Genomic DNA, 57671 nt, shown 5'->3' with positions numbered 1-57671 from the left:
TCGCCACGTGAGTCATCGCCCATATAAAAAGCTAGGTTCTGACCTTCAATGACGCGGCTAGTACGGCAGTCTTCATGAGCAAAACGTCCAAGTGCAGTACGTTTTACAGGTGCTTGGCGGCTATCAAATGGATCGATTTCGACCATCCAACCAAAAGTATTTGGTGCATTGCGGTAATCTTGTCCTGCATTAGCTGTTTTTACATCAGCATTCCAACGATCATAAAGATCTTGGGATTCAACTTGACCTTGTGCAGTTTCCCAACCATAGCGTGAATTTGTATTTAAATATTGAATTCGCCCTTGTTCATCTAAGTTTGGTATTTTATTTTTTTGAGCATCTAAGATATAAATAATTTCGCCTTTTTCATTCTTCTTTGGCGTCCCATCTGGATTTTTTTCATATTGATAATCAATAGATAGACCTAAACCATAGCGTTTGAGCGCAATCTCTTCTGTTGCAGTACGTTGGTATTTATCAGTCCCTGAACGCTGGAAGTAACCAATGAAGTTTTCTTCAGTAGTGAGGTAAGTTCCCCATGGCGTGTAGCCATTTCCACAGTTGTTGTGTGTACCGCGTGTTTGTACGCCAGTTGGAGAAAACTTAGTTGCTAACAGGGCATTTGCTGCCGCAGGACCAGCGAACTCCATCAAGGTTGAACCAGTGATACGACGGTTGTACACAGAGTTTTTTACCAGTTCAACTTTTTGAGTTTTCGCATCTTTTTTCACATGAATGATTGAGACACCATGCGCATTTACTTCACGAATCACTTCATCTTCAGGACGGCGGCCATCTACTTTGGTTGGACCCTTAGGATGTAAGAAAGTTGGATTGATGTACTCATGGTTGAGCACCAATAAGCCATCGTTTGATTGTTGCTCATCATAACGACCAGTGGCAGTATTTAATCCAAAATAGCTCATGCCATCATGATGATCGCCTGAACGGAACTGAAAGCTTGGGCCAGAAGGAATATTATTGTCATCCCATTCTGCGTAGTTTGGATTAATCGCATCGCCTAAAGCATATAAAACATGTGCTTCATAGCCTTCAGGTACAGTCACAATATCGTCTAAATTCTTCGGCACAGCAGTGAAGTTTAACTTCTCAGGCTTTTTATGTGGGTCAACAGGTGTTGTTGTGCCACCACCAGTATTTTTATTATCGTTATCATTACAGCCTGTCAATGTTGATGCCAATGTCAATGCGACAGCACCGCTTGCTGTTTTGGTGATGAGGCTACGGCGGCTAATATGCTGTTCTAAAATGTCACGAAAATGAACATTTGTAGAGGTGTTATTATCCAGTTCTTGGTCTTCATGATATGGCGTCAGCTGTGTCATGGAATCATCCTAAGTTTATATGTTCAGTAAAAAAATTTCCCGCCTTTAACTTAGATTGAAATTGTGACGTTGCCTTGACACTTATGTGACAAATACATTAAAAATCAAATAATAATATAAAGTTTGGTCAAAAAAAACAGGTCTAGGACCTGTTTGGAAAATTGTTTATGGCGATAGAGTGAATCGCTATGCTGTTTTTCTTTTTTCGATGATTCTTCCAAAGAACAAACCCAATTCAAAAAGTAACCACATCGGCACTGCCAACATAATCATTGAAATGGCATCAGGCGGCGTGACAAACATGGAGACAAAGAAACAACCCACGATGATAAAGCGCCGTTTCTCGATCAAACTTTGCGTGCTGACTACCCCGATTAAAATGAGTAATAAGGTAATCACTGGAATTTCAAATGTTAAGCCAAAAACAATAAATAGCTTCAAACAAAAAGCCAAATAACTGTTGATGTCTGTCATTGGTGCTACGGTTTCAGGAGAAACACTGATAAAGAAATGCAAAATAGATGGCAAGGCGATGAAATACGCAAACGCAATACCGATATAAAACAAAGCAATGCTACTAATCAATAAAGGCAGTGCCAATGATTTTTCTTTTTCGTATAGCGCAGGTTTCGCATAGGACCAAATTTGGTAAATGATAAAGGGCATAACCAGCATCAGTGCGACAAAGAAATTCAGTTTAAAGGGTGCCATAAATGTCGCGGTGACATCCGTTGCAATCATGGATGAACTGACAGGCAATTGCGCTCTTAACGGCTCTGAAAGGATTTGATAGGTACGGTTAGCAAAGGGCAGTAAACAGAAGAACAAAACCAATATTGCAGCAACGATTTTAAATAAATGTCGACGCAAAATCATCAGATGCTTGGTAATCGGCATTTCTTCAAGCTTAACGTCTTGATCATCATTTCCCAAAGTGGTTTGGGTTAATGGAGAGCTGGATGGTGAACTCATACCGCCACCTTTAATTCAGGAGTTGAAGAGGTTAAATCAAATTGTGAATGCGGAGTCGGAGATGCCATGTGTAAGAGTGCAAACTTCGGTAGATAAATGCATGCCACTGGATGTAATAAATAATGGTAATGAAGTGGTGTGCGATTGTTTTTGGATACCGCAGTTTGAGGTTCATCTTCTAAAGAGACTTTTTGCTGTTCCAATGAGGTCATCTGAGCTTGCATTTTTTGCTCAAGTTCAGCGATACGTTGCATTTCTTTTTGCATTTGTTCGCGTAGTTCAGACAAGCGTAATTCACGATCGATATCATTTTGAACGTTACTGACCAGACGCTTAATTTTTGCATACCATTTCCCCACAAAACGAGCGGCTTCAGGTAGCTTATCAGGCCCGAGTACCAGTAAAGCAATAATGCCGAACGCAAGCAGTTCGGACATTCCCAAATTCAGCATAATGGCGCTCGCTTAGCTTTTTATTGAGCTTTCAGTACTTTTGACTTGAGCATCAATGGTACGAGGTTCATTTAGAGCAGTCGTGGCTTCTTCGTCTTCTTTGATCGATTTTTTAAAATCTTTCACAGCACCACCAACATCTTTACCTAAATTTTTAAGCTTTGATGTACCGAACAGTAAAATAACCACTACTGCAAAAATAAGTACATGCCAAATCGATAAACCAGCCATAACCATATTCCTATAAAACTTTGGTTATATCTCAACAGTTTGGCATGACAGAGGTGTGACACTAATATTGCAATTTTAAGACAGTAAACAGAGGAATGATTTTTATATAAAAAAGAAAGAAGCCCGAATAAATGTTTTGGGCTTCGGTCAATATTAGCTTAAGCTCGCTTTAAAAAGTTGCATCGCCTGACCACGATGGCTGATTTTATTTTTCTCTGTTTTGCTGAGTTCTGCGCTGGAAAGATTAAGTTCTGCTAACCAGAATAAAGGATCATATCCAAAACCATTTTCACCACGCGTGGCTTCTAAAATCTCACCCTTCCAGATTCCTTGGAAAATTTGCGGCAGCGGATCTTCGGCATGCGTAACTAAAGCCAAGACGCAGACAAACATCGCTTCAATGGTCTCGTCATTGTTGCGGAGAGGTTTAAGATCAGCCAACAGTTTTTGATTGTTGGCAGCATCGTTGCCATGTTCACCTGCATAACGCGCAGAATAAATCCCAGGTGCGCCGCCTAAAATCGGTACACATAGACCTGAATCATCTGCGATAGCTGGTTTGCCAGAAATTTTTGCAGCATGACGTGCTTTGATGATGGCATTTTCAACGAAGCTCAAACCATCTTCGATGGCATCTTCAATGTCGAGTTTGCCTTGAGGAATAATGTTGATGGATAGATCGAGTTGTTGAAACAGATGTTCAAATTCGGCAACTTTGCCTTTGTTGTTGCTTGCAAGGACGAGACTGCCGTGTTGTAGCCAATGGGGATTAGACATGATGGTTTTGAGGTATCTGGATTGAATATCTAAGATTTTAGTGACTTTTGAAGCATGAGAGTAGTTAAATTATCTTGTTTTACACGATTTTGATAATATCGCGAATAAAATGTTTTTTAATCTAAATTCTCTAAGTGTATTGAAAACAAACGAGTAATTTATTTTATTTTTTATCTTTTATTTAATTAGATCATATAAGATATAAAAAAACTTGAATATTTATTTTTTTCAGGTATCATTCAATTAACTAGAAAAATTATTGTTTTGGTTAATCTTCTCTAAGTATCGCAGTTTTAGTCATAATCCTTCGTTTTTTACAGATATCAAGCTCAATTCTTCATTATTTTTCAAAGTTATCATTAGCCGTAATAACATGGCTAAAATGTTAAAATTCAATAGGATATATTATGTCTACTACAACAGTTACTGGTACAGTGAAGTGGTTTAACGAAACTAAAGGTTTTGGTTTTATTCAACAAGAATCAGGTCCAGATGTTTTCGCTCATTTCAGCGAAATCGCAAACTCAGGTTTCAAAACTTTGTTTGAAGGCCAACAAGTTTCATTCAGTATCGCTCAAGGTCAAAAAGGCCCAAATGCTGTGAATATCGTTGCTCTTTAATAAGTAACCCAGCATTCAAAAAAAGCACTTTATAGTGCTTTTTTTACGTTTGCTGTTTAGAGAAGTGATCTAAAATCATATCCTAGCTCACTTTTATTGTACGGTTATGATCAAGGGAAAACTGAAGTGATCTTGAACAATTTTGGGTGCATTAAAAAACCGACCTCATAATTCAGTCGGTTTTAGTACAGCAAACAGCAATGATAATATTACTGTGCTTGAATCCATCGATCAGCACGATCACGCGCAGTACGAATCTGTTCTTGAGTCAAGTTTGCAGCCAAGGCTGTTTTTTTACCTTCAGAAAGGCTAATTACTTTAGTATCAAGCATGCCATCACGCGTTGAAAGCTCATACCATTGATAAGCCCCCATATAGTTTTTCTTTTGTTCTTCCATCATGGCAAGATTAAAGCTAGCACGGTTATCACCGTTGCTTGCCGCTTTTTCAAAATACTTACGCGCTAAAACTTCATCTTTCTTCGTACCCATGCCATCGGCATACATGCGACCCACATTGAGCTGAGCTGCTGAGATGCCCTTATCGGCTGCGGCTTTAAATAGCGCAAATGCTTGTTTCTCATCTTTTGCAACATCTTTACCATATTGGTAACGTGTTGCGAGATAGAATTGTGCTCCTGCCTGACCAGCTTTCGCCGCGCTTTGTAATTCACCGATACTCATGACTGAGTATCGTGCTGCTTGTGTTGCAACCGATTGCGGTTGAGCAACATAGTCAGCATGCGCTTGTATACTGATCAGACCAAACAAAAAGGTGCTGATAAATGTCTTTTTCATAGTGCGCTCACTCGATAAATTGCGACTTCACCAAATAGGTTCGGCATATGCTTGCTGAGCACACTACCTTGTTGGTCACCATTAACGGCAAGTCGATTAATAATTTTAATCCGATTCTCAGCACATAAGGCTTCAAAGTCTCGGAAAGTACATAAATGAATATTCGGGGTGTTATACCACATATAAGGCAACGCTTCCGAAACAGGCATTTTTCCTTTCAGCGCAAGAAAAGAACGCGTCTTCCAATACGCAAAGTTCGGAAAAGTAATAATTGCCTGTTTGCCGACACGCACCATATCCCGAAGTAATACATCAGGTGCATCTACAGCTTGCAAAGCTTGTGCCATGACCACAGAGTCAAAAGACTGGTCAGCAAAACGGCTTAAACCTAAATTTAAGTCCTGTTGAATAATATTTAACCCCCGACTGATGGCAATTGCAATCTTTTCTTGATCAATTTCTAAGCCATAAGCGCGAATATTGTGTTGTTTGCTCATATGAGCCAATAATTCACCATCTCCACAGCCTAAATCGAGCACGCTGGTATTCGGGGTAATCCATTTTTCAGCAAGTTGTTGGTCTATACGCATTAGCTTGCCTCCAAATGGGTCGATTGCAACTGCTGTTCTCCACCTAAAAATGCGCGTAATGTTTTCACATACAGCGGAATCGGGAACAAGAAGGAATCATGACCTTGTTCAGCATCTATCTCTAAATAACTGACAGGCTGATGATTATCAATCAGGGCATCCACGATTTCCTGTGATCGGCTTGGACTAAAACGCCAATCCGTGGTAAATGAAATCACCAAGAATTTGCATTTCGGTTTACGCATCGCTTTCGTCAATGAATGCTCATATTCACGAGAGGGATCAAAATAATCCAATGCCTTGGTCATAATCAAGTAAGTATTTGCATCAAAATTGCGACTGAATTGTTCGCCTTGATAGCGCAAATAACTTTCGACTTGGAATTCAACATCAAAACCGTACATAAATTTGCCCGATTTTAGATCACGACCAAATTTTTGTTTCATGGCTTCTTCAGATAGATAGGTAATATGACCGACCATCCGCGCCAAAATCAAACCGCGTTTTGGATAACTATCATTTTCCAAATAACGTCCATGATGAAAATCCGGATCGGAAAGAATAGACTGGCGTGCAACCTCATTGAAGGCAATATTTTGTGCAGAAAGCTTTGGTGCGCTGGCGATAATCGCACATTTTTTTAGGCGATCAGGATAATCCAGTGACCATTGTAAGGCCTGCATGCCACCGAGAGAACCGCCAATAATGGCGTACCAAACCTCAATCCCTAAACGATCAGACAACATGGCTTGGGTTTTGACCCAGTCACGAACCGTCACCAACGGGAAGTCTGGACCATAGGGACGGTTTTCATTTTCAGGATTGGGTGAAGTGGGGCCTGTTGAGCCACTACATCCACCGATATTATTCAAAGACACCACAAAGAAGTGATTGGTATCAATTGCTTTCCCAGGGCCAATACATTCATCCCACCAGCCCGCTTTTTTATCATCTTCATGATGAAATCCAGCAGCATGATGATGCCCTGACAACGCATGGCAGATTAAGATGGCATTGGAGTGATCTGCGTTGAGGGTTCCATAGGTTTCAACCATCAGGTCGAAACGAGGCAAAATCCGTCCGCACTCAAGCTCTAATGGAGCTTCAAATGAAATTTTTTGTGGTGTGACTAAACCCACTGAATCCGATGGAAAAGACACGAGAATAATTCGCCTTGTATAAAGTTTCTTAATCAATAATAAAAGGATACCAATTCAGGTACCCTTTCAAAAGTCATTTTTTCGATATTTAAATAGGTTGAATCATCAACACCTTAGATGGCAGCGGCAACCACTTGTTCGGTGGTTAATACACCTTGCTCAATCAAACGGTTGGTACATGCAATAATGGCTTCGATAGATGCAGTGACAATATTGTCGTGTACGCCTGCACCAAATGCACTCTTACCTGTACCTTTGACTTGGATTTCGATCAACGCAAGTGCTTTCGCATTTGCACCAGAACTGATACTACGTTCTTCGTAGTTCACCACATCGATTGGTAATTGTAAGGCATCTAACATGGCAGAGATTGGACCATTACCTTCACCACGGAGGCGTTGAACTTCGCCTTCGATTTCAATATCTAATTCAATGATTTGTTTGCCATTGATATCAGACAATTGATAATGTTTGGTTTGATAATGACTGTTTTTCACATCCACATACGTGTCTTGGAATAATTGCCAAATCTGATGTGCACTGACTTCAGTCTCATTTTCGTCGGTGTATTGCTGCACGATCTGGCTAAATTCGATTTGTACGCGTCGCGGTAAAGCCACGTTGTAATTCGATTCTAACAAGTATGCGATACCGCCTTTACCTGATTGGCTGTTGACACGAATCACTGCATCGTAGTCACGACCTAAATCTTTCGGATCAATTGGTAAGTAAGGCATATCCCACATTTCTTGGTCTTTTTGGAATTCGAAGCCTTTTTTGATGGCATCTTGGTGTGAACCAGAGAAAGCTGTGAAGACCAAATCACCCGCATATGGATGGCGTGGATGCACAGGTAAACCAGTACATTCTTCAACAGTGGCAATGATTTCATTGATATTCGAGAAATCTAAGTTTGGCGCAATACCTTGGCTATACATGTTCAATGCCATCGCCGCAACGTCAACATTTCCTGTACGTTCACCGTTACCAAAGACACAGCCTTCGACTCGGTCAGCACCTGCCATAATTGCTAATTCTGACGCAGCAATACCACAACCACGGTCATTGTGGCAGTGAACAGAAATGATCACACCATCACGACGTGCCAAGTTACGATGCATCCATTCGATTTGATCGGCATAGACATTTGGCGTTGAAACTTCAACCGTAGCAGGCAAGTTCAAAATCACTTTGTTGCTTGGAGAAGCTTCCCAAATTTCAGTCACTGCATCGCAGACATCTTTTGCGACGTCTAATTCAGTTGCAGAGAAACATTCTGGACTGTATTGGAAAACCCATTCAGTCGCAGGGTATTGTGCAGCATATTCTTTGACTTTATTGGCAGCATTCGTGGCAAGTTGTTTTGCGCCGTTCGCATCTACATTCAATACTTTTTGACGGAAGGTCGGTGAGTTTGAGTTGTAGATATGCACAATCGCACGTTTTGCCCCGACTAATGCTTCAAAGGTACGAGCGATCAAATGATCACGCGCTTGAACCAAAACTTCGATATAGACATCGTCTGGAATCAAGTTTTCTTCAATTAATTTACGCGCAAAGTCGAAGTCAATTTGAGATGCAGATGGAAAACCAATTTCAATATGTTTGAAACCAATTTTGACCAACATATTGAACATTTTGAATTTTTGTTCCATGTTCATCGGTTCAAAAATTGCTTGGTTACCGTCACGAAGGTCGGTACTCATCCAAATCGGTGCTTGGTTGATTTCATTATTCGGCCATTGACGATCTGGTAAATCCACTCGTTGGTACATACGGCGGTATTTTTTGCTTGGGTCAGCCAACATCATTAGGTAACTCCTTGTTATAGCCGAGGTTGCATGTTCAGCATAAATACAACCGACTATAAAGATATATGGTGTCTATCAGAATCAATTTAAAGAGGATTTATGTTTCGATTGCCTAAAAGACTAGGCAGAAAATTTATACGCGCGCGAGGCGCAGCATCAGGAGAGCAGCGAGATGTTTTGTATATGACGGATCGGTAACGCCGTGATTTGTTTTCATTATCTACCATTCAAATCAGTTATTTGGTTTTGCAGCTATATTAATCATCTAATCAAAATCAGTCTAGGTGAAAATACAAGCGACTGCAAAGGTGTATAAGCATTTTAATTGGAATGAATCAAAAATAATTTCCTATTTTTGCACTGAATAGTAGAATAATGAAAATAATTTCCGATATTTTTACTATTTCCGATAAATAAAATCTTGGTTAATGTCTTTTATGGTGGCTGTTCCCATCAATGCCATGCTAATTTCGAATTCTTCTTTTAAAATCCTGATCACATGCGCAACGCCCAAAGCCCCCGCGGTTGCTAAACCATAGATATAAGGACGACCAATCAAAACCGCAGATGCGCCTAAAGCAATCGCTTTAAACACATCCGAACCTCGACGAATCCCACCATCCAATAACACTGGATAGTCTGTTGGCACGACAGCTCGAATCTTTTCAAGCGCAATCAAGGGGGGGATGGTGGTATCTAATACGCGTCCCCCATGATTAGACACAATCAGACCTGAGACACCATACTCTAATGCTTTTTGCGCATCGGCAGGGTGGAGGATACCTTTCAGTATCACTGGCAAATCAATCTGCTTGACCAACCATGCGATATCATCCCATGTTGGTGCGTATTTCATCAGCCCCTGAAAAATTGGATGCTGATGATCAGCTAAAGTTTGAATCATGTGTGGAGCTTGATGATGAGGGTGGGGCAAGTCTATTGGAAGTTGAAAATCAATTTTACGTTCCCGATCTCGAATTCCGGTATGTGGCGCATCGATGGTGATCACAATGGCTTTAAAGTTGTTTACCTTAGCCATTTCAATCAAGTTTAAAGCGTGTTCTCGATCACCTTGCCAATACAATTGAAACCATTTATACGGATTCTCTTTGTTAAGTTCCTGTATGTGAGTATTGGTTAAATTACTGAGTATAAAGTTGCTTTGCATCACTTCGGCCGCAAGTGCCGTGGCTTGCTCTGCTTGAGGATGAAACAGCGCTTGATGTCCAATCGGTGCTAAAAAAATCGGATGTGGATAATTGATACCGAATAGATTGAGTTGGGTGTGACCGTGTGTGAAGTCATTTAAATGACGAGGGATCAGTTGGATATCTTGGAATTGACATTGATTTTGCTGCACGCTCAGTTCGTGCATGGCCCCACCTTGTAAATAGTGCCAAGTGGACTCTGCTACATGCTTTTGTGCCTGCAATTGGTAATCTGCAATAGTTTGGAGCTGTGGCGGAATCTGTGTCAAAGGCGCAAGTGGTGTTTGAGACATTATAATGTTCCCCATTGTCTCAATAAATTATGATAATGATGGGTTAAAGCCACAACTTCTTCAGCATCCCCGAGTTGTTGTCTGAGTTTTAGGATGGTCATATCCAAGTTGAATAACATGCTGCGTTGCCAATCATCTTTGACCATGCTTTGAATCCATGTAAATGCGGCAATGCGACTACCCTGAGTCACTGGCTCAACGCGGTGTAGGCTGGTAGACGGATATAAAATAGCATCACCTGCATCCAGTTTGACTTCATGGCTGCCATAAGTGTCCTCTACAATCAGCTCACCCCCTTCATATTCATCAGGTTCAGATAGAAAAACGGTAATCGAGACATCGGTACGAATGGCAGTGCCTGTCTGAGATGAATATTGGATGGCGCTGTCGACATGATTGCCATAATTGCCTTGATGCTGATAGCAATTAAACATGGGAACTAAAATATGCTGAGGAAGCGCAGCAGAGCGAAGCAATAGATTTTGTTGCAATGCCGTTAATACATACTGACTAATCGATGGGTACAAATCACTTTGAATGTCGACTTGTAAGTTATTTTTGGTCTGTTGAGCTTGTACGCCTGCACTTTGAGAACCGTTGACCCAAAGCTCTGGCTGTTTCATCTGTTGACGAAGTTCAGTAACTTGTTGCTTGTTTAATAATTCAGGGATATGCAACATCATTTTTTAAACCTTTCGATACGAAACAGCCTGCCAAAAATTATACCTTTTCTGGCAGGCTGTGTTTATTTATTAAATCTTAAAAGACTCAACAAATCATTTAGAACTTATAGTTAAAGGTTAATGCCGCTGAACGAGGTTGACCTAAAGCAAAACGGCTACCACCATTGTTTAGTGCACTGATATATTCTTTGTCAGCAAGGTTATAAACATTGAGGTTTACAGAGGCATTTTTGTTAATGCTATAACCTGCCATTGCATCGAATACCACATAAGATGGGACTTTTGGCATGTTTGCTGGGGCTGGGTTGTCTGTAATCACACGCTTTTGCTCATCGACATAACGTGCACCTAGACCAACTTTAAAGCCTGCAATGTCATAAGTCGTCCATAAAGAAGCGGTCCAGTCAGGAGACCAACGTACAGAATCAGTGGTTGTAACTGTTGTTACGCCAGTTGTTGTATTGGTACTTACGCTTCGCTGATCTTTCTGCTTGGTTTTCATGTGAGCAACGCCCGCAGAAATGTTCCACGCATCGGTAATTTGACCAACGACACCCAGTTCTACACCTTCAACTTTGGTTTTTCCTTCTTGCAGCGACTCAAGCGTAACCGGGTCTTGCGTAAACTGATTTTCATTTTCAGTGCGATATACCGCTGCAGTTAACGCCAATGTGTTTTTCAACACATCCCATTTACTACCGATTTCGTAGTGATGTGTTTCTTGAGGTTTACCACGAGGATTGTTTGCGGCTTGAGTTCCTGATGTTGCATCAGATAGGTTGAAGTTTGCGCTTCCTGGAGGCGTGAGTGATTTGGCATAAGATGCATAAACACTGCTATTTTCTGTTGGTTTAAATAAGCTACCCAGTTTCCAACTGACTAATGTGTCATGTGCTTTTAAATCAGTTGGTGTTTCTACGCCTGTTGACGCTATAGAGAGCGCATCATAAGTTGTATGATAGTAATCTACACGAACTCCACCATTAAACTGTAAGCGGTTATCCAATAATTTAATGGTGTCAAACAAATATGCAGCGGCTGTTTGAGTTTCGCCATCACTATAAGCCCCTGTGTAAACCAGTTTTGGCATGACATCATGACGATTTGGATTGTATAAATTTGCAGGTGGTGGGGTTATAGTCGTTTGCCCTGGTATTTGGGTGGCTAAGGTACGAGAAATTTGCTGTTCTTGCAGAAACTCTAAGCCCGCAACGAGGTCATGTTCGACTGCACCTGTTTTAAAGTTAAAGTTTAATGCTGAAAGATTAGCCAAGATTTTATTTTCTTGATCTACACCTTGATGTGAACGTGCAATTGTCCAAGTATCTTTATTGTTTAGATCAAATGTGCCGTAATTAAAATTATAGGTATATGTATTATCAGGGTTTACAGTAAGATCAACAGATGGAGCATTAATTGCATTAATTCCAGTTAATGCTCGTTTCATATGAGTTTTACCAAATCTCGATATGTTGGTAAATTTAATATTTTCACCAAAGTCACTTTCAATTTTGGCTGATATCATGTCTGAGCTAATATCTTCATAATCATTAGCGTTGCCATAGTAGTTGCTACGGTTAACTTCAGGCGCTTTGCGTAACGCACTATTAATTTTTTGAGCGTCTGCTGAATTGTTAATATCATTGCGAATTTTAGTTTCAAGTGCTCTATTTTTAGTATTTGTATAGTTAGATGAATAACCATAATAGAAACCATCCATTCCAATTGTGGGAATACCACCGTCAGGGATGTTGTTTTGACGAATGTGTTGTGAATATAAGTAAAAACGGGTATCTGTGTTCAAACCAAATACAATAGAGGGAGCCACAGCCCAACCATTGTTCTCAACCACATCACGACCTTCAACGCCGCCGTCTTGGCCCATAGCGTTGAAGCGAATCGCTACACTTTCATTGATCGCTTGGTTGATATCCGCAGTCAAACGTGCATTTTCAGCCGTGTTATAACGTGCAGAAACTTCACTGCTATTTTCAGCTTTTGGTAATTTAGTGACTAAATTGATATAACCAGATGCAGAGCCACGACCCGCTTCAGCACCTGATGGGCCTTTTACCACTTCGATTTGTTCTAGGTTAAATACGTCACGGCTGACCGCACCAAGATCACGAACACCATCAACGTAGGTTGAAGTTTGGGTCGAGAAACCACGCATTTGGAATGTGTCACCTGCGCTAGTGTTCCCATTTTCACCCATTTGCAGCGTGATTCCCGGGGTATTACGCAATGCTTCAATGAGTGACGAGGCACCTTGTTCTTGTAAGAGTTCTTTTTTGATGACTTGTATGGTTTGTGGCGTATCAACTAATGGTTGGGTGTATTTTGGCGAACTTATGGCTTCGGCTTTGTAGCTGTTTTCAGCTTTCACTTCAATTGTTGGAAGTTTAGTCACATTTTCCTGTGGTGTAGCTGCGTGTGCAGTCAAAGGAAGGCTTGCAGCAAGTGCAACTAACTGTGTAGTACCAAGGTGTTTACGACTTTTAATTTTTGCCATTGAGAGAAACCCCGAAATTGAAGTGGTGAATGACCGAACTCGCAACTTTGTGAAACTTTTACAAATAATGCGGTAAAAGTGAATGAATTGTTAAACTATGTAACAATGTGTGTGAAGTCTAATGATAATTATTATCGTTATCAATGTCTTTATTTGTTCTTGTTTCTGTATGTGTTGTTAAGATTTTGATATTTATGCTTATATTTTTAAATTGATATTAACGATGCATTGTACTGTATATTTTTATAATAATGATTGGTGAAAATAAGTTATTGTTTTTATAGATTTTATTGTTAATGTGAATTAATTTAAAGTTGTATTTTATATCTAACTTCAGATGGAAAATTACTAAAAGCTGATCATTTAATTAAGAATATGCAATGTTGTCAGGTAGCCAATATTTCTTCACCGCTAGCGTCGATATTTGGTATAAATTGTATGGTCTATGGGGGAGTATTTTCTAAATTAGATCAATCAATTACAAAACATAGTTGTACTTTAATTTTGAGATTAAAAAATTAATGAAAATTTAAATATTTTTAATAATTGGAAATGATTTATAGGAAATGTATATAACCATCAGTAAATTAGAGAGTAGAATTTATTTTTAAGAGGTAGATGATAATAATTCTTGTTCGCTTTGAATAAATAATGTATATTCCGTTTCAGTTTGTAACATCACATAACATTCTGTATATCTGAATATGAATAAAACAACGCGTTTTTATGCTGCATGTGTAGCATCTATCCCTCTCTCTGCGATCGCTGCTGACCAAAATCTTCCACCAAGTGTAGATCAGGTTTCTACCTTTGAAGTTATTCGCCAAGATCAGCGTTTAAATGAATTAAAGCAACAATTACTTGAGCAAAACATTCAGCTCACACCAAAACCAGTCAAAGATCATCAAAGCTTACAATCGATTGTTGTTGCAGAAAGCCCATGTTTTAAAATAAACCAACTCAGTTTAGATATTACGAACAATCAAGATCAGAAATATAGTCCAAAAGACTTCGACTTTGTCATCAAGGCATTAAGTGATCCCAAAAAAGGAATTTTGGGGCAATGTATCGGCACGCAAAGCCTACAAAACTTGGTGAAATTTGCACAGAATGAAGTGATTAAGAAAGGCTACCTCACCACCCAAGTCATTGCCCCTCAACAAGACTTAAATACTGGCATTTTAGAATTACAGCTTGAACTTGGACGATTACATCAAGTGATTCGGCAAAAAGCAGAACCCTCGCAATTAGAACTCTCTGCTGCTTTACCCTTTAAGCGAAATGATGTCCTTAATCTGCGACAACTCGATCAAGGTTTAGAGAATCTAAAACGTGCGACCAATCGCCGTTTAGACCTTCAGATTGTAGCAGCGACAGATGAGCAGATTGAACTCAGTGGCTATAGTGATTTACTGATCACTGCTGAACCCTTACAAAAGCTGAATTTCAATGTTGGCGTTGATGACTCGGGCAGTAAAAGTACGGGGAAATATATTGGTAATGTCGGGATTGGGGTAAATAGCCCATTTCATCTTAACGATGCATTCAATCTAAACTTTAGTCATTCATTAGATAACTTGCATCGTGATCGCAACCAAAACTACTTTGCGAGCTACCAGCTCCCATTTCGTAACTATGATGTCAGTCTTAGTTTTAACCAGTCAGAATATGAACAATATGTTGCAGGTTATAACGCACCACTCTTATATAGCGGAAAAAATCAGCAAAGCAACCTCACTGTATCTCGTCTTTTAAGTCGTGGTAGTCACTATAAGACGAGTGTATATAGCAAAGTCTATCATAAACGTAGCCAGAATTTTATCGAAAATATCGAAGTGGGTGTGCAGCGCCGTCAAACTTCGGGTTGGAACGCTGGATTACAGCACCGTCAATATGTGGGGGCTGGCACCGTAGATGTGGGGCTGGACTATCGACATGGAACTGGTGCATTTAATGCCAAACTCGCCGCAGAAGAACAAATTCGCGATATCAATGGAGAGTTACGTCCTGCCGAGGGATATTCAAGAGCACCGTTGTGGAGTGCTGACCTACGGCTTAACTATCCTTTACTGATTTTAGATCATCCCGCTCAATACCGTTTGAATTGGAGAGGACAATACGCACCCAAGATTTTAGTGCCGCAAGATCGTTTTTATATCGGTGGTCGATACAGCGTTAGAGGCTTTGATGGTGATGTCATGCTCTCTGGAGATAACGGACATTACCTACAACAAGAAATCAGCTTTGGAACAGCTATGCCGAATACCCAATTTTATTTGGGTATTGATCAAGGTTGGGTGAATGGGCGCAATAGTATTGCGGGGAAACGACATCTTTTAGGCAGTGTATTTGGACTACGTAGCTATTACCAAGGGGTTTATTTAGATGCTTTTGCAGGACATGGGCTGGTTGCACCGAAGACCTTAGAAAAAGATTGGGTCACAGGCTTTAGCCTCAGTTATTCGTACTAAACCATATTTCAAATTATTTAATATTCAACTTATAGCAGAACTGATATGAACAAGAACCGTTACCGTATTATTTATAACAAAGCACGTCAAATGTTTATGGCTGTTGCAGAAAATGCAAAAAGCCAAAGTAAAGCATCAGGTCAAAGTAGTGGTTCAACCACAGCAACGACCCGTGCTGATGATGAATCATTCCATCAGCTTTGGCACGTCAAGGCCTTGGTTGCCAGTATGAGTATGTGGATGCCACTTTCAACGGTTTATGCAGGCATGGTGGCAGACACTGGCGCACCGGCTGCAAATCGACCTGTGATTGGGGTTGGACAAAACTCACAAAAACAAAATGTACCTGTGATTAATATTCAAACACCGAATAAAAGCGGTGTATCACACAACATCTATAAAGAGTTTGATGTCCCAACGCAGGGGGCAGTACTCAATAACAGTCGTACAGGTGCTGCATCAAGCATTGTGGGGAGTGTTGGTGCTAACCCGTACTTACAAACAGGTGAAGCCCGCCTGATTTTAAATGAAGTCAACTCAGCACGAGCGAGCCAATTTGAAGGTAACCTTGAAATTGCAGGTCAACGAGCGGAACTGATTATTGCCAACCCATCGGGGATCAATGTCAAAGGTGGTGGTTTTATTAATGCCAACAGAGCGACATTAACGACTGGTAAACCACAGTTCAATGCGGATGGTTCGATCAAACAATTTGTGATCGACCAAGGTAAGATCAGTATTTCTGCAAATACAGGCTCACAGCTCGGCTTGGGTGGGGCAAATAACAATGCCAGCTATCTTGATATCTATACCAGAGCTTTAGAACTCAATGCACAACTTCATGCTGAACAAGACATTCAGGTGGTGACAGGTGCCAATACCATTAGTGCAGATCTCACACAAATTCAGAATAAAACCTCAACTGCGGCAGCACCAACGGTTGCCATTGATGTCAAAGCTTTGGGTGGTATGTATGCCAATAACATCTATCTTGTGGGCACAGAAAAAGGGCTAGGGGTTAATAATGCGGGCACACTGCAAGCGGTAAACAACCTTGTCGTTACCAGTGCAGGAAAAATTGAGCATACAGGAGCCATCAGCTCAACCAGTAAAACTCAAGGTTTGGTCAGTGTTTCGACCACCGGCACGGGGACAGCCGCTGATATTAACTCGGCAGGGACGATTAGCAGCTTTGGTTTATTAAGTTTAGATTCTGGTAATGATATCAATATCAAAGCCAAAGAAGTGACTTTGAATTATGAAGGTGTTGCATCTTCACCTTTGATCGTCAGTGCGAAAGGCAATGTCAATGTGGCTGATTCAGCCAAGATTAGAAATATGGGAGCAACAGGCGACCTCTATATCGATGCGACAAATATCAATTTAGCTGCAAACTCAGAACTTAGAAGTAATCGAGGCTCCGCTCATATTCAAGCCCAAAAAGACTTTACTTCAAACAAAGCAGGATTGGTTGCGGCTAAAGATTTGACTGTCAGTGCGAATAATCATCTCAATCTTACAGATACCAAATTACATGCTTCAACAGGCAATATCCAATTACAGTCCAGCTCAAAAGAAACGGCGTTAAATAAAATCACGGTTCAAGGTGGAAGTGTCAGCGCAGCAAAAGAGCTTGCAATTTATGCAGACAAAGACATCACCCTAAACAATATCGATTTTATTAAGAAAGCAAATAGTAGCCAAGCTCAAGTGAACAGTATTAATGCCTATGCAGGCAATAATTTAAGTTTTACCACTGCAAATCAAGAATTCCCATATACCGCAGGAAAAATTCAGTTAGGTGCAGGCAATCAGTTGAGATTAGAAGGTAAGGATCAAAACTCTAAGTTATCAGGAGGTGGCGGGCTAAAACTTTCTGGGAAAAATATTACCACTAAAAATATTTATATGACGGGTTCTGGGGCGAATGGTGTTGATATTGTGAGTAATGGTGGCAATATCCTACTTGATCAAGGAAGTCGACTCTGGGCAAATACAGGCGATATAAACATTAATGCCTTAAATGGCAGTATTACTGCGAATAGTTTGTTAGTTAGTTCATCAGGAAAGATGTCTCTGATAGCGAGTAAAGATATCAACCTAAACTCAATTCAAGAGACCATAGATACGCCATGGGCAGATAAAGACGAGACTAAGACCATACAAACGAGTTTAGCTGTGAGTAAAGGTATTACCATAAGTACCGTAGAAGATGGGAAAATTTCATTAAATGCAGGTAAGTTGACAGCAAGCCAAGGAAAAATTGAAGTTTCAAGCCAAAATGGAATTTCTTTAGAAGGTAATACTGATATTTATATTACAGGCGATACAGGAAGAGAGCGTAATATAAATTCTGTGCTTACCGCTCAGGAAATTTCTTTAAATAATAATAAATCTGATATTCAGATTAAAAATACGCATCTGAGTTCTACTTTAGACAACCTTACAAGCAGTAATAAGGTTGGAATGACGACCATTAAAGATAGTGTATTGACCTCAAAAGGCAACACTGAGCTCCATGCAAAAGACTTACTCACTTTACAAGGTGTAAACGTCACTTCAGATCAGCATTTGGCGGTGAGTTCGGGGCGTACCGTTTATATTAATGCAGAGTACACACCAGGAACGAAATGGATTCCAAATAAAATCACAAATCTAACATCAAAAGGGGTCACTTCTGTAACAGCTACAGGCAATCAAGTATTACAAAATACCAATATAATTGGTGGTGCTGTTTTAATGGAGGCAGGCGGTTTTATACTTGATAACGGAGGGATGAATTATAAGGCTACTGGAAGTGATTTATTAAAAAATGATGCGAAACTTAACCTGCTCAATGGTGACTTAAGTATTCAAACGGGTAATAATCTTACAATTGATCCATCGAAACATAAGCTTTCAGCTGTAGGTGATATAGATTTAATTTCCAAAAAAGGTACGCTAACCCTAAAAGGGACTGGTGGAACCAAAGGTAATGGCAGTGAGCAAGTAGTCAAGCTCAACACAGATAATGGTCGAATAACTTTACAAGGGACAACTGTTAGGCTGGACGCATCTAAGCTTAAAGCGGATAAGGATATCAATATTGTTGCTACTTCAGGTGATGTGATTATAGATGCCTTGAAAAACACGTACTCAGTCACAGGTGCTAATAGAGCACAGCAATTAAAGTTACAACTTGGAAATATTGATAAATCTTTAGAAGATTTGAGATTTTATATAGCAGGAAACGCCTTAATGGGTTCTGCTACATTGCAAGTAATATTTTCAATGCGAGGTTATAAGCAAGAATCAATTGATGAAATAATGAATATTTTATTGGGGACTGCTTCATTAAACGCTGATCGTGAAGCCATTTTACAAGAAATTAAACAAGCCGAGTCAGCAACAAATAAAGCTAAACAATTTAATGGCTATGAACATGTTGGTAGCGAATTAATATCGGGTTTTGGAAATATTAATATTACATCGAGTAATGGTATTTTGGCTAGGAATGCTGATATTAAAGCATTTGGTACACTTAGTGCGGTCAATCTTGAAGCAAATGGAGTACTTAACAAGACAGTAACGGCAAGAGAAAGTGCAAATCAAGTGGCTGCATCTATTCTAATAGATGGTGTGAATGATGGTTATGAAATTGGAAAAGACACAGATTCTAATTATACACAACGAGAATATTTTCAGGGTTCGACCGTTTCAGGTAGACATGCTGTAAAAATTCGTTCGACTGGCCAAACAGCAGATGCAAATATTGAGATACAAGGTGCGGATATTTTAGGCTTGATGGGAAGAAATAATTTATTATTAGAGAGCGGGGCCGGAATAAATTTAACAGTTGGGGTGGATCAAGGATATGATCGTAGTACAAATACAACAACCAAGCGGTCATGGTACGGCAAGAAGAAAAAAATCACAACAACCTCAGTATCTCAGATTGCGGAGGCTATTCCCACCACTTTGATAGGTGGTGATATTAAGATTCTGAGTAAAGGAGATACCAAGCTGTATTCTACCCAGTTACATGCAGTTGGGGATATTAATGTTGATGCGAAAAATATCTATTTATATGCGGTAGATGAACATAAGAAAAAAGAAACGACAAAAAAAACAAGATCGTCTTTACTTGGCATTAAGTATAATGATTCAAAAAGTGTGGCGACACATGAAATGGTAAAACAATTACCGCTTAAAGCAACAGCTGATTATATTAACACTAGATCGGAATTTGACACTTTAATACAAGGGTCTGAGTTTAACTATCAAGATGCTCATTTCAAAGCTGGTGGGACGATTACATTAGAAGGAGCATCTACTACTGTTACAAAAACCCTAAATAAACAAAGTAACTCAGTTGTTTGGCAGTCGATGCAAGATAAAGGTTCGATTACGGAAACAGCAAAACTTCCAAGTTTTAATGGACCTGTTGCACCGAAATTTGAAGCCAAAGGCGGTTTGACCGTACAGGTAGCTGTTGTATCAGGTAAAGATAATGATGTCCGAGCAGAAGTTTTAAAACTTGCGAATCAACCTGGTAATGCTTACCTAAAAGATTTGGTTAACCGTAAAGATGTCAATTGGGAAGCGGTTAAGCTGGCACAAGAGAGTTGGGATTATAATTCTCAGGGCTTAACTGCAGCGGGGGCAGCGATTCTTGCTATTGCAATTGCAGCAGCGACAGGTGGAGCAGGTGTAGGGGCAATACTATCAACTGGTGGAACAGTAACTAATGCTGCGTTACTAAGTTTGACGACACAAGCCTCTATTAGCTTAATCAATAATGGTGGTAATCTATCAGCAACATTTAAAGAGCTAGGAAGTAAAGATTCAGTAAAAAGTTTGGCAATTACAGTGGTAACAGCTGGGCTAGTGGAAGGTTTAAGTACAAGCCTTAAAATTGATTTAAATGGTTTTCCAACGGCAGAAAAAATTGCAAATAATTTTGTCCAAGGTGTTGGTTCGAACTTAATCAGCAGTACCTTACAAGGTGAGAGTTTATCAGATAGTCTTGAGAAAGCATTGCTGGCTGGGGTGACAAATGCTTTACAAGCTGAGATGGCAACAAAGATTGGTACTCATTTAGATAAAATTGATCCAAGTGCATGGGAGTATGCATTACATAAAATTGCCCATGCAGCGGCTGGTTGTGTTGCAGCTGCGGTACAAAAGGAATGTGAAGCAGGTGCAATAGGTGCTAGTGTTGCAGAGGTTGTAGCAGGATTCTTTGATAAACCGAGCAGTACGGCAACTCAAGAAGAGAAAGATGCTTTTAGAAAAAAAGTGGTGGGTACTACTAAATTAGTTTCAGGAGTCGTAGCCGCTTATTCTGGATATGATGTAAATATTGCAGCATCATCTGCTGAAAATGCTGTTACAAACAATTATTTAACAGCACAACAAGTTAAAAACTTAAGAAAAGCAATCTCGGATTGTAAAAATAACTCATCATGTTTAAAAGATGTCGATGCCAAATATTTTGGTGGGTATGATTCTAAAGGGACATACTATGAGGTAAATAAAAGCATTTGGGGGATTAATGATGATGCCTATGCCAAGTGCACAACTATTGAATGTAAAATAACGCATGCAACTCAAAGACAAAGTGGGTTGACTGAATTAATGAACCAACCTCTGGGTAATATTACTTTTACTCAAAAGTTAACGAATTATCGAGGTTCATATGCATTAGATCAATTTAAATATGATGAGAATGATCAATATGTCGCGTCAGCCTCAAAAATATTGTCATTCGTGGATCTAAATTGTGGAGGTTCAATTGATGCTGCATGTAATACAAAATGGCAAAATTATCAGGATAAACAGTTACGCGATACAGTACTATTATTTGGTGCTATAGCTGCAGTTGGTGGTGGTGCTGCAGGGGGGGTAGTAGTTAGAGCTTGTTTATCTAATCCCGCTGCTTGTAATGTTAACCTTAGATTAGCAATAGATGGTTTATTTGCAGAAGGTGCAATTTATGGGCCTGGTGCTGTAGGTATTACCGCTGCTACTCGAAATCAGATGCTTAAAGAAGCAGAAGACTTAAAAGTTTTATATTCTAAAACAGTATTAAATCAGGATTATAAACCGACAACGCGCTATCAGGATCCTAGAGAGTTAGCAAACTATCTTTCTGAACAGCAAAAAGTAGATATTAGAATTGGTAAAACCTTATCAGGAGCAAAATCACCAATAACTGTAACTGCTGAGACTAAGATTGGTGGTAAGTATATGTTTGACACGAATCAAACGGCTCGACCTGAAGCAAATAGAATAGATACTCCTACTCTTGCTGCGGGAAGTAAAGTAAATCCTAATAATCCAAATTTAACAATGAAAAATGCTCATGCTGAAGTAGCATTAATTCAACGAGCATATGAAGCAGGTTTAACTAAAGGGGAAAATATGGAAATCCTTGTTAGAGGGAAAGAGGTATGTAGTTATTGTGTAGAAGTAATGCAGCCAATGTATGAAAGATCAGGTCTGAAACAATTGACTATTTATGATACAGATAGAGGTATCGCAACAACATATCAGAAGGTTATTATAACAGTGAACGAAAAGCCTATTATAAAGACAAAAATTTCCCAAACCCCTTTTTATGGTCGATAAGTTATTAAGGAAAGAAAATGTTTCTTTATCAGCTGAGTTATGTGGTGCGAAAGCCTGTTGCTAACAGTTATAAAATTAATTATCTTGAGACGGAATGGAGAACTATTGTTGAATGGCTTGAGAGTATCTATAAGAATGGTGGTGAGTTTATAGTCGAAAAGGTACAGCCAGTACATAATGATGGATTATATGTGGAGTTTAGGGAGATTACAGAATTTATCATTTATGATAGGTATAGTTTTGTTTGTGATCCGAGATATGGTTATTTGTTGGCATGTTCAATTGATGAGTGTGAAAGGTATCCGCAGGGGGCATATTTTAGCCTTTTAAATAACTCTGCTGAAGAGCCTACAGAAGTTTTTGTATTTTCACCGTATGATGATGAATGGGAGGCTCAATATGTTAATCAAGACTTCAGTATTGCTTTATATGTATTTAGAGAAATTTATGATAATGGTGAACTCTCAGAAGAGACGCTAAAAAAATGGTTTACTAGAACATTTTGATTTATTTCCTGTTGGAGTAAATATTTTAATGTAAGAATAAATCCGAAGAGAATAAAAATTATTATTGCTAGTAATTTGAAATGAGGATACTTTAGTTACCTCGAAAAGTACATTTTATTTCAGGTGTTTTAAAGTATTGTCTAAAAAATAATTAATATTGGTAGTTGCCATTTCTTAAAACCTATTCTTCTTATGGAATAGGTTTTTTATATTAAAAGCCAAATCATCAGACAACAAAAAAGGTCGCCTCAGCGACCTTTTTATGTCATTTAATCATTAAGCAGATTTAACAGCATTTAATAATTCATTTTGACGATCTTTAAGTGCTTGAGGTAAACGATCACCAAGTTTAGTAATTAAGACTTTTGGAACTCTACTCTTAGATAGAGTCCCAAAAGATGAGGTCTGTTAGAAGCGCGCGTTGATACTTAACCAAAAGTTGCGTGCTTTATCCTTATTATTGTAATGATCCTGATATGTTGGTGTATAAGTACCATCACCATTATCTGCAAAGGTTGTGGAATAAGATGTAAAGTCTTCATCCAATAGGTTATTTACACGACCATTGATGGTAAATATTTCATTGATTTTATAACTTGCGCCTAAATTCAATACACCATATTGCTTATAGTAAAGCTCATTACCATTTGTATCCACATTGCGGAAACGTTTTGAATGCGTTTCATAAGCAACATAGGTCGATAATTTATCCGTGATATTGAAGTCAGCCGCAATATTTGCCATGTGTTTTGCACTATTACCTAAAGGTTGTCCTTTTTCTGCCCCACTTTTTTGCTCGCTGTCCGTGTAGGTATAGTTGGCGCGTAAAGCCGCAATATTTTCAACTAACTGCCAGCGTGCCGCCAGTTCAGCACCTTGAATGACAACCTCATCAATATTGACTGTTTTGCTACTGTTACTGTAACCCAGTTCCGCATATTCTCCTGTACCAGAGCAGGTTACGGTCGTATTTGCTCCACATGGCTGTGATGCGATTTTATCTTCAAATTTATTATGAAAGATGGTGGCATTAAAGCTGTGACCTGATCGGTGTTGCCAGTATGCAGCCAACTCAGAACTCACGCTGGTTTCTGGTTTCAAATCGGGGTTACCAAATTGTGGTGATGTTCCTTGAGCGCCAAACATAACCACACCGTTATAAAGCTGAGTTGTTTTAGGTGGTTTATAACCAGTACTTACTCCACCTTTTACAGTCCACTGATCATTAAAGGTATAAACACCATAAATGCGCGGGCTAAACTGATCGCCAAATACTTCGTGATTATCATAACGAATACCAGTCGTTAAAGCGAAAGGAGCAAAAATGTTCCAAGTGTCTTCAACAAAGAGTGACCACATATTATTTTTTTGTTTGCCGTCGGTCGTACCATTTTCCATTCCAAAGATCCCGTCGATTAATTCGCCACGAGAAATTTGTGTACCAAGGACAGTTGTGTGAGCACCTGCCAATTCAAATGGAATATCGAGTTTTGCATCTAGCGTCCATTGATTACTTTCTAAGCTTCGTTTTTTACGTGGCAAGAAGGTGGATTCAGCAATTGCTTTACGCTCATCAAGTGTTAGACCTTCATAGCTGCCAGTGCCGTTGATCATTTCCAATAGTTGTTTACGCTCAGCAACCGTAAATGGCAGAGTACGACCTTGGTTATTGGTTTCAACATAACCTAATGAGACAAAACTTTTTGCCCAACTCCAGTCTCCCTCATGGGTCAAAGCAAAGGCATCACGATCAAATTTTTGTTCATTTATATATCCTGCACGTGGAGCAGCAACTGTCACACCATTGACTTTTTGAGTGCGCCAAATAGTCTCAATACTATCGACAGTCCCCAAAGGGAATTGTGTTGTACCGTCAGGTGCTTTTACTGGATTATTGTCATATTTTTGACGAGAGGCATCGTAATCGAATACTAAGCTTTGATTATCTGTTGGTTTCCAGCTCAAGCTTAAACCGAGTGCATGATTGGTGTTATCTACAGTTTTCCCCCCACCACCAAAACTGAGCGAACGATAATGGGTATTTCCTGCTGGATCTGTGATTGAGGTAAATTCAGGGGTAGATGCATCACGTTCATAAATACTGCCCCGAATCGATAATCCAAGAACATCTTTGATGATGGGTCCCATAATATTAAAGTCTGCGGTGGTATCGTTACCGAAGTCATCATTACTTTGATGGGTACGGCCAATACTTGCTGATCCTGTCCAAACATCGGTGACTTTTTTGGTGATAATGTTAATCACCCCGCCCATGGCATCTGCGCCATAAAGTGTAGATGCAGGACCACGGATGACCTCAATACGTTCAATCGCATCTAATGGGGGAATATGATTGAATTGGTTTCCTCCAAAGCTATTTGGATAAATGTCACCGTGGTTATTTTGCTTACGTCCATTGACTAAAATTAAGGTGTAATCTGCACCCATACCTCTGATAGAAATTGTTCCTTGTCCTGTTTTATCTCGAGTTTCCCCAACATCGATACCCTCAAGATCACGTACAGCATCTAATAGCGTGGTATATGGTTTTTTTTCTAATTGTTCTTTGGTAATTACTGAAATCGATGCCGGCGCATTTTTAATATCTTGCTCATAACCTGCTGCGGAAACCACGATTGTTGATAACTGATGCGTTGCTGGTTCATTGTTGGCATATGTAGCGCTAGATGCAAGAGCGAGTAACGCAGCGGAGAGAGGGTGAGGGTTGAAACTTGCCATAACTGAAATATCCCTAAATAAAAACACAAATCACGCGAATGATAAATATTAAAAATGCTGTAATGATAATGATAAAACTTATCATTAACAACAAAAAGAAACATTGTTTTAAGTTTTATTTAAGAAAGCTGTTAAATTGGCGTTAATTAAAGAAAAAAATGAAAGTAAGTGACTTTTTCATCATCTAATTTTGTATATCTGAAAAGTTGTCATATAATGTGGCACTTTAAAAAATTGTTATTACTAACTATATATCGAGGAAGCCATGCAAGTAACGACTGAAGCGGTTTCGGGCGTTGCCCGTCGTTTAAATGTTTCTGTACCGACGAGCCGTGTTAACGAGCAGTTTGAAGCTCGCTTACAGCGCACTGCCAAAACTGTGAAGATCAACGGCTTCCGTCCAGGTAAAGTGCCTTTAAATGTAGTACGCCGTGAATATGGTGCGGGCATTTATCAAGAAGTTGTGAATGACATCATTCGTGATACCGTGTTTGAAGCGATTCAACAAGAAAAAATCAATGCTGTCGGTATGCCGAACATTGAAAAAGTTGAAAACAAAGACGATGCTTTAGTTTATGAAGCAACTGTTGAAGTTTATCCAGAAGTAGAAGTAAAAGCTTTTGCTGACTTGGAAGTTGAACGTAAATCATCTGAAATCAACGATAAAGACGTTGATACAATGATCGAAAACTTGCAAAAACAACGTCAAACTTGGGCTGTAACCAAAGGTATGGCGAAGAAAGACATGCAAGTGACTTTCGACTTTGAAGGTACTGTTGATGGCGAGAAGTTCGAAGGCGGTACGGCTGAAGACTTTAAGCTGGTACTTGGTTCAGGTCGTATGATCCCAGGTTTCGAAGATGGTATCGTTGGCATGAAAGCAGGCGAAGAGAAAGTGATTGATGTTACTTTCCCAGAAGATTACCAAGCTGAAAACTTGGCTGGTAAAGCTGCTCAATTCAAAATCACAGTGAAGCAAGTTGAAAAACCAAAGCTTCCTGAAATTGATGCTGAATTCTTACAGATTTTTGGTGTAACTGAAGAAGAAGGCTTAGATAAGTTAAAAGCTGATGTTCGCAAGAATATGGATCGTGAAGTTCGTAACGGTCTTCGCAACCAAATTAAACAAGCTGCATTTGATGCGCTTGTTGCTGCAAACGAAATCGAAGTGCCAGCTTCTATGGTTGCTCAAGAAATTGACCGTCAACGTCAACAAATGATCCAACAGTTTACGCAACAGTTTGGTGCTCAAGGCGCTCAATCATTTGATAGCAGCATGCTTCCTGATGAGTTGTTCAAAGAACAAGCTGAAAAATCAGTTAAACTTGGTGTGTTGGTTAGCAAAGTAATGGCTGATGCGAAACTTGAAGTTGATCAAGCGCGTGTAGAAGCTTATATCGATGACATGGCTTCTTCTTATGAAGATCCAACTGAAGTTATTGAATACTTTAAAACTGACAAACAGCAACGTGCTCAAATCGAAGCTGTGGTTTTAGAAGACCAAGTAGTTGATCATATTTTAGCTGCTGCTAAAGTAAATGAAGTTGCTGTAAGCTATGAAGACTTATTGAAAGAGCAACAAGCTCGCCGTGGCTAATCTTTCAAAAGTTGAGAAGAAAGGCGCGTAAGCGCCTTTTTTTATCTGTCTTTGTCTATGTTATGAAAGTGTTAATTTGTTAAAAAATTGCCAGATTTTAGTCTAAATAATCGAATATTTCAGATTGAACCTTTTGCAATTTCATCGATTATCCCTCATATTGTTGGCATAGATCGTGTCACAATAATTTAGGAATAAGTAAACGTATGTATGTTCCAACAATTGATAATGCTTTAGTTCCTGTAGTCGTCGAGCAGTCATCTCGTGGTGAGCGCTCATTTGATATTTTTTCACGTCTCCTACGCGAGCGTGTCATTTTCTTGACGGGTGAAGTGGAAGACAACATGGCCAACTTAATCGTTGCGCAAATGTTGTTTTTAGAAGCTGAAAATCCTGAAAAAGATATTCATCTATATATCAACTCACCTGGCGGATCTGTCACTGCGGGTATGGCGATTTATGACACCATGCAGTTTATCAAACCTGATGTGGTGACTTACTGTATGGGTCAAGCTGCGTCGATGGGTGCATTCCTGTTAAATGCGGGTGCCAAAGGAAAGCGTTACTGTCTTGAAAATGCGCGTGTGATGATTCATCAACCTTTAGGTGGTTTCCGTGGTCAAGCCTCAGATATTGAGATTCATGCACGTGAGATACTCTTTATCAAAGAACGCTTGAATCGTTTGATGGCCGAGCATAGTGGTCAAGACTATGAAACGGTTGCTCGTGATACAGATCGTGATAATTTCATGACGGCACAAGCCGCTAAAGAATATGGTTTAGTTGATCAAGTATTAAGTAAGCGCCCGTAATTTTCTAAAGATTCAAGAATTGGAGTAAATATGTCCGAACATCCTCAAGGACAAAAACATTGTTCATTTTGCGGTAAAACGCAGTCTGAAGTCGGGAAACTGATTGCAGGTGAGGACGCATATATTTGTAATGAGTGTGTGGATGTCTGCTTGGACTTGGTACAAACCAGTCAACAGGTCGAAGCTGGTGATTGGGCAAGCAAAGCATTGCCTAAGCCACATGAAATACGTGCTGCCTTAGATCAGTATGTTATTGGACAAGATATTGCAAAGAAAACCTTATCTGTGGCGGTGTATAATCATTATAAACGCTTGAAAGTGGGGCAGTCTGGTCATACCGATCAAGAAGTTGAAATTGCAAAAAGTAATATTTTGCTGATCGGACCAACAGGTTCGGGTAAAACTTTACTTGCGCAAACACTTGCTCGTTTACTCGATGTTCCTTTTGCGATGGCAGATGCGACGACACTCACCGAAGCTGGCTATGTCGGTGAAGATGTAGAAAACATTGTGCAGAAGTTATTGCAAAAAGCGGATTATGATGTAGAGAAAGCCCAAAAAGGTATTATCTACATTGATGAAATCGATAAGATTACGCGTAAATCTGAAAATCCGTCTATTACTCGTGATGTATCGGGTGAAGGTGTACAACAAGCATTGCTGAAAATGATTGAAGGGACTGTTGCTTCTATTCCGCCTCAAGGTGGTCGTAAGCATCCTCAGCAAGAATTTATCCAAATTGATACTGCCAATATTTTGTTTATTTGTGGCGGTGCTTTTTCAGGCTTGGAAAAAATCGTCCAACAACGTCAAGAAAAGGGCGGTATTGGTTTCACGGCTGATGTAAAGAATAAAGATGATCGGAAGAAAGTATCAGAATTATTCCGTCAGGTGGAAGCAAATGATCTTGTGAAGTTTGGGTTGATTCCTGAGTTTATTGGTCGTTTGCCTGTGATCGCAACTTTAGAGGAACTGGATGAGGATGCACTTATGCAGATTCTGACAGAACCTAAAAATGCGTTAACACGTCAATACCAACATTTGTTCACGATGGAAGATGTAGACTTAGTCTTTGATGAATCTGCATTACGCGCTGTGGCGAAAAAAGCACTTGAGCGTAATACAGGCGCGCGTGGTCTACGTTCTATTTTAGAAAATGTACTGCTCGAAACCATGTATGATTTGCCAAGTCGTACAGATGTGGGTACTGTGATTGTTGATGAAGCTGTGATTAATGGTACAGCCAAACCGACATTTAAAGCAGAGCGTTTACCGCAAGTGACGAAGTCTGAAGTCAGTGAAAAGAAAGATTTAAAAGTGATAGATTCTAAATCGGCTTAACGCCACAGATCTATCGTTTATCTAAAAAAGCATGAAAGGCCTCGCTTTTCATGCTTTTTTTATTTGCAATTGGGCATTGAGGTGTTAATCTTAAAAATTGGAAAAACCGCATAGTGTTGCGCAGTTAAAAATAAATCCAAGAAAACGCCTTGAGGGATGTCATGCGTTATTTAATATTGTCATTATGTTGTGCAGGGGTATTGGCTGGCTGTCAAAGTCATAAGGTCGTTGAACAGAATCCAACAGCACTGACCGCAACGCTACCACCTGTTGATACTGAAAAAGAACCTAGTTTATCTGATCAATACCACGTCAGTGGCTTCTCTGTAGGTGGTTGGGTCAATCAAAAGTTAGGGCAACATTTCTCACCAATTAAGCCACAAAATCAACAAGCAGCGGTGGTCTATCTCTATCGTCCAGATACGCGATGGAATCGTCAGGAAATTGCTGCCGCAAACTTATTTATCAATGGTCATCGTATTCCAAGTTTGTTGCACAATCATTATTATTGGCTAGAATTACCCGCAGGCACTTACAGATTGAGCGTGAGCCGTCCTTTGGTTGGATTACATTTCCAAAAACCGAAATATATCGATTTTAGCGTTGATGCTGAGCAAACTTATTTCATTAAATATGATGAGGAAAATAAGATTTCTCGAAGTGAGCCGAGTGGTCCATTTATGCCAACGCCTGAAAAAGTCGCTCGTCAAGAAATTGCATTTACACGCTTAAAATCATCAAGCTATAATTTTGTGGCACAGGATGAATCTGGCAAGATTCGTTCTAAGCCTCAAGAGCTTAAACCTGAAAAATATGATGCAAAATCAGAGGTACATTTGGTTAAACCATTTAAGTTATGGAATCCTTTGACTTGGTAATGTGGTTATAATCATCTATGCAGGAAAGCACAATTTGATTGTGCCTTCTGCAAAAGTTTAAGGCTTAGAAATAATAACCTAGATTAATATTAAAGCGTTGTTCCGTTTTAGAGCTATCGCCTGCAACACTTCCCCCAATAAAAGGTTGATTTTTTGCATTGACAAAATCAACGTAACTAAAGAAATTCCCTGCAGAAACAGCAACACCAGTAGTGTTCATAAAGGTGTCACGGCTATTATCAGATTTGTCATAAATCATGCCGTAATCATTATAAAATTGCAGTTGTGAAATCGGACCCAAAGAAACGGGCAGCGTATAGGCAACATTGGCACTTAAGGATTTGGCTTGTGCTGCAATGGAGTCATAGAAGCCATATGCGCCAACAATCATACGTTCCGCATTGTTGTTGACATTGTAGTCATATTGGCTGTGCTGTAATTGAACGTTCCAGCGTTGATAATTACTATTGAGATGAACTGCCCATGCATGGTAGTTTCCGACGCGTTTTTGGTTGTCATGCAGTCCACCATAAAGTGCAGATGTTCCGATTTCACTGGAGATCCCACCGAGATCAAATTGATAACCTACGCGACCTGAAAGCGTATTGTATTCACCAATTTTTTGCGTTGGTTCGGCATAAATATCTTCATCGTTAGCTCGTACGCCAACAACATCATATGAGTAGCGTTTACTACGATCATCGACATACCCATCAACGCCCCCTAATTCATCATTTTTATAGAAACCTAAATCGAGTCGCCAATTATCTTTCATTTGGCGTGAAACGAGGATCCCAAGGTCAAAGTCATCTTCTAAACCAATATAATAGTTTGGACTGAAATAGTAGCTATGAGAATTATAGGGTTGATTACCAAAGCGGACAGGCGTGATCCCAGCTTTAATTTCCCAATTAGGCATGAACTCATAACCTAGCCAAGCATATTTGACGGTTGTCATGTAGTCATAAAAGCGCAGTTCTGCACCGAGTAGAATGTCATCGACATTGCCATTAAATTTGAGTGCGATCATATCGAAGTCAAAATCGCCATGACGGTCTTTATTGCCTTTTTCGTATGAGTTGATGCCTAAATTTGCACGAACTGCTCCTCCGACCTCGACTTTACTTTTTTTAGCCTCAGTGTGGGTGGTCTCTATTTTCTCATCTGATGCTTTGGCTTGTTGTTGGTGTAGTTTGGTTTCGAGTGCAGCAAGTTGTTGTTTTAGGCTGTTTATTTGTTGCTGTAAGTCAGGTTCAGTATGAGCATAGCTGCTAGAGCAAATAGCAAGTGAAGATAAAAGTAAAAATCTTTGATAAAGCATAATATTGAGAGTTCTCCTTTTTTGATGTTTAAGCAGTGTAATGGAGTTTTTGTCGTATTTTCAAATATCAAACATTAAAAAAGGCATTGAGGATGACCTCAATGCCTTTAAAGTGAATGCCACTTATACTTAGTGGTTATACACGGGGCTTAAGCCTGTGCAGCATCAACCACTGGAATTTTTCCAATTTTTGCTTGCCAGATTTTTGGTGCAGTCGCATGGATCGACGTGCCATTTACATCAACCGCGACAGAAACAGGCATATCTTCAACCACAAACTTGTAGATTGCTTCCATACCTAAGTCAGCAAATGCAACCACTTCAGCTTCGCGTACTGCTTTCGATACGAGATATGCTGCACCACCAACGGCCATCAAGTAAGTTGCTTGATTGTCTTTGATCGCTTCAATCGCAGCCGGACCACGGTCCGCTTTTCCGATCATACCGAATAAGCCCGTTGCTTCTAACACTTGACGGGTAAACTTGTCCATACGGGTTGCAGTTGTCGGGCCAGCAGGACCAACCACTTCATCACCCACTGGATCGACTGGACCCACGTAGTAAATAAACTTACCTTTTAAATCAACAGGCAGTTCTTCACCATTGTTCAACATGTCAACCATGCGCTTGTGTGCCGCATCACGACCCGTATAGATCGTACCGTTTAACAATAAAGTATCGCCCGGCTTCCAAGCATTCATCTCTTCTTGGGTAATGGTATCCAGATTTACACGTGTTGATTTTGAAGAATCCCAAGTGACAGCAGGATAGTCTTCAAGTTTCGGTGCTTGGATATGTGCAACACCAGTACCATCAAGTTGGAAGTGCGCGTGACGTGTTGCCGCACAGTTCGGAATCATACCGACTGGCTTACCTGCAGCGTGGCATGGATAGTCTTTGATTTTAATATCAAGAACCGTGGTCAAACCACCAAGACCTTGTGCACCAATACCAAGTGCATTCACTTTCTCGAAGATCTCGATACGGAGTTCTTCCATCTTGTTTTGTGGGCCACGACGAAGTAATTCGTCCATGTTGATTTCTTCCATGAGTGCTTCCTTTGCAAGCATCATGGCTTTTTCAGCAGTACCACCGATACCGATACCGAGCATACCCGGTGGACACCAGCCTGCACCCATGGTTGGGACTGTTTTAAGGACCCAATCTACGATGGAATCAGATGGGTTGAGCATGGCAAGTTTTGATTTGTTTTCTGAACCGCCACCTTTCGCAGCAACGGTAATATCAACTTTGTTACCTGGTACGAGTTTATAGTGGATCACGGCAGGGGTGTTGTCTTTAGTATTCTTACGACCAAAAGCTGGATCAGCCAAAACAGAAGCACGGAGGACGTTTGAGTTCTCTAAGTAACCTTGGCGAACACCTTCGTTGATTGCATCATCTAAGCTCATGCTTAAATCAAATTTAACGTCTAAACCCACTTCAAGGAAAACATTGACAATCCCTGTATCTTGACAGATTGGTCGATGGCCTTCAGCACACATACGTGAGTTGATGAGGATCTGGGCAATTGCATCTTTTGCAGCTTGGTTTTCTTCACGATCATAAGCACGGCTCATCGCTTGGATGAAGTCTTGTGGGTGATAGTAAGAAATAAACTGCAGGGCATCCTTGATTGATGTAATCAAGTCATCTTGTTTGATGATCGTTGTCATATCAAAATTCTCTTGAGCGGGCGATTAGCTGGCGGGCTAAATTATATGACAAAAAGTCTGCATTGTGGGAGTTTTAGCATGTATTTGACTAAAGGTCGAAGGGGCTGAATATTCGACTTTTTGATAATTTTTTTACTTACCTGTCTAAGCAAGAAACACAAAGTGGCTAAATTCGCCTAAAAGTGGTTTATTGGTAAAATAAATTAACCTGACTTGATTCTCATTTGAGAGGGGGAGTAGCCGAAATATCTCTTAAAGCGATTACTAAAATGACTACTTGAACTAAAGCCATATTGCGCAGAAATTTCGGTGAGATTTAAGCGGGTGGTCTGTAGGGCTTGATGCGCCAGTTCTAGGCGACGTTGCATTACATATTGATGCGGTGGCATCTGCATGGATTGTTTAAACATATGTGCAAAATGATATTCACTGAGTTGCGTTTGTTGCGCCAAATCAGACAGTGTGAGGCTGAGATACAAATGCTGATCGATCCATTCTAAAAGTTGCCTTAGCACATATGGTGATAAACCTCCTTTTACGACAGGTACTTGCCATTGTGTGTGGCTATAATTTTTAATGAGGTGATTAAGCAATAGCGTAGTCGCGGTGCTCATTTGTAAATGATTCTCGTGATTACCCCATGCCCCGTTAAGTAGGAAGTGTCGGTAAATCATCGAGATGTGTGGGTCAGATACAAACACTTGTGGGTTGAGCGTGATTTGACTCGGCTCACGATCCCAGACTTGTTCAGCCACGCGTTGTAAATGCTGTTGAGTATAATAAAGATGCACAAATGTGAGTGAATCACGCAGATCCCATGTTGAGTCAAAATCTTGTGGCATGAGACACATACGATCTGGCCCGCCGCCATTGTGCCAACCTTGAGCGGTCTTCTGATAACTCTGATAGCCACCTTGAATATACATACTTAAAGTATGGTGGTTACTACAGACATTGACACGATCTTGGTTGTTTTGCCACATCGCCAATTGCATACCCGAACCCAGTTCTACCGAGTCGAGTAATTGCGCTTTATATTGTTGTAATTGATCTAGAATCTGATATTTCATCTTCTACTCAAAGCTTGAGATATGTGACTAGTGTAGCGATTTTTAATACATAATTGTTATCGATGCAAGAGAAGAAATAGAAAACCGCAAGTTGGTGATAGTGAGCGCAAGATGATGCAAGCTATCGTGATCTAAGACCAAGCAAAATAGTGTAAATGATTTTTGGTTTATAAAATATGAATGCGCTGTTATATGCTTCGGTTGTGGTGATCTGGGGAACCACATGGATTGCGATTAGTCTACAGCAACAAAGTGGTATCACTGCCAATGTCGCCGTGTTCTGGCGTTTCTTTATTTCTGCGATGATATTATTTGTTTTTGTCATCTTGAGTAGAAAACTGCAAAAGCTAAATCGCACAGATCACTTGTTCTGTTTATTACAAGGTTTATGTGTTTTTGGCTTGAACTTCGTTTGTTTTTACTATGCAGTGCAATATATCAGCAGTGGCTTAGAAGCTGTTATATTTTCTATGGCGATGATTTTTAATGTCATCAACACCAAACTGTTCTTCGCTCAACAGGTCTCAGCACGTTTTTATCCCGCAGCTTTGTTAGGCTTACTCGGTATCATTGCTCTATTTTGGCATGATGTGATCGGAGCTGACTTAAATCGTAATACCCTGATGGGGATTGCGTTGTGTGTGTTGGGCACTTATGGTTTTTCGCTGGGGAATATGATCAGTACTCGGCATCAAAAGCAAGGTTTGGATATCTTCACCACCAATGCTTATGGCATGCTCTATGGTGCGCTGTTGATGGCATTGATTTCAGGCTTTAAGCAAGATAACTTCTTTCCAAGTATGCAATGGAGTGCAATCACAGCTTTACTCTATTTGGCCGTATTTGGTTCTGTGATTGGATTTACGGCTTACTTTTATTTGATTGGGCGTATTGGTGCAGGAAAGGCAGCATATAGTACATTGCTATTTCCTTTGGTGGCTTTGGTCATATCCACGATATGGGAAGGTTATCAATGGCATATCAATGCCATGATAGGTGTGATTTTGATTCTAGGTGGCAATGCGATTTTCTTTATTAAAAGCCCACAGGCAAGCGTGCTGACCCGGTCAAAACAGGCTTAGCCCAGACTGAACAGGAGTGTAGTGATGCAAGCAGATTTGGCAAAAAACATTATTGATATTTATAAAAAACATGGTCGTGCGTGGACCGAGCGTCGAGGCAACCATTTATATGAAAAAACATGGTTAGATCAATTTCTTGCTTTGATTCCAGTCAATTCTCATCTTTTGGATTTGGGTTGCGGCTCTGCCAAACCCATCGCGGCATACTTGATTGAACATGGGCATCAGATCACAGGGGTAGATGCCTCAGATGCAATGATTGAAATGGCGCAATCAAGTTTTCCTGAGCAGAGATGGATACAGCAAGATTTTCGTCATTTTAACGTTGATCAGAAATTTCAGGGGATTTTGGCTTGGGATAGTTTTTTTCATCTCACGCACGATGATCAAAGAAACATGTTTGCATCTTTTGCGCATCATGCCAGAACCGGAACAGTTCTAATGTTTACCAGTGGATCTGCACATGGTGAGGCAATCGGCGAGATGTTTGGTGAGCCGTTATACCATGCCAGTTTAGCCGCTGATGAATATCGTACTTTATTGGAAAGATATGGATTTGAAGTGATCAATATGGTGGCGGAAGATCCTGAGTGTGCAGGGCATACGGTTTGGTTGGCACGGTTTATCTAAATTAAAACAGCTATTTATTGAGATAAATAGCTGTTTTAATCAAAGCGGTAATTTGGGTTTGGTGATGTTATTCCGCTTGAATCGCCGTTAACGCAATGGTAAACACAATATCATCAACTAATGCACCACGAGATAAGTCATTGACTGGTTTATTCAAGCCTTGCAGCATCGGGCCGACACTGACCACATTGGCAGCACGTTGCACCGCTTTATAGGTAGTGTTGCCCGTATTTAAATCAGGGAAAATAAACACATTGGCACGCCCAGCCACTTGTGAATCAGGCGCTTTTTGACGGCCCACACTTTCAACTGAAGCGGCATCATATTGTAGAGGTCCATCAATCAGTAAGTCTGGTCGACGTTGTTGCGCTATTTCGGTGGCTTGACGAACTTTGTCTACATCAGCGCCAGTGCCAGAGGTTCCTGTTGAATAGCTAATCATGGCAATTCTTGGATCAATCCCAAACGCTTTGGCAGAGTCTGCGGATTGAATCGCAATTTCAGCCAGTTGTTCTGCCGTTGGGTCGGGATTGATCGCACAGTCACCATAAACAAAGACTTCATCTGGTAACAGCATAAAGAAGATGGATGATACCAGTGAATAGTTCGGTGCAGCTTTGATTAACTGAAATGCAGGGCGAACCGTATTCGCCGTGGTATGAATCGCACCTGAAACCAAACCATCCACTTCATCCAATGCCAACATCATCGTGCCGAGTACAACTGTGTCTTGGAGTTGGGCAATCGCTTGGAGTGCATCCAATTTTCCTTTACGTAACTCGACCATTGGTTCGATATATTGCTCTCGAATGCTATCAGGATCGATGATCTGTAAATCTTCAGGAAGTTGAATTCCGCGGGCTTTCGCAACTTCTGCCACCGACTCTGGTTTGGCCAATAACACACACTGTGCAATACCACGTGCCTGACAAATGGCAGCCGCTTGGACAGTACGAGGTTCATCACCTTCAGGTAAAACAATACGTTTTTTGGCTGCAATGGATTTTTGCACTAATTCATAACGGAAGGCGGAAGGAGATAAGCGTGGATGCAAATTATGTTGCGTATGTTGATCAAGCCATTGGCTATCAATATGACTGGAAACAAATCGGGTGACTTGTTCCGCTCGTTCGGTATCATCAATCGGAATTTCATTACCAAAACGGCTGAGCTTTTTCAGTGCCTCTAATGTCGTAAGTGGGGTATGTAAAACAGGTAAACCTTGTTTAATCGCACTTTGACAGAATTCTAATACATTTTCGGAGGGTGGGGATTTTTCGGTGAGCACTAAACCCGCCAATGGTGTGCCGTTACTACTAGCAAGGCTTGCAGCAAGCAAAGTATCGGTACGTTGCGACGCACTAATAATAAGCTCGCCTGCTACAAATTTGTGTAATTCAGATTCAATGTTGGACGCAATTAAACTGGTATGCAGTATGCGGCGATGTTTGGCGTCACCTTGATGTAACCATGTGCCGTTGACGATTTCAGCAATGTCTAAACTTCGTGGCACGCTGAGTATATTGCTAAAAGGAACTAAGCCGATAATCGGCAATGCTTCTGTGCCGATAAAACGATTGTAGTGTTGTAATTCTAAGGAAAAATCAGCTATTTTTTGATCTAAGCGTAAACTTGGATCAAGGGTCACTGGGATTGCTGCTGTGCTTTCAGGCAGTCCTTTGGTACGCATAAATAATACGCCCGTTGTTCGTGTCGATGCTGCGCCGCCGAATTGACGTAAGTGAGCATCTATTCGTTCTGCCGTTTTGCGCGGATCAGCTAAATCTGCGGTACTGACCAACACCACTTGAGCATCAAATGCTTGTGCTAATGCGGCATTGACTTCGATGGCGAAGTGATCTTGTCCATTTGGCACAAGACCTTCCACAATAATCACATCATGATCAGCCGCAATTTGGCGATGCAGTGCAACGGCTTCTTCCAACAACTCATCTGTTTCACCGAGTGCGATGAGTTGGGTTAAACGATCATAGGTTATCGGCTCTACAGCATGATGCTGGAATAAATGACGATATAAAGTTGTGGTGCGATCAACGGTTACATCTGCGATTTGAGAAAATGGTTTTAAGAAACCCGCATTGATCCCTTTACAGTCCAGTGCGTAAATCATGCCTAAACAAGCAGAGGTTAAACCAACACCTTCACCTGTGGGAATAAGTAAAATCGTATTCATAATGACCTTAATTTTTTATTGAGTAGGTTAAACAGTTTGTTCAAGCACTTGGCGCGTTTCTTTGGCAATACGACCTTCTTCATCTGTTGGAATCACCCAGATTTGTGGGCCTGTACCTTGGTCAATACGGCCTTCGCTACCTCGCGCTAAGCTATTATTTTTCTCTTGACTAAATTGCAGACCAAAGTGTGATAAATACGCTAAAGTCTTTTCACGCACATCGGTAGAATTTTCACCAATACCACCAGTAAAAATCAAACCATCTAAACGAGGCAGGGCGCAACTTAACGCAGATAAAGATTTTGCGAGTCGATAACAAAAGACTTCGATCGCGAGTATTGCACCTTCATGACCATTTTCAGATGCTTCAACTAACGTACGCATGTCATTGGATAAACCCGACAAGCCCAATAAGCCACTGTCTTTGTTAAGCATACTGTCAATTTTTTGGATATCCCAGCCTAAATTGTTGGATAAAAATAAAGGAAGGCTTGGATCAACATCACCACTACGGGTACCCATCACGACACCTTCAAGTGGGGTCATACCCATCGAAGTATCAAGGCTCTGTCCATTCCAAACCGCACAGGTCGAGCTGCCATTGCCTAAGTGAGCACTGAGCCAACCGCCTTGGTTCTTCTGACCTGCTAACTCACTGGCGCGTTCTGTCACATAAGCATGACTAGTACCATGGAAGCCATAACGACGAACTTGGTGCTGATCATATAAAAATTGTGGTAAGGCATAACGATAGGCGCGTTCAGGCATGGTTTGATGGAATGCGGTATCAAAGACAGCCACTTGAGGGAGTTGTGGAAATAACGCCATGGTTGCCTCAATCCCGATCAAATTTGCGGGGTTGTGCAAAGGTGCAAGTGGAATTGCATCACGAATGCGATCAATCGTTTGTTGGGTTAATTGCTCAGCATGGGTCATATTGCCACCATGTACTACACGATGCCCAATGGCTTGAGGATTGTAATTAGATAAACGTGCGAGCAGGGTTTCTAAAGCTTTGGCATGATCTGCATACGGAATCGAGAGTTCAAGTGCTTCACCACCAAGCGTGATACCTTTAATCCGAGCATCGGCTGCACCCAAGTTTTCTGCTAGACCATAAATACGATCTTCACGGCGTTCTGAGATAAGCGCATATTTAATAGATGATGAACCACAGTTTATTACCAGTACAGATATCGCCACGTTTGACCACCTAACAAATTCTAATTTTATGATGAGAGCTTGGTTTGACTGCGTTTTATAAGCAGTAACAAGCGCTATGTTTTAGCATGTGGTGTTGCATTGGCAAAATAGACTTTAGCCTATACAACTGTTTTATAAATCAATCTATTTAGTATAGTTTGTAAATAACAGGTTCTTTTGATTAATCTGTTGGTTTTCGCCGTATTTTTGTATGAAAATATATAAAAACACGATAAAGATCAATTTAATGCGCTTTATCGTGTCGGGGTTTAAATGAGATCGTTTAAGTTATTGGCGGATTTGACCATCTCCAAAAACGATCCATTTCTGAGACGTTAAGCCCTCTAAACCAACTGGGCCACGCGCATGAATTTTATCGGTAGAAATACCAATTTCTGCGCCTAATCCATATTCAAAACCATCAGCAAAACGCGTTGAAGCATTGATCATTACAGAACTTGAATCAACTCGTGCCAAGAACTCACGTGCCAGACTAAAGTTTTCCGTAATAATCGCATCGGTATGATGAGAGCCGTACTTATTGATATGCTCAATCGCCTCATTCATTCCGGTCACAACTTTAATTGCAAGGATCGGACCTAAGTATTCTGTATACCAATCTTCCTCAGTTGCTGTTTTAACCGATATACCCAAAATGCGTTGTGTTTCAGAGCATCCACGCAGTTCAACTTGCTTCTCAGCATAGAGTTCTGCGATACGCGGTAAAAACTCCTCAGCAATTGCTTCATCTACCAATAACGTTTCCATGGCATTACAAACACCGTAACGATGCGTTTTGGCATTCAGTGCGATAGGCAAAGCTTTTTGTAGATCTGCTTGAGCTTCAACAAAAACATGGCAGTTACCATCTAAATGTTTAATTACTGGAATACGTGCTTCTTGACTGATACGTTCGATCAGGCTTTTTCCACCACGCGGTATAATCACATCGACAAATTCAGTCATCGTGATCAAATGACCGACTGCTGCGCGATCAGGGGTATCAATGACTTGAACGGCGTGTTCAGGCAAACCTGATATTTGTAGACCATGTTGGATCGCAAGAGCAATCGCTTTGTTTGATTCCAATGCTTCTGATCCACCACGTAAAATGATGGCATTACCAGATTTTAATGCCAATGATGCAGCTTCAAGGGTTACATTGGGTCTTGATTCATAAATCATTCCAACGACACCAAGTGGAACACGCATTTTGCCCAATTGAATACCAGATGGACGGTAGGCAAGATCTGTAATCTCCCCAATCGGGTCAATGAGGCTGATTACATCTTTTAAGCCTTGTAGCATTCCTTTAAAACGCGCAGGGGTCAGCTCTAAACGATCAAGCAACGCATTGTCTAATTGGCGTTGACGTCCGTTATTCATGTCAATCTGATTGGCTGCCAAAATTTGCGCTTGATTGTTTTCTAAAGCGGTATAAATTGCAGACAAAGCATGGTTTTTCAAATGAGTTGGCGCACTCATTAAAATACTTGACGCTTGGCGCGCCTGAGTACCTACCTGTTGCATATAGTTTTGAATTGAGTCTTGCATAGCATTTTGATGATTGCATGTATTTATAAAGATAGTAACAGTCAAATGCCGAACAATGAATAGGCGGAACTGACAATTCAAAAAAATTACAAATTGTTAATTGGCGCAATTTTTTTTATTTTTATGCGATAAATATACCGAATATCAGGATGTGGATACATATTTTGCAAAAGATTATTGGTCTAAACAAGATAAGTGGTTAAGGAAATGATTGCGTATAAAACATGCATTTGTATAGAATGAAAAAGTATAGGATAAATGTAATACAAATTTTATAAATTTGTTAACTTGCAGGGCAGGGTCGCTAAAAATGACATGCTTGCAACAGAAAAATAAACAAGGATGGAGGAAGGACATGAATTCCATTATCCAAATGGACTCGGATTTAAATCATAGCTTCACAGGCTTTGGTTTTTTTGACATCTACAATAAAAACAGTTTTAAACAACCAGCGCGTACAACGTGGATTGATGGTTGGAAAATTGAATATATGGCAATTGCAGATCCTAAAACGATCCACAACACGCCGATTGTAATTGTCGGGGGCGCATTTCAAAACTTTAACTCTTATAAGTATTGTGTTGAGCAACTCTTTGAGAGCGGTCCTGTTATCTTGATTGACTTACCTTCAATGGGCTCAAATCAACAAATTCGTAATGTCGATACAGGTGCGTCAGCTTCAATACTAGAATTACCAGATTTGTCTAAGATGCTTGGGCAATGGCTCGATATCGTTGGAATTGATAAAGTTTCAATGATGGGGATGTCATTAGGTTCTGTTATCGCATCTTCATTTGCTGATCAACGCCCAGAGCTCATGGATCGTATGGTGTTGATGGGCGTGATGCAAAAGACACGTAAAAGCTGGCGCATGTTGCTCGAAGAATCATTGCATTTAATGCGTGAAGATCGCATGGAAGAATTTGGTCAAGCAGTCATTCTCTATTTAGTCAATCATGCCAAACTTGATAAAACCCGTATGTCACCAACAGCAAAGCGTCTGTTTTTTAGACAAATGGCTGATTTCAGCAGCACTGAGCGTGAACGTTATGAAATTAACTGTAATCGTTTATTGCGCTTAAGTAATGTACCTGTACCACAATGCAAAACATTGGTTGCAGCAGGGCAGTACGATAGCTTTACTTTGCCACATGAAAATGCAGATTTTGCTTTGCAGTGCCAAGATATGCAATTTGCTTTGATTGCCAATGCAGACCACGTACCGCAGTTGCAACGCCGTAAAGAAACCATGAATTTGTTTACCTCATTTTTGAAAGGTGAGTCCATCGATCATCTTGATGGCATTATTTCGATGACACGTGAGCAAATGCAACAGATCGAGCGTCGTGGTGAAGAGCGCATTGCTGTTTTACAACCAGATTCAAAATTGACACATCGTCATTTAGAGACTGAAGCTGCTGTTAAAATTGTAGATATCACTTTCTTTGGTGTGTATTTGAAAGTCGATGACTTAGATCAGCTTGATTTTATTCGTCAGCATCCACGTGACTTAGCCTTGCATTTGGCGGATGAGGAAGGTGAGTTTAAAATTGAATGCTTAATTTTTGATATCACTGAACAAGGTCTACGTATCTTGTTTAAACACGGTAGTTTTGACGTTGCTGAACGTTTAACTCGTTTTATCGAGCGCCAAAAATGCGTTTGATTTAACCATTACGAACGGATTTAAAAAAAAGAGAAGTGAATAAATAATAGTCACTTCTCTTTTTTATTGGGGCTATTTATTACTTGCTTGAATCATCCAAACCAGATCACCCAAATGCTGGTCATTGTTTTCTAATTTTACTTGTTCAAAAAACTGTTTGGGTTGCAGCACTTGCACCTGTTTAAAGCCAGCTTCATTAAAAAACTGTTCAACTTCTGCTGGTGTTTTGAAATGAAAACTAAAGGCACTGCGTGACATCCATTTTAGTAAGCGGCTGCTATTCCAAATAATGGTGGCAAGTTTGTTTTGAGTTGGTTCTGGATAAATATCAGTTAAGTAATGTAATTCTTTAAAGCGATTGCCATAGATAGCGATTGACTTGATGAGCTGTTGTAATAAGGGTTTATCAAAATAGTTAATCAGTCCTTCGCTGATAATGACCAAGGGGCGATTCGGATCAAATGTTTCAAAAGCCGTTGCAAAAGCATCCGTGAATAAATCCACAGACAGCACTTCATCTGCATGTGTTTCAATCTGTTGTAGCGCAGCTTGTTTTGTTGCGGCCATGTCTGGTAGGTCGAGTTCGCGAAAGGTGATATCTGGATAGTGTTGTCTAAACCACCAACCACGAGGAGATAAGCCACACGCAATTTCGAGCACTTGTAAATGAGGATGCTGTTCAATCAATGCTTTTAAATGCGTATCGAGCATGGTGTGCCGTTGTTTTAAGGTGGTACGCATGCTGCCACCGACATATTTTTCAGCCCAACTTTCAATTGGGTGGACTAAAGCTGCAAGTGTTTTTCCTTTTGCGGTTGCGAGTGCAGGATGTGAAATCCCCATTTGATACCAAATATACCCCGTATAGTGCGCTGTAAATGAAATGTGGCGATGTTTCGAAAGTTGTTGTGTCATCTGTCCTAGACTCTATTTTTCCTAATTTGGATATATAAAATTAATCTTTTTTTAAAATTGAGATTTTTCCACAAAATCCTATTTTAGGTTTGTTATTTACTATCGTGGGACGGCATGGATGCCGCCGTTGATCTGGTCTTGCGCTGCTTTCAAAGCGTTGCTTTGAAATTGCTCAGGATGTACTCTCAGCCTATGAGCAGCGACTAAAGCTGCGAAATATTTTTGCTTACTTTGCATCCCTGAAAAGTAAGTCGAGCCGAAGGCAAAATCCTTTAATCAGATGAACACTCGGCAAGATTAAATTATGTTCATAAAAAGATTAAAAAATCTAAGTAAAATTAAAACGAATTCTTAAATTCTTCAATGGCTTTTCTGACGGTTTGCCAGTTTTCATCTAATGTCAGTGTTGTACCCACCTGAATATTTGGGATTTTACCACGCATACGTTCTAAACGTTGTTGATTTGGCAAAGCAAGTGTTTGGATTCCATCTAATGCGGTACAAGCAGCAGCGCGATCATTGCAGACCAACCCCATATCACAGCCAGCGTTTAATGCTGCTTGGATACGCGCATCAGCACCACCTGCCACACACGCAGCTTGCATACTTAAATCATCTGAGAAGAGAACGCCATCATATTTAAGTTGTTGGCGTAAAACATTTTGCAACCAAAATGGTGAGAAGCCTGCTGGGTTTGGATCAACTTGATCATAAATCACATGGGCTGGCATCAGCGCATCAAGTTGTGGCATCAACTGAATAAAGCTCTGCATGTCTTTATCATAGATTTCCTGATATGAACGGCTATCAATTGCTGCTGCGACATGCGAATCTGCTTTGACTGAACCATGTCCAGGAAAGTGTTTGCCTGTGGTTGCCATGCCTGCTTTTTTCATGCCGCGCATAAAGGCATCTGCAAGTGGTACGATATCTTGCATGTTTTTAGCAAAACCACGATCACCGATCACATCACTGACATCATTCAGGTCTAAAACAGGCGCAAAACTAAAATCAATACCGACTGCAAGTACCTCAATCGCCATGAGCCAACCGCATTGTTCTGCTAGTTCAATCGCCTGTTGAGGATTGTGGATATAGTGTTCACCGAGTCGACCCATTGCCGGTAGTAAAGTAAACCCTTGTCTTAAGCGTTGTACGCGACCACCTTCCTGATCGACTGCGATCAGGATGTCAGGGCGGACTTGACGCATATGATCGGTTAAAGCGCGAACCTGCTGAGGGGATTCAATGTTACGTCCAAATAAAATCATGCCACCGACTTGTGGCGCTTGTAAGAGTTCAATATCTTCTTGAGTAAGTTCTGTGCCAGCTATATCTAGCATCAACGCGCCGATCATATGGATTCCGTTTGAATTTTGATGAAAAAAACGATAGCTAAATTGTGCAATGATTTGCTACATTTTGTCAGTACAGAATATGATAAAACTACATGATATTGATGATAAATACTCGTTGAGACGTTATTTATAGCAACCGACGAGTTTACAGGCTGATAAATACTGAATGAAATATGTTCATATCGATATGATCAGCGTGTAATAATTGCCATATCCAAGGAAGCACCAAAATTTTATGAAACTTCAAATGATAGCGTGTGCAGTTGCAATTGCGACTGGTGGTTTATTTTTCTCTCATACCATGAATGAGGCTATTGCGGCGACAGAAGCGTCTGCCGTTTCAACGGTGATCAAGCCATCACAAGAACAAGCATTGGTCGCGCGTCAGTTAGCAACACTGGTTGATCGTCAGCATTATCTCAATATGCGTTTAGATGCGACGACTTCAAAACGTATTTTAGATATGTATCTTGATAGCCTTGATCCAGATCATTCATTATTTTTAAGCAATGAAGTTGAAGATTATAAGAATAAATATGGTTCAAATTTTGGTGGATCACTTAAAGCTGGAAACCTCACAGGTCCTTTTGCGATTCATGCGCAATATCGAGAGCGATTAAGAGAGTTCTATGAGTTTATGTTGGCTGAATTGAAAAAGCCTCAAAACTTGCAGCAGAAAGATGTTTATCTGGATATCGATCGTGAAAAAGTACCTTATTTTAATACTAAAGCTGAACAACAAGCCCACTGGCAAAAGATGCTGGTTTCACAACTGATTAATTTAACGATCAGCAAAGAAGAAGAGCAAGCCAAACAAAAAGCATTAAAAGAGAATCCATCACTTGCAAATGGTCAAGATTTGACTGGGCCAGAAGATTTAACACCTGTTCAAACCTTGACTAAACGCTATACACGTCAGTTAGAGCGAATGGGGCGTGTGAAAAGTGATGATGTGCTAGAAAAGACATTGAATGCGATGTTGGCGACTTATGATCCGCACAGTAATTATTATCCACCGATTGATGCGATGGAGTTGAATCGTCAAACCACTTTGCGTTTAGAAGGGATCGGTGTTTCGATTCGCCCTGAGCGTGGCAATGAAGATTACACACGAATTGAAATGATCGTCGAAGGTGGTCCAGCAAGTAAATCAGGTCAAGTGAAATCAGGAGATCGCATTATTGGGGTTGCTCAAGATGGCGAGAAAATGGTGGATGTGATCGGTTGGCCGAGTTCAGAAATTGTAGGGTTAATTCGTGGTAAACGTGGAACCAAAGTTGTGGTGCGCTTGTTAGGCACAGGTGCTGCAATGAGTCAGGCACGTAATGTCACTTTGGTTCGCGATATTATTCAAGAAGAAGATGCAGGTGTTCGTTCACGTACGGTTGAAATCACACGTGATGGAAAAAAACATCTCTTTGGTGTTATTGAAATTCCATCATTTTATTTTGATTACCGTTCACGTCGTGCGGGCACTGAATACCGTTCGGTTTCTGTCGATACTGCCAAAGCCTTAGAAGAATTGAAAGCGAAGAAAGTAGAAGGGATCTTAATTGATCTACGAAACGATCCGGGTGGGTCTTTAGAAGAAGTTGCCCGTATGTTGGGGCAAGTAATCAAATCAGGTCCTGTGGTGCAGATCCGTGATGGCAATGGCAATGTCAATGTGTTTGAAGACACTGATGGTGGCGTACAAGCTTATGCAGGTCCGTTAGCTGTTCTCGTCAACTTGGCTTCTGCGTCTGCGAGCGAGATTTATTCTGCTGCGATTCAAGATTATGAACGTGGCATCGTGATTGGTAGCACGACGACAGGAAAAGGCACGGCTCAGGTTCAGTTGGATTCATTGGCTTATGGTCAAGCGACCCTGACACAGCGTAAGTTTTATCGTGTTACTGGTGGCAGTACCCAGAATAAAGGGGTGATTCCAGACATTAAGCTGGTTGATATTTACAATGAAGAATTTGGTGAGCGTAAAGCGAAAAATGCTTTGAAATGGGATACCATTCCAACCGCACCGTTTAAACGAGAAGGTTCAGTGCAGCCTTATGTAGCGAAGTTGTCTGAATTTTCTGCTCAACGTGTTGCAGCAGATTCTCAGTTCAAATACTTAGAAACGCGTAAAGCGATTGCTCAGAAAACCTCTGCTCAGAAGAAAGTTGTTTTGGATATCAACCAACGTCGTGCAGAGTTAATTGATTTAGAGCAACAAACATTAAATGCAGAAAACCAACGTCGTTTAGCAACAGGTCAAAAGCCTTATGCAAATTGGGAAAGCTATCAAGCGTCAATTGATGCGCTAGTTGAATCGCGTGCCAAGATGAAAGCGCATCAACGCCCAGCATTGCCAGAAGAAGAGGTTTTTGTGACTGAGGCCGCGAACGTGCTTTTAGATTATGCCAAGTTACAAGGGCGTTAATTTCTTCATAACCCCTTATAAGAAAAGCCCTATTAAAAAATAGGGCTTTTCTGTTTCAGTACGAGGTCGATTTTAATCTGCACGAATCCAAATCTGATTGCGACCTAACGCAGAAACACCTAAATAACCACGTAAGTGTAAGCGCTTGCCGTTGGCATTCAGTTTAGCTCTCATACTATAAATTTTGCCTGTATTCGGATCAAGAATACGACCATTGGTATAGTTTAAGCCTTCACTATACTTTAGTCCTGTAACGACATCCAATCCGACGATTGGTTTATCGGTATAAGGTGGTGGACAGTCTATACATTTTTCCTTTGGTGTATAGCCTATACGAGGTGTAAGTTTTACAATTTTACCCGTATAGGTTCCATTCGATTCTTGGCGAATTTCGACTAAAGCTTTGGGTGCACCCGTTTTGTCATCGATACTTTGCCACATACCTGTAATATCGATTGCAAAAGTAAAACCGCTAATTACAGATAAAAGTAAACCGCTTATTAATTTTTTCCCCATCATCAAAAATCCATTTAATGTTCAAGTGTTCTATTATGTGTGATTTGTAATAACTAGTTCAATATTAATATGAGATTTGTGACAAAAATTATGATAAAGATAAAATAAAGGTTGGTAACCAAATGGCTGTAAACACCCCATTAACCGCCATCCCGAATGCTGCATATCGCCCAGTTACTGGACCTCGTTGCCATGCCTGAGCAGTACCGATGGCATGCGCTGCTAATCCTAAAGCTAAACCAGAAGCACGTTCATCATTGATGTGTTTTAAGATCCAAGGTGAGAAGGCTGCACCAATAACACCTGATAAAATCACGATCAGCGTTACCATCATCAACGGAGCATGCAATAGGGTTGCAATATTTAGTGCGATAGGAGTAGTCACTGCGCGTGTTGCAAACGCCATAATCGTTGGTTCAGACATATGTAGTAAATAAGCAAGCCCCATTGGTAAGGCTACAGCACTAATACTTGCAAAGCCTAAAATTCCAAGCATGGATTTAATCGGTAAATCATCATAGCGCATGGCTGCCAATGGAATTGCCAAGGCAACGGTGACATAGCCAAGTAGATGGTTAAAGATGCTATTCACGCTATTCATATATTGTTGATAAGGCACGCCTAAAATAAACAATAATCCAATCACAATAAACATGGCGAAAACAATTAAAGGAATCTGAGGAATTTTTTTATTGAGTGGTTTTGCGATGAGATAGCTGATAAGCGTAATAACGAAGCCGTAAATAATCATAAACATATATAGGACCTCTATAACCAGCGTTTTGCCATTTTGGCGTAAATCCACAATGGTAATAACGTACTTAAGGTTAAGATAAATAAAAATACAGGAATTTCTTTACCTAGATGAACCAACATAATCAATGAACCCGCACAAATAGGCAGGAATGCGAAGGCACTTTCTTTCATGATCTTGTTGTTGGTATCAATCAGACGATTGGAAATTTTTCTATATTTTCTCCAAATCAATAACGTTGCCAGTAAAGCGATCAGTCCGACGAGATTTCCTAATTCTGGATGATGAAAGACCTTGGTGATTGCGACAGCACCCTCACGAAATACAATAATTAATAAAATCGTGTAAAACCAAGCGGTCCAGTCAATCTCTTTCATATGATCTCTTACTCTCGTCTATCTGAATGATGGTTGATCGCAATTATAGTGGTGGATGCTGTATCTCAAACTCTTCCAAAGTGCGCTGGAATAAGGATGCTTTCTTTCCTAAAATTTCGTCTAAAGGCAAATGTGCTTGTTTAATCAGTTGCTCCAATTTTTGTGGCGCAATACGGATTGATAAATGCAAATCACCATGATCATCATGATATTCAGACTGAATAACGTTGAGGCTATATAACTGAGTACGTAGTTTGCCATAAGCAGGTTTAAGAACTAAATCGAATTGTTGTAATTGTCCCATTAAGCATTGTTGTACGGCTTGGCTGAGTAACGCTAATCCTTGACCAGAATGAGCTGACAAATACACACGATCTGGAAGGTCAGGCGCTTTATAGAGGATTTTTGCAGTATCTCCGCTGAGGTCAATTTTATTATAAACATGCAAGATTGGTGCGTCTGCTCCAATTTCTTTCAGAACAGATTCTACAGCTTCGATCTGCTCAGACATATTGGCGCTGCTACTATCAATCACATGTAACAGTAAGGTTGCTTCTAATGTTTCTTCTAATGTTGCTTTAAATGATTCAACTAAATCATGTTGTAAATTTCTGACAAATCCAACGGTATCTGCGATCACAACAGCACCGATGCCATCCCAATCGAGACGACGTAAAGTCGGATCTAGGGTTGCGAAAAGTTGGTCTGCGGCATAGACATCGCTTTTTGCTAAAATATTAAATAAAGTTGATTTTCCTGCATTGGTATAGCCCACTAGAGAAATCGTGGGGATTGCTGCTTTTTGACGTGCAGCACGACCTTGTGAACGGGTTTGTTGTACTTTAACCAGTTTATCTTTGAGCTGCGTAATACGGACTCGGATGAGTCGACGGTCTGTTTCCAATTGTGATTCGCCTGGACCACGTAGACCGATACCACCTTTTTGTTGTTCTAGATTGCCAGTAAAACCACGAATCAGACGGGTCGATAAATGTTTGAGTTGAGCTAGTTCAACTTGTAATTTACCTTCATGGGTACGGGCACGTAATGCGAAGATATCCAAAATCAAGCCTGTACGGTCAATGACACGGCATTTCAGGATGCGTTCTAAATTGCGTTCTTGAGCAGGGGATAATGCATGGTCAAAAATAACTAATTCTGCTTCGAGGCTTTGGACTAATTCTGCGATTTCATCGACTTTGCCAGAACCAATAAAGAATTTTGGATCGGGTCTATTTCGTTGTACAGAAATGTGTTCTAGGATGTCAGCACCTGCGGATTGAGCGAGTAATCGAAATTCTTCGCCATCAAGATCATCAAGCAATTGGACAGATACACTTACCAAAATTGCACGTTCACCGCCTTGATGTTGCTCTAAATATTCCACGCTGTTGTCATACCTTTGACATTAAAGTCCTATTCTAAGATAAACTGAAAGCAAAGGGCAAAGTCTTCGTTGATTTATATTGTATTGCGATAGATAAGTTCAATAAAAGCAATAAGACTTCCCATATATAAGATAGACCAACCAAAAATCATTTTTAAAGCATAGCCATAAGGTATTGTGTTTTGTTGCTCAGTTGTTTTGATGGGTTGATTCATTTGATGCTCTGATAATCTATAAATTCGATTAACTTAAAATAATTGATCTGGTCGATCATTTGAAATTGAAAAAAATTATGCTGACATTCGGTTTTTATTATCAAGCGAACTTTTATAAGTGGATATTGGCGTGATATAACTGGATCAATCCGATGTATATATGTTCAGTTTTGACTGACTCTATGGTTTTAATGATTTTATGACTCAAGATGCAACAGTAGAAAAAGACAACTCCCCATTAAGTTTATTCTCAAAATTTAATTTATATAGTAGAAAGTTGGCTTCAGGCTTAGAAACCATTGGTGAAGGCTTTTATCTTATTTATCGCCATGGTTTATATAAAGATCCGAATAATCCCGTAAATACGCGCTATGTACAATATTTCTGCCGCCGTTTGTGTGAAGTCTTTAATATTGATGTACACGTGCATGGTGTTATTCCGCGCGAACCTGCGTTATGGGTGAGCAATCATATTTCATGGTTAGATGTTGCTGTACTGGGTTCGGGTGCTCGAGTTTTCTTTTTGGCCAAAGCTGAAGTGGAAAAATGGCCAATTCTGGGCAATATTGCCAAGGGTGGCGGAACTTTATTTATCAAGCGTGGCTCGGGTGATTCACTGCGGATTCGAGAACAGATTACCGAGTTTTTAAAACAAGACATTCCCGTGCTCTTTTTCCCCGAAGCAACCACAACCGATGGTCGGAACGTCAAAAAAGTACATGGGCGATTATTAGGGGCGGCAATAGAGGCACAACGACCTGTGCAAATCTGTGTGATTTGCTATGAAAATCAACACGGGGAACTAGATTTAGTTGCGCCATTTATTGGTAGTATGTCTTTTGTGGAACATGTACAACGTGTTTTGGAAATGCCGAGAGTGACAGCACATTTGTTGACGCTTCCCGCGATTCCTGTAGAGGGACATACCGTAGAAACGCTAACAAAAGAAGTGGATCTACGGATGCGTGAAGGTTTAAAGCAATTGCAACAGAAAGTGCTCACAACACTTCCGCAAGATCAATAAACTACATAAAACCTTCGATTGGTAGCCATGAAACTATTTTCATTCCTGCTTTTTGCCACCATTTCATTTTAGGCTCTTTGGTGTAAATTTTAGGTCCTTGTGGAGTTTGGCGATGCCAAGTAATTTTGTTGTTAGCATCTAAGACCAATTTATATGCAAATTTAGTTAAGTTTTGGTCCATGGTGGCATGCACTTCTTTTGCTAGGGCAGGACTATTCAACAACACCCCAATTTCTGTATTTAAATAGGCAGAACGAGGGTCAAAGTTAAAAGAACCAATAAAAACTTGTTTGTCATCCAGTGCCATAAGCTTGGCATGTAAACTAGAACGACTTAAACCTTTGATACTGATTTTGGCTTTTTTAGCAAGTTCTTCAGTGCGTTTATCCAAATCACTTTTGTCTATGGCCGGTAGGAACTCATAAAGTTGCACCCCATTTTCAAGTAATTCCTGACGATATTTTCCATAAAAAGCATGTACCACAGCAACATCATTGGCTTTAAATGAATTGGTGAGCACTCTAACCTCTATACCATCTTGAGCCAAGTCGGTGAGTATTTTTGTGCCTTTCTTTTCTGGTACAAAATAAGCAGAAATTAAATCAATATTTTTTTCTGGCTGTTCCAAATGATTGAGTAACTGGAAGTTGAGATGTTCTTCTTTTTTTGCTTTTGCCTTGATTTTGTCAGGCGAGTCTTTAACGACTTCTGCCTTGACCCAATTAAGCGAAATCTCCTGCTTCATTAGTGCATGAATGGTTTGAGAGTGATTGGTGATGTCTAAATAGTTTTGTACTGTGATCAGTTTGTAATGTTCATCAAGCTGATGTTTTAAGCTTTCATAATTCAGGCGGTGTGAACGTTGCTTAACAACTTCTCTCACATCATAGGCATATTCGTGCTTCCAGTAATCGTCGAAAGATTCTGAAATATCTTTTACCGCCGTACCAAATAACATGACATCAACATCTGAGAACTGATAATTTTCACTGACATTATAATATTGGTTGGTCATATTGCGCCCACCGATCAGAGCAATCTGATGATCTGCAATAAAACTTTTGTTATGCATCCGTCGATTGATACGCTTTAAGTCCAAGACCATATCAACAGCGCGGTATTTGCGGAAACGATAGGGATTAAATAATTTGACTTCAATATTCGGATGTTGCGCTAAAGCGAGGAAAATCCCTTCGGTCTTTTTTGCATTATTGTCATCAATTAATAGTCTTATTTTGACACCGCGATCTGCGGCACGAATCAATGCATGTAAGGCGAGCGCACCGACTTTATCATTGTCCCAAATATAATATTGTAGGTCTAAACTTTTCTCAGCTTTGTCAATTAAACTCAGACGTGCAGATAAGGCTTCTAATGGTTCAAATAAAACATGGTAGCCTGTGAGATCAGGATGCTGTTGTTGAAGGGGGCGAATGATTTGGGCTAATGAGCTCTGTGAGCTATCAATTTGTAATGTGGCTTGTGGCGCTGGTTGGATGGTATGTTTAGGTAGCGTGCTACAGCCTGTAGTAGTAAGTACAATGGTGCAATAAATCGCAAGCATGTTTTTATTGTAAGCGCTTGTGCTTATCTTTGTATGTTTGCGATTAAAATGAGAAAATTGCGCCATAATCGTTACTGATTAAATGTTGGGCTTGAGTATACCATTTCATCGAAAAAGATAAATATAAGATGCGATGGATGTCCCTAAAGTAAAGTGAAAGAGGACGTTAATGTCGAATTCAGATCCTATTATTATTGGTTTTTATCTTATTTTTGCCATTCTAGCGCTTTGGGCATTTATTGAGGCGTGGATCCATCAAGCACGTACAGAAACGATTCATCCTTTCAAAGCTTTTGTACATTTACTTGCTTTCTATCTCTCCTATTTACTGGTGCCGCTTTGGTTTTTTAGTCTTTATGCGGGTTGGTCTGGATATTACAACTTACATCAAGCTGCTTTCGTTTTTATACTCAGTAGTCTGTTGGTTTATGCTCGCTTTATTGAGCCACATCAAATTCATGTCAAATACCATCAATTTCGTTTAAATCCAAAACGTGAGTTCACGCAACCCATCAAGGTTGCATTGGTTGCTGATATGCATGTGGGATTGTTTTCAGGTCATGAGCGGCAATTAAAAAGTATTGTCAAAAAACTGAATAAAGCACAGCCAGACTTGGTCGTGGTGGCTGGTGATTGGACTTATGAGCCAGAAAATCGATTGGTTCAAGAACTTGAAGTTCTGAAGAAGCTAAAAATGCCTGTTTACTCTGTCCCTGGAAATCATGATGAACAATATCCAGGCCCGCCGATTCAAAGTCTGTTAAGTGAAGCATTGGCACAAAACAATGTCATTGATATTGAAAGTAAGATTGTTGATTTTGAAGAGTTTCGTTTGATTGGTGTTGGCGACTTGTGGGCAGGTAAGGCGAATATGCGCTTTATGCCAGATTTGCCTCAGGACAAACCATGGTTAATTTTATCGCATAATCCAGATACCGTTGATATGGTCCCAGAGTTGCCGATACGGCCATTGATGCTTTCTGGTCATACTCATGGCGGGCAAATCGAGTTGCCATGGATCACTAGTTATATTATGAAGAAAGTATCTATCCTTGGGCATAAAAAAGGTTTTTACTCACATGAACATGCCGATGTTTTTGTGACTGTAGGCACAGGAATGGTCGGAGTGCCATTCCGTTTCAGGGTTCCACCAACCATAGATATTATCGAATTGATTTAAATAAAAAAAGCCAACTGCAATTGAGTTGGCTTTTTTGAAATGGAGTTGATCATAGAACTAAGGAATAATGATCACAGCGACTCGACGATTGCTGGCACGGTTTTCCTCTGAGGTATTTGGTAAATAAGGCTGACTTGAGCCACGACCAATCACTGTTAAATTATTTTGTTTGAAGCCTTGATTGAGAAAGATCATCGAAACGCTTTGAGCACGTTCCTCAGAAAGTTTCTGATTATATTCTGCATTACCAACATCATCGGTATGACCCACAATTTTAAGTTTTTGCAGATTGTATTTATTTAACTGCTTCGCAAGGCGAGCAATCTCTTTCTCATGATTAGATTTGATGTCTGCTTTATTAAAATCAAAGAGTAAACGTTCAGGTAGACCTAGGCTCCAACCTTCGTCTGTTAAAACGAAACCTTCTTGTTTTAACATTTTGACCTGACGATACTTTAACGGCCCAAAACTCAAACAGCCAGCCAGTGTTAGGCAAAGTAATGCAATAAATGAAATTTTAAGGGTGTGAGTGCGCATAACATATCCTAAATTTCTGGTTTATAAAGAAACCAATGAGGGTTTAAGTTTTTAGCTTTATACATGGCTTGATCGGCTTGCATCACCAAATCTTCAGGATTCTCAGCAAACTGAGAAAAGGCGATTCCCAAACTAAAGCCAAAATGAATCGTTTGATCGTTAAAAATTAATGGTTCTTTGCAACTTGCAAGTAGATTTTCGGCAATGGCTTGTAAATGGTCAGCGTGGTGGATGGCATGCAAAATGATTGCAAATTCATCACCACCTAAGCGAGCAATAAAATCTTCTTGGCGAACAGATTGTTGCAAGCGTAAAGCCATTTCGGCTAAAACTGCATCTCCTGCTAAATGGCCATATTGATCATTAATAATTTTAAACTTGTTATTGTCTAAAAATAACAGTGCAGAGTTATGACGGTATTGCGGGTTTTCAAAAATATTGAACAATTCTTGATAGAAATAATTGCGGTTTGGTAGACCAGTTAGTTGATCATGATGTGCTTGGAATGAAAGCTGGCGATTCTCCTTCTGTAAATGTGTATGCCAAATTTGAATTTCCTCTAAGAGTTCGTTAAATACCGTATTTAAATTTTGAAACTCTCTAATTGGATTGTTCGGGAAACGTAAATTATAAGCCTTTTGATCGCTCACCAATTGAGCAATATGCGTCAATGGTTTAATCGCTTGCATAATTTGACGATAGGTCAGATTGATCGACCACAACAATGCAATCACAATAAAAAGCATTGAAATTGCTAAACCAATGATGATTGTTTTTAGAAAATGTAAAATATTTTCAGAACTACCATATAGCACTAATTCACCAACTTGCTTTTTATGATGAACAATGTTGAGTTGGACTGGATCGTGTAAAAACCATTTATCTAATAAACTCTGTAGAAAAGGCGTGTGCACTATGGTTTTATGACTTTCGGCGAGTAATTGTTTTTGAGGATCGTAGACATGAATACTGCGAATTGCATGTCCCGTTGTATAGTCAGCTAAGATTTGGTCAATCGTCCCTTTATCTTTAAAGACAACAGCTGGTTGAATCCGCTCAAGCACCGTTTGGCTTAATAGTTGTAAATTCTGTTTTGCGTAAGTTTCCATGGTAAACATAGAAATCGTAGCAAAAGTAAATGAGCAAATAACAAAAGTAATCGCAAAAATTGTAAATTGGGATTTACGGAATAAAGCATGTAAAGAAGTGGATTGGTATAAACTTGAAATCACTCGGTTTACTCCGTGTTCTTTGCCAAGAGTAAAACTCGAGGATCAATATGAACTTTGGAATCACTCAAAGCATCCAAGTTAACCTTAAATGTTGAAAACGTTTTTTTATTATATAAACAAAAAATACTCCCAACCTCACAAGCTGGATTGTTGGTGCTTAATGACAGCAACGAGCGAGAAGGGTGTGATTGAATTAAATTATGCTGCTGTTGTGGGGATGTCGTAGAAAAGTACACGACATGGCAATCTGTTTTTACAAAGTCTCTCACGTTGATCGGTTGCACTTGATAATCATATGCAAGCTGTCGAATATTCACTTGAAATTGAGCTGCTGCTTCAGAATTGTCGATGACGCAGATTGTTGGGCGAGTTGTATTTGACCATTTACTATAACTTAATATTGATAAAGCTAACTCATAGAAGTTATGACTTGATGAGGCATAGGAAAACTGGCTCGTAGAAAATAAGACTACAAGCAATACATATTGCGTTTTTTTTAAAACAGACCGTATCTTCAATCAAAAAAGCCAAAAGTGTGAACCAATCAACATATTCTACTTGACTTAATTGTTTAAAAATAGTTCTTAATTACAAAGAAAAGGCATTAAAAGTAACTCATCAGTTCAAAAAACACCCACTCGTCACAATAAATCAAAAAAAGGGGTTGTGTGGTATTGGAAATGCTGTAGAATGCACATCCATCGGCGGTGATGCAGATAAAAACTTGTTGAGAAACAAGGATTTGGATTGAAAGGTTTGAATCTTAAGTTTTAGAATAAGTTTTAAAAATATCTAAATTGCCTGTTGACTTTTAAGAGATTGAGAGTAATATAGCCGACCTAGCTTGATGGTGACGAATCATCGAGAAGATCATTAAGAATTGAAGAAGAACAACTTGTGTGGATTTTTACTGGTTAATCGATCGAAATTATTTTCATTGATTAGATGGTAGAAATTACTCGAAGTTTATTTGAGAAATATTTGTCAGAAAATTGATGAGCCAAGATTGGTACCCTTTAAAGGTACTACTGATTTTAAACTGAAGAGTTTGATCATGGCTCAGATTGAACGCTGGCGGCAGGCTTAACACATGCAAGTCGAGCGGGGTGATGTAGCTTGCTACATTACCTAGCGGCGGACGGGTGAGTAATGCTTAGGAATCTGCCTATTAGTGGGGGACAACATTCCGAAAGGGATGCTAATACCGCATACGTCCTACGGGAGAAAGCAGGGGACCTTCGGGCCTTGCGCTAATAGATGAGCCTAAGTCGGATTAGCTAGTTGGTGGGGTAAAGGCCTACCAAGGCGACGATCTGTAGCGGGTCTGAGAGGATGATCCGCCACACTGGGACTGAGACACGGCCCAGACTCCTACGGGAGGCAGCAGTGGGG

44 protein-coding genes and 1 rRNA gene (1 of these 45 running past the window's edge) are annotated in these 57671 nt (G+C 40.1%); 15 read left to right on the top strand and 30 right to left on the bottom strand.

Annotated elements, in window-relative coordinates:
* From F903_RS00220 to rdgB, 5 genes are all read right to left on the bottom strand, one after another.
* On the bottom strand, nucleotides 1-1346 hold the 5' portion of the coding sequence (locus tag F903_RS00220) for a PhoX family protein (RefSeq protein WP_005193640.1). The gene continues 982 nt to the left of window position 1, outside the view; 1346 of the gene's 2328 nt are visible here — the first part of the coding sequence; its start codon is at nucleotides 1344-1346; its stop codon lies off the left edge, out of view.
* Between the two features lie 186 nt (nucleotides 1347-1532).
* Nucleotides 1533-2318, bottom strand: coding sequence for a twin-arginine translocase subunit TatC (gene tatC / locus F903_RS00215; protein WP_005193638.1), 786 nt, complete (start codon nucleotides 2316-2318; stop codon nucleotides 1533-1535).
* On the bottom strand, nucleotides 2315-2770 hold the full coding sequence (gene tatB, locus F903_RS00210) for a Sec-independent protein translocase protein TatB (protein WP_005193636.1): 456 nt from the start codon (nucleotides 2768-2770) through the stop codon (nucleotides 2315-2317). The genes tatC and tatB overlap by 4 nt, the downstream gene beginning before the upstream one ends.
* A gap of 12 nt (nucleotides 2771-2782) precedes the next feature.
* Complete coding sequence (gene tatA / locus F903_RS00205) at nucleotides 2783-3001, bottom strand: Sec-independent protein translocase subunit TatA (RefSeq protein ID WP_004672915.1); 219 nt, start codon at nucleotides 2999-3001, stop codon at nucleotides 2783-2785.
* A 153-nt stretch (nucleotides 3002-3154) separates the two neighbouring features.
* Nucleotides 3155-3778, bottom strand: a complete 624-nt coding sequence (gene rdgB, locus F903_RS00200) for an RdgB/HAM1 family non-canonical purine NTP pyrophosphatase (protein ID WP_005193634.1) — start codon at nucleotides 3776-3778, stop codon at nucleotides 3155-3157.
* 407 nt (nucleotides 3779-4185) lie between these two features.
* Between rdgB and F903_RS00195 the strand changes: the two genes are divergently transcribed.
* Entirely contained in the window at nucleotides 4186-4398 is a 213-nt protein-coding gene (locus tag F903_RS00195) for a cold-shock protein (protein WP_004672913.1), read from the top strand.
* Nucleotides 4399-4607: 209 nt separating this feature from the next.
* On the opposite strand, the gene F903_RS00190 is transcribed toward F903_RS00195, so the two are convergent.
* The 7 genes from F903_RS00190 to F903_RS00160 all read right to left on the bottom strand — a co-directional run bounded on the left by F903_RS00190 (nucleotide 4608) and on the right by F903_RS00160 (nucleotide 13452).
* Nucleotides 4608-5195 (bottom strand): tetratricopeptide repeat protein, encoded by a 588-nt coding sequence (locus F903_RS00190; RefSeq protein WP_004672912.1) that lies wholly within the window; start codon nucleotides 5193-5195, stop codon nucleotides 4608-4610.
* Nucleotides 5192-5785: a methionine biosynthesis protein MetW gene (metW, locus tag F903_RS00185; protein ID WP_004672910.1), complete on the bottom strand. Its 594-nt coding sequence runs from the start codon at nucleotides 5783-5785 to the stop codon at nucleotides 5192-5194. The genes F903_RS00190 and metW overlap by 4 nt, the downstream gene beginning before the upstream one ends.
* The gene (gene metX, locus F903_RS00180; RefSeq protein WP_004672909.1) at nucleotides 5785-6945 is read right to left on the bottom strand and encodes a homoserine O-succinyltransferase MetX; all 1161 of its coding nucleotides are present in this window, start codon (nucleotides 6943-6945) and stop codon (nucleotides 5785-5787) included. Before metX ends, metW begins: the two co-directional genes overlap by 1 nt.
* Nucleotides 6946-7058: 113 nt before the next feature.
* Nucleotides 7059-8756 (bottom strand): 2-isopropylmalate synthase, encoded by a 1698-nt coding sequence (leuA, locus tag F903_RS00175; protein WP_005193633.1) that lies wholly within the window; start codon nucleotides 8754-8756, stop codon nucleotides 7059-7061.
* 400 nt (nucleotides 8757-9156) lie between these two features.
* Nucleotides 9157-10257 (bottom strand): alpha-hydroxy acid oxidase, encoded by a 1101-nt coding sequence (locus tag F903_RS00170; RefSeq protein WP_005193632.1) that lies wholly within the window; start codon nucleotides 10255-10257, stop codon nucleotides 9157-9159.
* Entirely contained in the window at nucleotides 10257-10940 is a 684-nt protein-coding gene (locus F903_RS00165; RefSeq protein ID WP_005193630.1) for a Fe2+-dependent dioxygenase, read from the bottom strand. The genes F903_RS00170 and F903_RS00165 overlap by 1 nt, the downstream gene beginning before the upstream one ends.
* Nucleotides 10941-11037: 97 nt before the next feature.
* Nucleotides 11038-13452: a catecholate siderophore receptor Fiu gene (locus tag F903_RS00160; RefSeq protein WP_005193629.1), complete on the bottom strand. Its 2415-nt coding sequence runs from the start codon at nucleotides 13450-13452 to the stop codon at nucleotides 11038-11040.
* A 704-nt stretch (nucleotides 13453-14156) separates the two neighbouring features.
* Between F903_RS00160 and F903_RS00155 the strand changes: the two genes are divergently transcribed.
* The 3 genes from F903_RS00155 to F903_RS00145 are packed head-to-tail and all read left to right on the top strand — an operon-like array spanning nucleotide 14157 to nucleotide 23038.
* The gene (locus tag F903_RS00155) at nucleotides 14157-15923 is read left to right on the top strand and encodes a ShlB/FhaC/HecB family hemolysin secretion/activation protein (RefSeq protein ID WP_005193628.1); all 1767 of its coding nucleotides are present in this window, start codon (nucleotides 14157-14159) and stop codon (nucleotides 15921-15923) included.
* Nucleotides 15924-15968: 45 nt separating this feature from the next.
* The gene (locus F903_RS00150) at nucleotides 15969-22532 is read left to right on the top strand and encodes a two-partner secretion domain-containing protein (RefSeq protein ID WP_005193627.1); all 6564 of its coding nucleotides are present in this window, start codon (nucleotides 15969-15971) and stop codon (nucleotides 22530-22532) included.
* 17 nt (nucleotides 22533-22549) lie between these two features.
* A complete protein-coding gene (locus tag F903_RS00145) occupies nucleotides 22550-23038 on the top strand; it encodes a hypothetical protein (protein WP_005193626.1) in 489 nt (162 codons plus the stop codon).
* A 408-nt stretch (nucleotides 23039-23446) separates the two neighbouring features.
* Here the strand turns inward: F903_RS00145 and F903_RS00140 are convergent, their stop codons facing one another.
* A complete protein-coding gene (locus tag F903_RS00140; protein ID WP_005193625.1) occupies nucleotides 23447-25777 on the bottom strand; it encodes a TonB-dependent receptor domain-containing protein in 2331 nt (776 codons plus the stop codon).
* Between the two features lie 265 nt (nucleotides 25778-26042).
* Here F903_RS00140 and tig point away from each other — a divergent pair, with 265 nt between their 5' ends.
* From tig to F903_RS00120, 4 genes are all read left to right on the top strand, one after another.
* A complete protein-coding gene (gene tig / locus F903_RS00135; protein WP_005193624.1) occupies nucleotides 26043-27374 on the top strand; it encodes a trigger factor in 1332 nt (443 codons plus the stop codon).
* A gap of 206 nt (nucleotides 27375-27580) precedes the next feature.
* Nucleotides 27581-28186 (top strand): ATP-dependent Clp endopeptidase proteolytic subunit ClpP, encoded by a 606-nt coding sequence (gene clpP / locus F903_RS00130; RefSeq protein ID WP_005193623.1) that lies wholly within the window; start codon nucleotides 27581-27583, stop codon nucleotides 28184-28186.
* A 30-nt stretch (nucleotides 28187-28216) separates the two neighbouring features.
* On the top strand, nucleotides 28217-29527 hold the full coding sequence (gene clpX, locus F903_RS00125; RefSeq protein ID WP_004672894.1) for an ATP-dependent protease ATP-binding subunit ClpX: 1311 nt from the start codon (nucleotides 28217-28219) through the stop codon (nucleotides 29525-29527).
* A gap of 161 nt (nucleotides 29528-29688) precedes the next feature.
* Complete coding sequence (locus tag F903_RS00120; protein ID WP_005193621.1) at nucleotides 29689-30405, top strand: DUF2846 domain-containing protein; 717 nt, start codon at nucleotides 29689-29691, stop codon at nucleotides 30403-30405.
* Nucleotides 30406-30469: 64 nt separating this feature from the next.
* Here F903_RS00120 and F903_RS00115 read toward each other — a convergent pair whose 3' ends face one another.
* The 3 genes from F903_RS00115 to F903_RS00105 form a co-directional block, all read right to left on the bottom strand.
* Nucleotides 30470-31726, bottom strand: a complete 1257-nt coding sequence (locus tag F903_RS00115; protein WP_005193620.1) for a hypothetical protein — start codon at nucleotides 31724-31726, stop codon at nucleotides 30470-30472.
* A 149-nt stretch (nucleotides 31727-31875) separates the two neighbouring features.
* Nucleotides 31876-33402: a fumarate hydratase gene (locus F903_RS00110; RefSeq protein ID WP_004672888.1), complete on the bottom strand. Its 1527-nt coding sequence runs from the start codon at nucleotides 33400-33402 to the stop codon at nucleotides 31876-31878.
* 203 nt (nucleotides 33403-33605) lie between these two features.
* Nucleotides 33606-34472, bottom strand: coding sequence for a helix-turn-helix transcriptional regulator (locus F903_RS00105; protein WP_005193618.1), 867 nt, complete (start codon nucleotides 34470-34472; stop codon nucleotides 33606-33608).
* A 176-nt stretch (nucleotides 34473-34648) separates the two neighbouring features.
* Between F903_RS00105 and F903_RS00100 the strand changes: the two genes are divergently transcribed.
* Both F903_RS00100 and F903_RS00095 read left to right on the top strand, forming a co-directional pair.
* Nucleotides 34649-35554 (top strand): DMT family transporter, encoded by a 906-nt coding sequence (locus F903_RS00100; RefSeq protein WP_005193617.1) that lies wholly within the window; start codon nucleotides 34649-34651, stop codon nucleotides 35552-35554.
* Nucleotides 35555-35578: 24 nt separating this feature from the next.
* Nucleotides 35579-36184, top strand: a complete 606-nt coding sequence (locus F903_RS00095) for a class I SAM-dependent DNA methyltransferase (protein WP_005193616.1) — start codon at nucleotides 35579-35581, stop codon at nucleotides 36182-36184.
* Between the two features lie 67 nt (nucleotides 36185-36251).
* Here F903_RS00095 and pta read toward each other — a convergent pair whose 3' ends face one another.
* The 3 genes from pta to F903_RS00080 form a co-directional block, all read right to left on the bottom strand.
* On the bottom strand, nucleotides 36252-38378 hold the full coding sequence (gene pta, locus F903_RS00090) for a phosphate acetyltransferase (protein WP_005193615.1): 2127 nt from the start codon (nucleotides 38376-38378) through the stop codon (nucleotides 36252-36254).
* A 27-nt stretch (nucleotides 38379-38405) separates the two neighbouring features.
* Nucleotides 38406-39581 carry an acetate/propionate family kinase gene (locus F903_RS00085; RefSeq protein WP_005193614.1) on the bottom strand — a complete coding sequence of 392 codons (1176 nt, stop codon included), beginning with the start codon at nucleotides 39579-39581 and terminating at the stop codon, nucleotides 38406-38408.
* A gap of 288 nt (nucleotides 39582-39869) precedes the next feature.
* Nucleotides 39870-41135 (bottom strand): glutamate-5-semialdehyde dehydrogenase, encoded by a 1266-nt coding sequence (locus F903_RS00080; protein WP_005193613.1) that lies wholly within the window; start codon nucleotides 41133-41135, stop codon nucleotides 39870-39872.
* A 355-nt stretch (nucleotides 41136-41490) separates the two neighbouring features.
* On the opposite strand from F903_RS00080, the gene F903_RS00075 reads away from it, so the two are divergent.
* Nucleotides 41491-42801 (top strand): alpha/beta fold hydrolase, encoded by a 1311-nt coding sequence (locus tag F903_RS00075; RefSeq protein ID WP_005193612.1) that lies wholly within the window; start codon nucleotides 41491-41493, stop codon nucleotides 42799-42801.
* A 72-nt stretch (nucleotides 42802-42873) separates the two neighbouring features.
* Here the strand turns inward: F903_RS00075 and F903_RS00070 are convergent, their stop codons facing one another.
* The gene (locus tag F903_RS00070) at nucleotides 42874-43716 is read right to left on the bottom strand and encodes a class I SAM-dependent methyltransferase (protein ID WP_005193611.1); all 843 of its coding nucleotides are present in this window, start codon (nucleotides 43714-43716) and stop codon (nucleotides 42874-42876) included.
* 338 nt (nucleotides 43717-44054) lie between these two features.
* Nucleotides 44055-45074: a beta-N-acetylhexosaminidase gene (gene nagZ, locus F903_RS00065; protein WP_005193610.1), complete on the bottom strand. Its 1020-nt coding sequence runs from the start codon at nucleotides 45072-45074 to the stop codon at nucleotides 44055-44057.
* A gap of 235 nt (nucleotides 45075-45309) precedes the next feature.
* On the opposite strand from nagZ, the gene F903_RS00060 reads away from it, so the two are divergent.
* Nucleotides 45310-47493: a carboxy terminal-processing peptidase gene (locus F903_RS00060; protein ID WP_005193608.1), complete on the top strand. Its 2184-nt coding sequence runs from the start codon at nucleotides 45310-45312 to the stop codon at nucleotides 47491-47493.
* A 72-nt stretch (nucleotides 47494-47565) separates the two neighbouring features.
* Here F903_RS00060 and F903_RS00055 read toward each other — a convergent pair whose 3' ends face one another.
* From F903_RS00055 to F903_RS16615, 5 genes are all read right to left on the bottom strand, one after another.
* Nucleotides 47566-48012, bottom strand: a complete 447-nt coding sequence (locus F903_RS00055; protein ID WP_171063500.1) for a DUF2147 domain-containing protein — start codon at nucleotides 48010-48012, stop codon at nucleotides 47566-47568.
* Nucleotides 48013-48097: 85 nt separating this feature from the next.
* Nucleotides 48098-48766 (bottom strand): LrgB family protein, encoded by a 669-nt coding sequence (locus tag F903_RS00050; protein ID WP_005193606.1) that lies wholly within the window; start codon nucleotides 48764-48766, stop codon nucleotides 48098-48100.
* A gap of 11 nt (nucleotides 48767-48777) precedes the next feature.
* The gene (locus tag F903_RS00045; RefSeq protein ID WP_004672872.1) at nucleotides 48778-49140 is read right to left on the bottom strand and encodes a hypothetical protein; all 363 of its coding nucleotides are present in this window, start codon (nucleotides 49138-49140) and stop codon (nucleotides 48778-48780) included.
* A gap of 43 nt (nucleotides 49141-49183) precedes the next feature.
* Nucleotides 49184-50527 carry a ribosome rescue GTPase HflX gene (hflX, locus tag F903_RS00040; RefSeq protein WP_004672870.1) on the bottom strand — a complete coding sequence of 448 codons (1344 nt, stop codon included), beginning with the start codon at nucleotides 50525-50527 and terminating at the stop codon, nucleotides 49184-49186.
* 74 nt (nucleotides 50528-50601) lie between these two features.
* A complete protein-coding gene (locus F903_RS16615) occupies nucleotides 50602-50742 on the bottom strand; it encodes a hypothetical protein (RefSeq protein WP_005193602.1) in 141 nt (46 codons plus the stop codon).
* A gap of 199 nt (nucleotides 50743-50941) precedes the next feature.
* Between F903_RS16615 and F903_RS00035 the strand changes: the two genes are divergently transcribed.
* Nucleotides 50942-51766, top strand: a complete 825-nt coding sequence (locus F903_RS00035; protein WP_005193600.1) for a lysophospholipid acyltransferase family protein — start codon at nucleotides 50942-50944, stop codon at nucleotides 51764-51766.
* 1 nt (nucleotide 51767) lies between these two features.
* On the opposite strand, the gene F903_RS00030 is transcribed toward F903_RS00035, so the two are convergent.
* On the bottom strand, nucleotides 51768-53330 hold the full coding sequence (locus F903_RS00030; RefSeq protein ID WP_005193598.1) for a phospholipase D family protein: 1563 nt from the start codon (nucleotides 53328-53330) through the stop codon (nucleotides 51768-51770).
* Nucleotides 53331-53499: 169 nt separating this feature from the next.
* Between F903_RS00030 and F903_RS00025 the strand changes: the two genes are divergently transcribed.
* On the top strand, nucleotides 53500-54510 hold the full coding sequence (locus F903_RS00025; protein WP_004672863.1) for a metallophosphoesterase: 1011 nt from the start codon (nucleotides 53500-53502) through the stop codon (nucleotides 54508-54510).
* A gap of 57 nt (nucleotides 54511-54567) precedes the next feature.
* Here F903_RS00025 and F903_RS00020 read toward each other — a convergent pair whose 3' ends face one another.
* From F903_RS00020 to F903_RS00010, 3 genes are read right to left on the bottom strand one after another with little or no spacing between them, the layout of a single operon-like run.
* On the bottom strand, nucleotides 54568-55047 hold the full coding sequence (locus tag F903_RS00020; protein WP_005193595.1) for an outer membrane lipoprotein YfiB: 480 nt from the start codon (nucleotides 55045-55047) through the stop codon (nucleotides 54568-54570).
* A gap of 8 nt (nucleotides 55048-55055) precedes the next feature.
* Nucleotides 55056-56279: a diguanylate cyclase DgcN/YfiN gene (locus F903_RS00015; RefSeq protein WP_005193593.1), complete on the bottom strand. Its 1224-nt coding sequence runs from the start codon at nucleotides 56277-56279 to the stop codon at nucleotides 55056-55058.
* A gap of 5 nt (nucleotides 56280-56284) precedes the next feature.
* Nucleotides 56285-56758 (bottom strand): regulatory sequestration protein YfiR, encoded by a 474-nt coding sequence (locus tag F903_RS00010; RefSeq protein WP_081400733.1) that lies wholly within the window; start codon nucleotides 56756-56758, stop codon nucleotides 56285-56287.
* A gap of 557 nt (nucleotides 56759-57315) precedes the next feature.
* Between F903_RS00010 and F903_RS00005 the strand changes: the two genes are divergently transcribed.
* Nucleotides 57316-57671 (top strand): 16S ribosomal RNA (locus F903_RS00005); the annotation flags it as partial.

It is taken from the genome of Acinetobacter sp. NIPH 298 (genome assembly GCF_000369505.1).
GTDB lineage: Bacteria > Pseudomonadota > Gammaproteobacteria > Pseudomonadales > Moraxellaceae > Acinetobacter.
This window is presented reverse-complemented; position numbering and strand designations above follow the sequence as displayed.

Coding starts and splice junctions, on each gene's coding strand:
- metW (WP_004672910.1), bottom strand. CDS start 5,785: ATGCGTATAGACCAACAACTTGCTGAAAAATGGATTACCCCGAATACC.
- clpX (WP_004672894.1), top strand. CDS start 28,217: ATGTCCGAACATCCTCAAGGACAAAAACATTGTTCATTTTGCGGTAAA.
- F903_RS00150 (WP_005193627.1), top strand. CDS start 15,969: ATGAACAAGAACCGTTACCGTATTATTTATAACAAAGCACGTCAAATG.
- F903_RS00050 (WP_005193606.1), bottom strand. CDS start 48,766: ATGTTTATGATTATTTACGGCTTCGTTATTACGCTTATCAGCTATCTC.
- nagZ (WP_005193610.1), bottom strand. CDS start 45,074: ATGATCGGCGCGTTGATGCTAGATATAGCTGGCACAGAACTTACTCAA.
- F903_RS00080 (WP_005193613.1), bottom strand. CDS start 41,135: ATGCAAGACTCAATTCAAAACTATATGCAACAGGTAGGTACTCAGGCG.
- F903_RS00055 (WP_171063500.1), bottom strand. CDS start 48,012: ATGATGGGGAAAAAATTAATAAGCGGTTTACTTTTATCTGTAATTAGC.
- F903_RS00030 (WP_005193598.1), bottom strand. CDS start 53,330: ATGCTTGCGATTTATTGCACCATTGTACTTACTACTACAGGCTGTAGC.
- tatB (WP_005193636.1), bottom strand. CDS start 2,770: ATGCTGAATTTGGGAATGTCCGAACTGCTTGCGTTCGGCATTATTGCT.
- F903_RS00025 (WP_004672863.1), top strand. CDS start 53,500: ATGTCGAATTCAGATCCTATTATTATTGGTTTTTATCTTATTTTTGCC.
- clpP (WP_005193623.1), top strand. CDS start 27,581: ATGTATGTTCCAACAATTGATAATGCTTTAGTTCCTGTAGTCGTCGAG.
- F903_RS00140 (WP_005193625.1), bottom strand. CDS start 25,777: ATGGCAAGTTTCAACCCTCACCCTCTCTCCGCTGCGTTACTCGCTCTT.
- F903_RS00075 (WP_005193612.1), top strand. CDS start 41,491: ATGAATTCCATTATCCAAATGGACTCGGATTTAAATCATAGCTTCACA.
- F903_RS00045 (WP_004672872.1), bottom strand. CDS start 49,140: ATGAAAGAGATTGACTGGACCGCTTGGTTTTACACGATTTTATTAATT.
- F903_RS00155 (WP_005193628.1), top strand. CDS start 14,157: ATGAATAAAACAACGCGTTTTTATGCTGCATGTGTAGCATCTATCCCT.
- F903_RS00165 (WP_005193630.1), bottom strand. CDS start 10,940: ATGATGTTGCATATCCCTGAATTATTAAACAAGCAACAAGTTACTGAA.
- F903_RS00120 (WP_005193621.1), top strand. CDS start 29,689: ATGCGTTATTTAATATTGTCATTATGTTGTGCAGGGGTATTGGCTGGC.
- tatA (WP_004672915.1), bottom strand. CDS start 3,001: ATGGCTGGTTTATCGATTTGGCATGTACTTATTTTTGCAGTAGTGGTT.
- pta (WP_005193615.1), bottom strand. CDS start 38,378: ATGAATACGATTTTACTTATTCCCACAGGTGAAGGTGTTGGTTTAACC.
- tig (WP_005193624.1), top strand. CDS start 26,043: ATGCAAGTAACGACTGAAGCGGTTTCGGGCGTTGCCCGTCGTTTAAAT.
- F903_RS00035 (WP_005193600.1), top strand. CDS start 50,942: ATGACTCAAGATGCAACAGTAGAAAAAGACAACTCCCCATTAAGTTTA.
- F903_RS00100 (WP_005193617.1), top strand. CDS start 34,649: ATGAATGCGCTGTTATATGCTTCGGTTGTGGTGATCTGGGGAACCACA.
- F903_RS00160 (WP_005193629.1), bottom strand. CDS start 13,452: ATGGCAAAAATTAAAAGTCGTAAACACCTTGGTACTACACAGTTAGTT.
- F903_RS00095 (WP_005193616.1), top strand. CDS start 35,579: ATGCAAGCAGATTTGGCAAAAAACATTATTGATATTTATAAAAAACAT.
- F903_RS00170 (WP_005193632.1), bottom strand. CDS start 10,257: ATGTCTCAAACACCACTTGCGCCTTTGACACAGATTCCGCCACAGCTC.
- F903_RS00105 (WP_005193618.1), bottom strand. CDS start 34,472: ATGAAATATCAGATTCTAGATCAATTACAACAATATAAAGCGCAATTA.
- F903_RS00145 (WP_005193626.1), top strand. CDS start 22,550: ATGTTTCTTTATCAGCTGAGTTATGTGGTGCGAAAGCCTGTTGCTAAC.
- F903_RS00060 (WP_005193608.1), top strand. CDS start 45,310: ATGAAACTTCAAATGATAGCGTGTGCAGTTGCAATTGCGACTGGTGGT.
- rdgB (WP_005193634.1), bottom strand. CDS start 3,778: ATGTCTAATCCCCATTGGCTACAACACGGCAGTCTCGTCCTTGCAAGC.
- leuA (WP_005193633.1), bottom strand. CDS start 8,756: ATGATGTTGGCTGACCCAAGCAAAAAATACCGCCGTATGTACCAACGA.
- F903_RS00070 (WP_005193611.1), bottom strand. CDS start 43,716: ATGACACAACAACTTTCGAAACATCGCCACATTTCATTTACAGCGCAC.
- F903_RS00190 (WP_004672912.1), bottom strand. CDS start 5,195: ATGAAAAAGACATTTATCAGCACCTTTTTGTTTGGTCTGATCAGTATA.
- F903_RS00195 (WP_004672913.1), top strand. CDS start 4,186: ATGTCTACTACAACAGTTACTGGTACAGTGAAGTGGTTTAACGAAACT.
- F903_RS16615 (WP_005193602.1), bottom strand. CDS start 50,742: ATGAATCAACCCATCAAAACAACTGAGCAACAAAACACAATACCTTAT.
- F903_RS00020 (WP_005193595.1), bottom strand. CDS start 55,047: ATGCGCACTCACACCCTTAAAATTTCATTTATTGCATTACTTTGCCTA.
- F903_RS00115 (WP_005193620.1), bottom strand. CDS start 31,726: ATGCTTTATCAAAGATTTTTACTTTTATCTTCACTTGCTATTTGCTCT.
- tatC (WP_005193638.1), bottom strand. CDS start 2,318: ATGAGTTCACCATCCAGCTCTCCATTAACCCAAACCACTTTGGGAAAT.
- F903_RS00110 (WP_004672888.1), bottom strand. CDS start 33,402: ATGACAACGATCATCAAACAAGATGACTTGATTACATCAATCAAGGAT.